The following is a 46,056-nucleotide window of genomic DNA, read 5'->3' on the forward strand; positions in this document are numbered from 1 at the left end:
AAACCCGATTGCCTTGTTCTCGGTGAAGGCCCGTTTCATCATCTCGTTGAAATTCTCCTTGGACATGTTGCGACTGTCCTCGATAATAGTCGCCGTTCTTGACCACGACCGAGAAGTCGGTCGAGTTGTCGCTTCGCAGCAAATACTCTACCTCGTCCATTGCCACACTCTTGCCGGTATCGGTATCCATATACCACCGATACGAGGCTCCTTGAGCCGACGATACCCAACAAAGGGCACAAACGAGCACCATGAAATAAGGGAATCTGAATTTTCTTATTCGTTTTTATTTAAATTGATTCATACTATACACTTGGTCACATCGCAGCCATTCGACCACATTTGCATCGCTGCACAACAGGGAGAAATCCAGGATGGAATCACCACCATCCGATATTGGAATCGGCACATACACAACCGTTTCGGTCAGTCCGAAGGGCAGACAAGCCACCCGTTCGCCGGGCAAGGATAAACAAATTTCCCAAAATCTGCCGAGAGCAAACAATTTTCTCCCTCATTTATTATAATTATTATCAAATACCATATCGTTTTTTTTCTTACTTTTGTGAAGCAAATTCTAAAACCCAAATGATATGAAATCTATTAAAGTTCTGTCTTGTATTCTGATAGCCGGTATGCTGTTTACAGGTTGTAACATGTCAAATACCGGCAAAGGAGCCCTCATCGGAGGCGGTAGCGGTGCTGCTGTAGGTGCCGGATTGGGTGCCATCTTCGGAAAAGGCAAAGGTGCTGCCATCGGTGCCGCCGTAGGTGCTGCCGTAGGTACGACCGCCGGAGCCCTCATCGGTAAAAAAATGGATAAGGCTGCCGAACAAGCCAAACAGGTAGAAGGCGCACAGGTCGAGCAGGTAACCGACAATAACGGTCTGCAGGCTGTAAAGGTAACCTTCGACTCGGGCATCCTCTTCTCGACGAGCAGCTCTACCCTCAGCGCATCGGCCAAAGCCGCTCTGAGCAAGTTTGCCAACAACGTGCTGAACCAGAACCGCGACATGGATGTCGCCATCTATGGATATACCGACAATCAGGGCTGGAAAAACTCGACGGCCGAGCAAAGCTACCAGAAGAACCTGAACCTGTCGCAAGAGCGCGCACAGAGCGTAGCCAGCTACCTGCTGGGTTGCGGTGTGTCGTCGATACAAATCAAGACCGTCGAGGGCATGGGCGAGGCTAACCCCGTTGCCGACAACTCGACCGCTGCCGGCCGCCAGGAGAACCGCCGGGTAGAAGTATACCTCTACGCCAGCCAGCAGATGATTCAGCAGGCCGAAGCCGGAACGCTTTAAGCCGCACCTCTCACAGCACGAACCCGGCCCTCGAAAGCCGGGGCTTGTTTGCCCCACAGCATCGGCCATACCTACCGACGGGATGGCCGACAGGGTCTTGTGAGCCTCTATAAACCTATATTGACAATAAAAAAAATCGAAATAATGAAAACTGTTTATTTATTTCTCGCTACAGGATTTGAAGAAATGGAAGCCCTCACGGTTGTAGACATGCTGCGTCGTGCCGGAATCGACATCACCACGGTTTCCATCTCGCGCAATCTTCAAGTCGAGGGATCGCATGGAGTTACCGTAACCGCCGACTGTACCTGGGTAGAGCTGTCGGCCGATGATGTAGAATGGCTTGTCCTGCCCGGTGGAATGCCCGGCACCAAACACTTGAGCGAATGCAAGCCCCTCGTGTCGCTGCTGCAACGCCAGGCTGCCGCCAACAAACACATTGCCGCCATCTGTGCAGCCCCCTCGGTATTGGGTCAGGCCGGACTGCTCAACGGCTACAAAGCCACCTGCTACCCCGGTTTCGAACAATTCCTTACGGGTGCCACCGTCACCGGCGAACTCGTAACCATCGACCGCAACATCATCACGGGCAAGGGCCCGGCTGCTGCCATCCCCTTTGCCACTGCCATCATCGCCCAAATTGCCGGCGAAGAGAAGGCCAAAGAGGTGAGAGCTGCCATGCTGCTGTAATCGGCAGAAATAAATCACTGCATAAAAAAACTCCGGTCCTTTCGAGAACCGGAGTTTTTTTATATCGCGAATCGCAGGTTGCGGGGCATTAACCCACAACCAGCGAAACCATCTTTTCCAACGCATCGGACAGGTGCTCGGCATTCTTACCGCCGGCCTGTGCGAAGTAAGGCTGTCCGCCACCGCCACCCTGTATCAGTTTGGCAGCTTCGCGCACGATAGCCGACGCATTCTTGCCATCGGCCACCACGTCGTTGCTAAACATCACCGTCAACAACGGTTTGTCGTTGTCCTTGGTAGCAGCTACAAAAGCCAATCCCTCGGCCACCTCGTTGCGCAGCATGAAGGCGATGCCCTTCACGACATCGGCAGGCATAGGCCCGATGAAACGAATCAGCTTCATACCGTTGACATTCTCGGCCGTCTTGAGCATGCGCTCCTTCATATCTGCCATTTTCTCCTTCACATACTCCTCGGCCTGCTTGCGCAGCTCGGTATTCTCATCGATAGCCTTGTGGATAGCCTGTATCAGGTTGGGAGCATTGTTGAAGAGAGTCGCTATCTCCTTGAGCGAATCCTGCAACGAGTAGATTGTCTCCTCTACACGGGCTCCCGTGATGGCCTCGATACGGCGGATACCGGCCGCAATCGAACTCTCGGTCACAATCTTGATCATACCGATGTTACCGGTATTGGCCACGTGGGTACCGCCACACAGCTCAACCGACGACCCGAAACGGATTACCCGCACCTCTTCGCCGTACTTCTCGCCGAAGAGAGCCATGGCTCCCATGGCCTTGGCCTCGGCAATGGGCACGTTGCGACGCTCGTCCAGCGGAATGGCTTCGCGCACCTTGCGGTTGGCCAAAATCTCTACCTGACGCAACTCTTCGTCGGTCACCTTCTTGAAGTGCGAGAAGTCGAAGCGCAGCGACTGGGGCGATACATACGAACCTTTTTGCTCGACATGCGTACCCAGCACCTCGCGCAGGGCCTCGTGCAGCAAGTGGGTGGCCGTGTGGTTGCAGGCCGTAGCCTGGCGGGCCTCCTTGTCGACAACGGCATGGAACTGAGCCGTCACCTCCTCGGGCATGTGCTCGGTAATGTGTATACCCAGGTTGTTTTCCCGTTTCGTCTGCAGAATCTCTACCGTCTCGTTGGCCGAAATCAGTTTGCCGGTATCGCCTACCTGGCCACCCATCTCGGCATAGAAGGGGGTGCGGTCGAGCACAATCTGGTAATATTCCTTGTTTTTCTGTTTTACCTTACGGTAGCGCAGGATGCGGCAGTCGCACTCCAGCATGTCGTAGCCCACAAACTCGGGCTCGCCCTCGCGCAGCACTACCCAGTCGCTCGTCTCTACGGCAGCGGCATTGCGGGCTCGCTCTTTCTGCTGCTGCATCTGGGCGTTGAATCCGTCGAGGTCTACCCCCATGCCCTTCTCCTTGAGGATGAGCTCGGTCAGGTCGATGGGGAATCCGTAGGTATCGTAGAGGGTAAAGGCATCTACCCCGCTTATCTCGTTCTTGCCGGCAGCCTTGGCATCGGCTACCACCTTGTCGAGCAGCTTGATACCGGTCTCGAGCGTACGCAAGAAGGCATCTTCCTCCTCCTTGATTACCTTGCCGATGAGCACCTTCTGCTCCTTCAGCTCGGGATAGGCATCGCCCATCGTCTCGATGAGAATATCGAGCAGCTTGTAGAGGAAGGCCTGTTTCTGACCCAGGAAGGTGTAACCGTAACGCACGGCCCGGCGCAAGATACGGCGGATTACATAGCCGGCCTTGGCATTCGAAGGCAACTGTCCGTCGGTAATCGAGAAGGCGATGGTGCGGATGTGGTCGGCAATCACACGCATGGCGATGTCGACCTTGGGGTCTTCGCCGTAGGTCTTGCCGCAGAGGCGGCCAATCTCCTTGATGATGGGCTGGAACACGTCGGTATCGTAGTTCGAGGTCTTGCCCTGCAAAGCCATACAAAGGCGTTCGAAACCCATACCCGTATCGATTACCCGGGCAGGCAGCGGCTCGAGCGAACCGTCGGCCTTGCGGTTGTATTGCATGAACACGAGGTTCCAGATCTCGATTACCTGCGGGTGGCTCTGGTTCACGAGCGTGAGGCCATCGACCTCGGCCCGCTCGGCATCGCTACGCAGGTCGATATGAATTTCGGAGCAGGGACCGCAGGGACCCGTATCACCCATTTCCCAGAAGTTGTCGTGACGGTTACCGTTGATAATGTGCTCCTTGGGCAGATGAGCCTCCCAGTACGAGGCAGCCTCGTTGTCGCGCTCGAGCCCTTCGGGAGCATAGCCCTCGAACACCGTAGCATACAAGCGGTCGGGATCGATTTTGAGCACATCGACCAGATATTCCCAGGCCCAGTTGATGGCCTCTTTCTTGAAGTAGTCGCCAAACGACCAGTTGCCCAGCATCTCGAACATGGTATGGTGATAGGTATCGAGACCCACCTCTTCCAAATCGTTGTGCTTGCCGCTCACGCGCAGGCACTTCTGTGAATCCGCGACTCTCTTGTATTTGGCAGGAACATTGCCCAGGATAATATCCTTGAACTGGTTCATGCCCGCATTGGTAAACATCAATGTAGGGTCGTCTTTAATGACCATAGGAGCCGACGGCACAATCTGGTGGCCTCGTTCCCTAAAAAAATCCTTAAACGATTCACGAATCTCTTTTGCTGTAAGCATAACAATCTAATTAAATTAAGTTCTTACGACGCTCCCGCTCCGTTACCGAAGCCGAAATCGCCTGTCTGGTATCTTAATATTACCAAAAACAATTTGCAAAAATAGCTCAATTTATTATTTTTGTGACCATGTGCAGATAAAAAAATGTTCAACAACATCTTTTTTTTGACGATTTACCCCGACGGGTGCCGATAGGACCGGCCTGTTAGTTATATCCATGAGTAAAAAGGTTTTCTACATATACAACCCCAAGACACTGACCTACGAACGGGTGTACCCCTCCCTGCGCCAACGTATCGCCGTGGTGCTGCGCCACCTGCTCGTCGGGGGAGTCATCAGTATCGCACTCGTGGCCGGCCTCTACTTTTGGCTGGGCTCGCCCAAAGAGGAGATTCTCAAGCTCGAAAACGAGCAGATGAAGACTCAATACAAACTCCTCTCCAAACGGGTAGATGCGGCACTGGCCGTGATGAGCGACCTGCAACAGCGCGACGACAACATGTACCGCGTGGTGCTGCAAGCCGAGCCCGTGAATGCCGAGGTGCGCGACAACGGCATCTACAACCCCAGCCGGTATGCCGACCTGCTGAAGATGAGCGATGCCCAGCTGGTTGTATCGACCAGCCAGAAGGTCGACAACCTCACCCGCCAGGTCTATGTGCAATGCAACTCGATGAACGAACTCGTGAAGCTGGCTCAGGGACAGGAGGAGCGCATCAAGCACCTGCCCGCCATACAGCCGGTAGCCAACAAAGACCTCAAGCGCACCGCCTCGGGCTACGGCTATCGGGTCGACCCGGTATACAAGACCACCAAGTTTCACGAAGGCATGGACTTCTCGGCCAACATAGGAACCCCCGTCTACGCCACCGGCAACGGCAAGGTGATCGAGACCGGCTGGCAACAGGGCTATGGCAATACGGTCGTCATCGACCACGGCTACGACTACAAGACCCGCTACGCCCACCTGAACAAGATTCTGGTACGACAAGGTCAAACGGTCGTTCGCGGCGAAGAGATTGCCGAGGTGGGCAACACCGGCAAATCGACCGGGCCTCACCTCCACTACGAGGTATTGTATAAGGGGAAGGCTCAGAACCCCATCAACTACTATTTCTTCGACCTATCGCCCGAAGACTACGACCGCATGATTCAACTGGCCGAAAATCAGGGCCGTGTCATGGACTAACCTAATACGCTATCGCATGAAAGAGACAGATCCCGAAAAACAAAAGCTCTACTACACCATCGGCGAGGTTTCCGAAATGCTCGATGTGAACCCCTCGCTCCTCCGTTTCTGGGAGTCGGAGTTCAAGACCATCAAGCCCAAACGCTCACCCAAGGGCACCCGATACTATTCGCAAAAAGACATCGAGGAGATCAAACTCATCCACTACCTGCTCAAGGAGCGCAAGCTGAAAATCGAAGGGGCCAGGCAAATCCTCAAAAACAAACGCGAAAGCGTGACCCGCACCCAGCAGGTGGTCGAGCGACTCAAAGCCTTGCGCAACGAACTTGCCGACATGATTGCCGACATGGATTAGCGGCGGGAGTGCCACCGCGTCCAGAGACGAGGCAACACATAGAGACTCAACAGAAATCCCAGCAGGGCTCCGCAACTGTTGGCGGCAAAGTCGAGCCAGTCGGCACTACGGCCCAGCCCCATCGCCCCTTGCAACAGCTCCATCACACCACCCCACATGACGGCCACAACCATCCACCCGAGACGACCTCGTACCGACGGGCGCCCCACCCGATACAAATCGTAGCTACCCACCACGACCAAAGCCAGATACATGCAGCCATGCACTACCTTGTCGGCCCCCTCGAAGAGGTGCAGCCCCTGGGTATGCACCGGGTCTTGAGCCAACGACAGATAGGTAATGGCCACCAACACGACGATTGTGGGGACAAAAGCCCCGCGCTTGAATAGTTGCATAGATCTCGTTTTTCGTTTTTCCATATAACACCTGTGAGCCGGGAATATCTCAAACCCTCGGGCCGAAGTAGCCGGCGCGGCAACAAAGTTAACACTTGCTCCCGGTAAAACCAAATACCTCCGTTGCGGCTTATCTGCCTCAAAGCCATGCGACTCGGTGCAGCCTCGAAGACTACACTTTTATACCAAAATCGTCAAATCTCCTTTTTATCATTACTTTTGCAGTCGAATAGATTAAAAATTTATATTTTTGCAATCATATTCCGAAAATGTCATAACGATGGGAGAACAAGCAAAATTTGCAACAAAACTGGGTATTATCGCCACCACAGTGGGCTCGGCGGTAGGATTGGGAAACATCTGGCGATTCCCCTACGAAGCCGGTATGAACGGCGGCGGAGCCTTCCTGATGGTTTATATTCTGTGTGTACTGATACTGGGCATACCGGTCATGTGTGCCGAGTTCATCATAGGCCGGCGCTCCAAGAGCGACACGGTCGACGCCTTCCGCAAACTGGCACCGGGCAGCCGCTGGCACTACATCGGCTACATGGGCATATTGGCCTCAGTCCTCATTCTGGGCTACTACATAGTCATCTCGGGGTGGACCCTCGAGTACCTCTTCCGCGCCCTCGGCAACGACCTGGCCGGGAAAACGGCCGCCGAGTTCAAAGCCGAACAGAATGCCTTTATCCAGAGCGATTTCCGCCCGCTGCTGTGGACCTATCTGTTCTTGATAATCAACTACGTGATTCTGTCGCGAGGGGTACAGAAGGGCATCGAAAAGATGTCGAACATACTCATGCCGCTGCTCTTCGTCATTCTCCTCGTCTTCTGCGTACGGTCGCTCACCCTGCCGGGCTCGAGCGAAGGGCTCGCCTTCTTCCTCCACCCCGACTTCTCCAAAATCACGCCGCAAGTCATCATCCGGGCCATGGGGCAAGCCTTCTTCTCGCTGAGTCTGGGCATGGGCATTCTGGTCACCTACTCCTCCTACTTCACCTCCAAGACTCATCTGATAAAGACCGCCTCGACGGTAGCCGTACTCGACACCACAGTGGCTATTCTGGCCGGGGTCATCATCTTCCCTGCCGTATTCTCCTGCGGTCTCGACCCCGTGGCCGGCCCCGACCTCGTGTTTGTCACCCTGCCCAATGTCTTCAACCAGATGCCGGTATCGGCGCTGTGGTCGGTGCTCTTCTTCCTGCTGCTCACGGTGGCGGCGCTCACCTCTACGGTTTCGCTCTTCGAGGTGGCAGTCGCTTTCCTCATCAACTACATGCACATGAGCCGTAAGAAAGCTACCCGGATAATGATACTCGTCATCGCCCTGCTGAGCACCGTCTGCTCGCTCTCCATCGGGTCGTGGAGCCACATCCGGATTTTCGGGAAGACCATCTTCGATGCCTTCGACTACTTCTCGGCCATCATCCTGCTGCCCGTGAGCGGACTGCTCATCAGCATCTTCATCGGCTGGGTACTGAAGCGCAACATCTCGCGCGAGGAGCTCACCAACCGCAACAAGTTGCACGAGCCGCTGTTCAATGCCATCTTCTTCTCGATCAAATACATTGCGCCTGTCATTATCATACTTATCTTCCTGTCGGGATTCGGCATTCTGTAAATGGCACTCAGACGCGACAGCTTCTTCAAACTCTCGAGGGGCGAACGACGAGCCGCCCTGTGGCTGACAGGCATGCTGGCCGTGCTTGCCGTCGCCCGCATGGCCAAGTCATACCTGTTTCTGCACAAAGTTCCCGACACACCGGTACAGGTAGAGGCATTCCGGAATGACTTGAACGTGCTCGACAGCCTGCGCCAGAGCCAGGTCGATGCTACCGATGCACCCGTTACGACCGACCCGAAACCCGGCCCGCCCAAAAAGCTGGATGCGGTTCCGCGCGAAGAGTAGCCAGCCGGACGAAGTTTTTCGTCCAATCATGCCGTGCCATTCAACAAAAAGCGTTATCTTCGCTTAGTTAATCGGCACCCTCGACAGGCCGGTGCCACAAACCGGCCGGGACCGAAACCCGACACCTGCAAGAGATTGTCTATATGATATTTCGCAACGTACCAAACAAACCGCTATCGCTGAATCTGGGAGGAGAACTGGTCTCCCTCTCGAGACCTCTGGTCATGGGTATACTCAACGTCACCCCCGACTCGTTCTACGCCGGGAGCCGCACCCCCGCTCCCGAACAAATTGAGGCACGGGTGCACCAGATTGTCGACGAAGGGGCCGACATCATTGACATCGGGGCCTACTCGTCGCGGCCTCAAGCCGACGACATCGCCCCCGACGAAGAGATGCGCCGCCTCGCTTCGGGGCTCGAAATCATACGCAAGCTCTACCCGCAGGCTCACGTATCGGTCGACACCTTCCGGGCCGACGTTGCCTCACGCTGCGTGCGGGAATACGGGGTGCAGATGGTCAACGACATCTCGGGCGGCGAGCTCGACCCCCGCATGTTCGAAACCGTGGCCGACCTCAAGGTGCCCTACATCCTCATGCACATGAAGGGCACGCCGCAGACGATGATGCAACAGACCCACTACGACCACCTCATCGCCGAGATGCTCTACTACTTTGCCGAGCGCATCGCCCGGCTCGAGAGCCTCGGCGTGAACGACATCATCATCGACCCGGGATTCGGGTTCAGCAAGACCCTCGACGACAACTACCGCCTGATGAACCGGCTCGACGAGTTTGCCCGCATGGGCCGCCCGCTGCTGGTGGGCATATCGCGCAAGTCGATGATATACAAACTGCTGGGCACATCGCCCGACGAGAGTCTGAACGGCACCTCGGTACTCAACACGCTGGCCCTGCTGGGGGGCGCCCATATCCTGCGGGTACACGACGTGAAAGAGGCCGCAGAGACGGTAAAAATAGTTTCAAAAACCTTACAATCTGGAGATTAACATGTTTTCATTCGGCATAAAAGATATTATCGACATACTCATCGTAGCCCTGCTGCTCTACACCCTCTACAAGATGATGAAGGAGTCGGGCACGATAAGCATCTTTACCGGTGTACTGGCCTTCGTGGGCGTGTGGATTGTGGTGAAGCAGATACTCGACATGCGGCTCATCGGCTCGATTATGGACAAGTTCATGAGCGTGGGCCTGCTCATCCTCGTCATTCTGTTTCAGGACGAAATCAAGCGATTCCTCGTGCAGCTGGGCTCGCACAAGCGGTGGCGATTCTTTTTCAACTTCTTCCTCAAGCACAAGGACCAGGGCGAAAAGCCCTATATCATCCCCGTCGTGTATGCCTGCATGAACATGGCCAAGACCAAGACCGGCGCCCTCATCGTCATCGAACAAGGGGTGTCGCTCGACAACTACAAAAACACCGGCGACACCATCAATGCCAACGTGAACGCCCGCCTCATCGAAAACATCTTTTTCAAGAACAGCCCCCTGCACGACGGTGCCCTCATCATCGCCGACAACCGCCTGGCCGCAGCGGCCTGCATTCTGCCGGTATCGCACAACAACAAGATTCCCAAGTCGATGGGGCTTCGCCACCGCTCGGCACTGGGCATCACCGAGGTGACCGACGCGCTGGCCATTGTCGTGTCGGAAGAGACGGGCAACATTTCGCTTGCCCACAATGGCAAAATCACCACCAAGATTTCGGGTAAAGACCTGGAGCGCATGTTGGTACAGGAGTCTATCGACTGATACGAAAACACTGCGAACGGGCCCGATGCAAGAGACTCGTACCCCACGGTTCCCATCCGCCGGCTGCAATCGAAATCGTCTTACCAATATCTGCAAATAAAAGTCAGGTAACCGAACTGCCCCGATGCAAGGCAGTTCAATCTTTGTCGTGCGGTGTCGCCGGGCGCGACTTCTGCACGGCCAGCGTATTGCGCTCCCAGAATACCCCGTCGGCATAACCCTGTATCGACGGGTCGCTCTCGGCCAGACACAACCGCTTGGCCGCCCACAGGCAATACTCCTCGTTCACCTCCACCCCCAGGTAACGGCGATTCAGCTTCCTGGCCACCACGGCCGAGGTGCCGCTCCCCAGGAAGGGGTCGAACACGAGGTCGCCCTCGCGCGACGAGGCCAGAATGAGCTTGGCATAGAGTTTCTCGGGTTTCTGGGTGGGATGGTCGGTATTCTCGGGCATCGACCAGAAGGGGATGCTGATATCGTCCCAGAAGTTCGAGGGGCAGGTGAGGCGGAAGTTTCCGGCACTCGTCTCCTGCCAGTCCTTGGGCTTGCCGTCCTGCCGATAGGGGGCTATCACCCGCCGCTTCTGCTTGACCGCCTCCACATCGAAATAGTAGTGCCGGGCATCCTTCACGCCGAACCAAATATCCTCCATCGCATTCTTCCAGTTGTGCAGGGCCCCTTTGCCCTTCTCGCGCTGCCAGGTGATGCGGTTGAGCACCGTAAGCTCCTCGTCCATCACCGTCTGTAAGGCCGCCGTACAACGCCAGTCGCCGCACAGGTAGAGCGACCCGGTGGACTTCAGCTTCTCGCACACCCGGTGGAACCAGCTGCGCAGATAATCCAGATAAGCCTCGTGCGAACGGGCCTGAAAGCTCATACCGTGAAAGTTTTTCGACAGATTATAGGGCGGGTCTACGATAATGAGGTCGGCCACACGGTCGGGGATACGGTCGAGCACGGCCAGCAGGTCGCCTTGGATGATGCGGTTGTCGAAGTCGAAATCCGCCGTCACCCGCCCGGCCGGGGTGATGAGCGGGCGCAACCGCTCCACCTCGTCGGGTTCGACGGTCAGGGTCCTGTTGTTTTTGGCTCGTCTCTTTTCCATACGACAGAAACAGGCAGCGTCCATATCGCCGCCCCGAAAGATGCGTGAAGATACGCAATTTTCTGCAGAAAGCCCCGCCCCACCCCCCAAAAAAAACGGGATGCGAAACAAATCCGCACCCCGCTATATCATACAAAGTTTTATGGCTCTTACGAACGGTTGGCCCGCTTGCGCTCGGTCTCGTCGAGAATAATCTTACGCAGACGCAGGTGGTGAGGCGTCACCTCTACATACTCATCTTCCTTGATGTATTCGAGGGCCTCCTCGAGGCTGAAGATAACCGGCGGCACGATACGGGCCTTGTCGTCGGCACCCGACGCACGCATGTTGGTCAGCTTCTTCGACTTGGTCACATTCACCACAATATCGTTCTCCTTGGCATTCTCGCCCACTACCTGACCGGCATAGACCTCCTCTTGCGGGAAGATGAAGAAGCGGCCGCGATCTTGCAGCTTGTCGATGGCATAGGCATAGGCCGTGCCCGACTCCATGGCGATGAGCGAGCCGTTGGTACGGCGCTCGATATTCCCCTTCCAGGGTTGATATTCGAGGAACCGGTGCGCCATGATGGCCTCGCCGGCCGAAGCCGTCAGCACATTGGTACGCAGACCAATGATACCGCGCGAAGGTATCTGGAACTCGATGTGGATGCGGTCGTTCTGGGTCGTCATCGACACCATCTCGCCCTTGCGGCGGGTAACCATATCGATAATCTTGCTGGCATACTCCTCGGGCAGGTTGATGGTGAGCAGCTCGATGGGCTCGCACTTCTGCCCGTCGATCTCCTTGATGATAACCTGCGGCTGACCTACCTGCAACTCGTAGCCCTCGCGACGCATGGTCTCGATCAGGACCGACAAGTGCAGCACGCCACGGCCATAGACCGTCCAGGCATCGTCGCTGTCGCCACGCTCTACACGCAGGGCCAGGTTCTTGTCGAGCTCGCGTTTCAGACGGTCGGCAATGTGGCGCGAAGTCACATACTTACCATCCTTACCAAAGAAGGGCGAGTCGTTGATGGTGAACAGCATCGACATCGTAGGCTCGTCGATGGCGATACGCGGCAGAGGCTCGGGCTCGGCAGCATCGGCAATGGTGTCGCCAATCTCGAAATTCTCGATACCCACGAGGGCACAAATGTCGCCCGAAGCTACCGACTGCACCTTGGTACGGCCCATACCCTCGAACACGTCGAGCTCCTTGATGCGTTGCTTTACGGTCGAACCGTCTTTCTTGCACAACGAAACCTCCATGCCCTCTTTCAACACGCCCCGGTGCACACGGCCCACGGCGATACGGCCTACATACGACGAGTAGTCGAGCGAGGTGATAAGCATCTGGGGAGTACCCTCGAGATACTGAGGTTCGGGGATGTATTCGATAATGGCATCGAGCAGCGCCGTAATGTTGTCGGTAGGTTTACGCCAGTCGGTCGAGAACCACCCCTGCTTGGCCGAACCGTATATGGTGGGGAAGTCGAGCTGGTCTTCGGTTGCATCGAGGCTGCACATCAGGTCGAAGACCATCTCCTGCACCTCGTCGGGGCGACAGTTGGGCTTGTCGACCTTGTTGATAACCACAATCGGCTTCAGCCCTATCTCGATAGCCTTCTGCAAGACAAACCGGGTCTGGGGCATCGGGCCCTCGAAGGCATCGACCAGCAGCAGACAGCCGTCGGCCATGTTGAGCACACGCTCCACCTCGCCACCGAAATCGGCGTGCCCCGGAGTATCTATAATATTGATTTTGTAATCCTTGTAACGAATAGAAACATTCTTGGAGAGAATCGTGATACCTCGTTCACGCTCCAAATCATTGTTATCCAATATCAACTCTCCGGAGTTCTGGTTCTCGCGAAAAAGATGTCCGGCCAAAAGCATTTTGTCTACCAGCGTCGTCTTGCCGTGGTCGACGTGAGCGATAATCGCAATGTTTCTGATTTTCTGCATATAACCTATTTTAACCAAGTAGAGAGACCCAACCGCCACGCGAGTTGCGCATGCGCTTGCCTCTACGTTTCAAGGTGCAAAGTTACTATATTTTTTTGAAATGATACATCACTCTATTACTTTTAGTAATGACTTACCCCACTCTTCACGCCTCAGATACACCTCACTATCCCTGCACAACCACCCGGATGGACCACCTTTCAAAAAAAGAACAGCCAAATGTTTGTATACTCAAAAACAAATAACTACCTTTGTGCGCTCAATAATTTATTAACAACAAAACTCAAAGAAATGTACTTAGATTCTGAGAAAAAGAAAGAGATCTTTGGGAAATACGGAAAGTCCAATACTGATACTGGCTCACCCGAAGCGCAGATTGCATTATTTTCCTACCGTATAGCCCATTTGACTGAGCACTTGAAGTCAAATCACAAAGATCATAGCACTGAACGAGCTCTTAAAATGTTGGTTGGTAAACGTCGTCGTTTGCTCGACTACCTCATCAAGGTCGACATCAACCGCTACCGTGCCATCATCGCACAAAAAGAGCTGGGTATCAGAAAGTAATTCTTTACGCTACACAGCAAAAAGAAAAGCGATTCGAAAACGAATCGCTTTTTTTGTATCCTTACCGAAGGTGCCGGCCCACTCAATCGTCATAGCGCTCCATTTCATAGCCATAGTCGAGCGAGCTATAATTGTCGCTATAAAGAATCAGCGTAGTGGCATAATCCTCGTCCCGACCATAGGCCCACAAATTGGCCCGATAGTGGAACATCTCGCCATCGCCACTAAGATCGACCCACTCTTTGTAGAACTCGTGATAAGCGCTGCCTTCTTCCGACTCAAAACCAAACACGAAGCCGACGAAGCCGTCGCCATCGAGGTCGCACGGGCAAGTATAATCGGTAATCATCTCCGACGGGAGGGTGCCCCCACCCAGACTTTGACGGTTCAAAACCACCTCACTCGAGAAATGGAAATGTGCCTGGCCGTTGGAAAACTCAATCCACTCAATCGAACAGGGCAGTTCTTCACCCACATAGGCCATCTCGCCCGACGGGTTCTCGACATAACCGGCTTTTACTACCCGCCACTTACCGGCCAGAGCCGTGGTATAATTCCCTTGTATGGGTTCGTCGTCGCCCCCGAAAAGGTCGTCCATCAACTCGCTGCACGAGGTCAGAGAGACTACCGTCAGGGAGACCAGCAGCATCCGCAATATACTATCTTTCAGTCTCATATTCTTCTTTTTATTAAACTCACAAACTCATAGCTTGTACAATCAGTCGTCGTAACGCTTCATCTCATAGCCAAAGTCGACACACTCGGCATTGGTGCCATAGAGCACAAGCGTGGTGGCATAGTCCTCGTCCTTGCCATAGGCCCACTGACGCACCGACGAGTAGAATATCTCTCCGGTATCGCCCATATCATACTCGGTATAGGTCTCGACATAGCTGTCCCGATCGCTGTCGTATCTGAACCCGAAGACGAAATTATGGAAACCACTCCCGTCGAGTTCACACGTACAAGTATAATCGGTCATGGTTGTCGAGGGTCTCTCACTCCCGCCAAAGACGAGGTAATCGAGGGTTACCGGCTGTGAAAAGTGGAAATGCGCCTGACCGTTGGAAAATTCGACCCACTCGAGCGAACAGGGCACTTCACCCCCTTCTCTCACATGAGCCATCTCTTCCGGTACATTTTCAATATCCCCGGCAGCTACGACCCTCCACTTCCCGGCGAGAGCCGTCGAGAAATTACTCTGAATGGGGTCGTCCTCTCCATCTCCAAAAAGTTCCTCCATCAATTCGCCGCACGATGTGAAAGAAAGCAGCGCACTCAGGCACAGCAATGCGCCTGTCAGTTTCCTTAATGTTTTCATTGCTATTATACGATAAGAGTTTATCTATTCAGTCCTGTATTTACGTATATTCAGTTTCTACGCCTCAAAGATAACACTTTTTTACAAGTCCAAGGTTGATGAACGGACATTTTTTCTCGCCTCACCCTCACCCGCCCCCTCTTGCTTCCTCCTATTAAGCCACAGGGCCGCAGCTGTCGAATACAGCCGCGGCCCTGCCTTTCTTTTATCCCGGGAAAGGTTCTATATGCGTTCCAGAACGGTCTGGATAAGATCCGAGACGGCCGTCTTGTAGTTGGGGTTGGCGTGATGGGCCACCCGATTGGCAATGATGCTGCACACGGTCATGGCCTTGTGCCCCATCAACTTCGACAATCCGGCCAGAGCCGAACTCTCCATCTCGTAGTTGGTCACCACGTAGCGACCATACTTGAAGGCCTCGATTTTCTTGTTCAGCTCGGGGTCGGCCAGAGGCAGACGCAACTCACGGCCCTGCGGCCCATAGAAACCGTTGGCCGATATGGTCACGCCACGCACCATATCGTCACCCCCGATACGGGCCACCAGCTCGGGGTCGCTGTCGACTACATAGGGAGCGGCCCACAGCGGATTCCACTTGACCGACTCGCAAAAGGCCTTCTCAAACTCGAGGTCGCACACCTCGTTGCGACGGGCGTAGAAGTTGAGCACACCGTCGAAGCCGATAGACTTCTCGGCAATGACCGGCGTACCTATGGGCACATGGGGTTGCAACCCGCCCGAGGTTCCCACCCGCACAAGGGTCAACTGGCGGAACTGGGGCTTTTCGTAACGCGTCGTAAAGTCGATATTGGCCAGGGCATCGAGTTCGTTGACCACGATGTCGATATTGTCGGTACCGATGCCGTGCGAGAGGCACATCAGCGGTTTCCCCTTATAGGTACCGCCTATGGTATGAAACTCCCGGCTCGAAACCTCGAAATCGCGGGTGTCGAAAAACGAAGCGACCAGATTGACCCGACCGGGGTCACCGACCAGGATTACCTTGTCTCTCAACTGCTCGGGGAGCAAATGCAGATGGAACGCACTGCCATCGGCATTGATAATAAATTCAGACTCTGGGAAATGTTTCATATTGCTAAAAATTTTACCACGCCGCCCGATTGGGGACGGCGTGGTACGAATATACGGATTGTGAGTGAATCGGCGAAATTGTTTCGCCTAATTTTGTCTAAAAGGATCTGATTCGCCCTGGCAGATGTCCGTTGCACTCCGAGGAGAGAACCTCGGCGGCACCACCCCCATCACTCTTGCTTCTCGGCAGTCTTCTTGGGAGTCTCGGCCTTAGCCTCTTTCTCCTTCTTGGCCTCGGCTCGTTTGGAGTGGCGCTCGGTGCGTGCCGACTTCAACTCTTTCTGCAACATCTCAATCTCGGCAGCCTGGTTCTTGATGGTTGTCAACAAGGCGTTCAACTCCTCGTTTTCAATCGACTCGGGATACTGGGCCTCGACGCGTACGATAAAGTCGCTCAACACATTCATGTAGTTGGTGAATGCCTCGTAAGGACTGTCGTAGGGGCTGTAATGGCTGTGCACGGCACCGTCGGAGAGATACTTCGTGCACATGTAGTAGAAGTGGTCGCTGGCCTGCAGATAGTTCCAGTCTTGTTTCAGGCGGCGGTCGTCGCACAGGCGCACCCGCTCGGCTACCGAATAGAGTTTGCGGAAGGCCTCGTTCTGCAACGTGTTACCCAACCAGGCACTGGTATCGCGAGCCTCGTCGGCCCACGACATGGGATAAGGTACCGACAGTGCGTCGACCGGTTTGAGTTTGCTGATGGCTTCGGTAGGCGTGCAGAAACCTATCCCCTCTTGCTCGGCAAAGCGAGGCAAAGCCTTCATAAACTCGAAGATGCCCGACTCGCGCGGTTGCAGCTCGCCCAGCGTCTCGTAGTTCATAAAGAGGTTGACGATAGGCTCCTCGGCCGGGGTATTCTTGATCCACGAGATAAACTTGTCGGCCGTGAGAGGATAGTCACTCCACTCGTAGTTGGAGAAGCGGAACGAAATGTCGTCGCTCATCTTGTAGTTCTTCAGCAACATTTTCAGTTTGGGAGCCGCAGCCGAGCAGTAAAGGTAGTTGGGACTCTTCCAACCCAGGATGTGCTTGGCCCCTTCGGTGATAACCCCCTTGAAGCCCATCGAGGCAATCATCGAAGCTATATCGTCGGAGAATATCAACTCGGTATTGCGGAATACCTTGGGTTTCACGCCAAAGAGTTGCTCGATTTTCTCGTCGTGGTGTTTTACCTGAATCTTGAACTCCTCGGGATCGGCCAACGAAGCAAGCGAGTGGGCGTATGTCTCCGAGAGAATCTCCACGCAATCGGTCTTGACCAACTCCTTCATGCTGTCGATAAACTCGGGCACATAAATCTCGAGTTGCTCGAGAGCTACACCCGATATCGAGAAAGCCACCTTGAACTTGCCGTTGGCATTCTTGATCATCTCGAGCAGCGTGGCATTGGCCGGCAGATACGACCGTTGAGCAATGCGGGTGATAATATCGTCGTTGGCAAAGTCGTCGTAGTAGTAGTGGTCGTTACCTATGTCAAAGAAACGATAGCGTTTCAATCGAAACGGTTGATGAATTTGAAAATAGAAACAAATTGTTTTCATATAAGGTTGTGTTTTTTCATTTATTTATAATTGCGCAGCACATTGTGGTAGATGTCGAGTACCTTCTGGCCGGCATACTTCCACTTAATCTCGTTTACTTCACGCTCGCCCTCTTCGCGCAACTGTTTATAGATGGCGGGATAGGTGATGATCGAATAGATAGCGTCGGCCATAGCGTCGATGTCCCAATAGTCGATTTTGATGACATTGGTCAAAATCTCGGCACAGCCCGACTGTTTCGAAATGATCGAAGGCACGCCCACCTGCATGGCCTCGAGCGGCGAGATACCGAACGGCTCCGATACCGACGGCATCACATACACGTCGCTGGCCTTCAACATCTCGTAGACCTGACGTCCCCGCAAGAATCCGGTGAAGTGGAAGCGGTCCGATATGTTGCGTTGTGCCGACAACATAATCATCTTGTTCATCATGTCGCCGCTACCAGCCATTACAAACCGCACGTTGTTGGTCTTGCGCAATACCCGGGCAGCCGCCTCGACAAAGTATTCGGGTCCTTTCTGCATGGTGATGCGGCCCAGGAAGGTAACCACCTTTTCCTTCGGATTGTGCGGCACCTCTATCGACTTGATTTCGTCGCTCAACGGCTCCACGGCATTATGTACCGTAGTCACCTTGGCCGGGTCGATGTGATACTTGTCGATAACCGTCTGGCGCGTGAGGTTGCTCACCGTGATGATGTGGTCGGCATGCAACATACCGTCGCGCTCGATGTTGTAGACCGTAGGGTTCACATTACCCCGGCTGCGGTCGAAGTCGGTCGCATGCACATGAATCACCAACGGCTTGCCGCTCACCTGCTTGGCATGAATGCCGGCAGGATAGGTGAGCCAGTCGTGCGAGTGAATGATGTCGAACTGCTCGGTGCGGGCAATCACACCGGCTACGATAGAATAGTTGTTGATCTCTTCCATGAGGTTGTCGGGATAGCGCCCCGAAAACTCGATACAACCCAGGTCATTGGTCTTCAGATAATTGAAATCTGCATAGATATGACTGCGAAGGTCGAAATACTCCTGCGGGTCCATGCAGTAGCCGTAGCGTTGCTGCACGTAATCCCAACTTACATCGCGCCAGGCGACAGGGGTATTGGCGGCCCCGATTATATGAGCAAAAGTTTTATCCTCATCTCCGTAGGGTTTAGGTATGACAAAGGTGATTTCAATATCGCCACACTCGGCCATGCCTTTGGTCAGGCCATAACTGGCCGTGCCCAAACCTCCCAGAATATGAGGGGGAAATTCCCAACCAAACATTAGCGCTTTCATAGATATAGGAATTAGGCTTTACATGTTATACTTCTTCAATAATTTCAACACTCTCAATATTTCACCGACGTTGGCGGCATAGCTGATGGCTCCACGACCGGCGAAGGGCGGGTTGCCGTCGAACAGCTCGGAGATGGACCCGATACAGGTTTGCGACATCTCGTCTTCAAACCCGATGAGCATCCGCTCCAGGAACGAGACACCACTGATGCCGAACACCTTCAGATAGGCCTCGGCATAGGCGCCCATCAGCCACGGACGTGCGGGCCCCTGGTGATAGGCATACTCCCGCTCGGTCTGCGAACCTACATAGGTGGGGTTATAGCCGTAGCTCTTGGGGCTGAGCGTGCGGATACCCTTGGGGGTAAGCAACTCGCGCGTAACCACCTCGAGAGCCCGCTTGCGCTGACGCTTGTCGAGCGGCGAGTAGTCGAGCCCCAATGCTATGAGCATGTTGGGCCGTACACTCCAGTCTGACATCGAGCCGTCGACATAGTCGATCAGGTAACCATAATCGTTCAGGAAGGTAGCTACAAACGTCTCGCCCGCCTTATCGGCAATGGCATTCCACTGTTCTACCCTCGAAGCCAATTCCATATCTTCGGCAAAAAGGGCGGCAGCAAACTTCAAAGCATTGTACCACAACGCATTGAACTCTACCAAATAACCGCTGCGCGGGTTCACGGGGCGACCGTCAACCACGGCATTCATCCACGAGATTACCCGGTCTTTGCCATTGGAGTAGAGCAGCCCGTTGTCGTGCAGGAAAAGGTTGGGATGCTTGCCTTTGACAATGTAGTCGAGAATATCGCACAGGAAACGGCCATACTTCTCGCGACAAGTCTCCATACCCTTCTCCTTGGCATACTGATAGATAGTCCAGGTAGCCCACAGCGGAATATCGGGCAGGTCGAGTTCGCCGATGTTTTCGTCGAGTTCGCCGGTAGTCATAAAGTGACGCAGGGCCTTCTCGGCCGAAGCCATCACGTCTTCAAACGTCTGGTCGTCGCCAATGGCCAGCGTACACCCCGGCAGGGCAATAAACTGGTCGCGGGCCCGTACCCTGAACCAGGGATAACCGGCCAACAGATAGTGCCCCTTCTTCTGCTTGAAGTAGAACTGCTGAGCCGAGTTTTTCAGGCAGTTGTAGAAACTCGAGCGACACATGTGGCGATTGGCCAACTCTACTTCGTAAGTGTGAGCCAACGAGCGGGGTTTGGCCTCGACGGTTCCCGCCGAGAAGATGATGCTTTCGCCCTTCTTGATAGGTATCTCGAAGTAGCCCGGCACATAGAGGTCCTCCTGATAGGGATAGCCTCGCTCCTGGTCTTTGATATACTCGATGCCCTTGTACCAATGGGGGTCAAATACAAACTTGGGGGCCTTGTTGAACTGCATGTACAACCGGGGATAGCCCTGGTACAGACAGCAGCTTATGCCGTTGGCCGCCTCTTCGTAACGCTGGTCGAGCGCATAGTTTTCCACGCACAGATCGTTGGCATTGCGGAAGGCAAGAAACGGACGGAATTGCAGAATCGTCGGGGAGTGAGCATCGACGAGCGTATACTTGATAAGGATACGGTTCTCGTGCGAGATAAACACTTTTTCTTTCGTCAGAATCACACCGCCCACCCGATACATCGTCTGGGGCACCGACTCGCAATTAAACTCTCGAATGTACTTGTGTCCGTTCGGGCTGAAACAGTCGCCCTTGTACTTGTGCAAACCCAAGTTAAACGCAGCGCCGTGCTGAATCACTGTCTCGTCCAGCGACGACAACATCACGTGATTGTCCTTATCCAGCTCGGGGATAGGAATTACCAACAACCCGTGTTGCTTGCGGGTGTTGCAATCGACGATAGTCGTACAATGATACGCGCCCGACTTGTTGGTACGCAGCATCTCCTTGGGCAGCGACCACTCGAGGTTTATCATCAGGTTCTTGTCAAATTTCAGATAACTCATATCTCAATTAAATTTCTCTTACTTGTGTCTTTTTCATAATTTTTTCGGACTCTTCGTTCTATTGCAAATCATTTACCCCTTGCCCTATTCCAAAGATCCCGAAACATGCCATTCATATTTGTTTCGAATTTAACATAAACCGAAATAAAATGCAAACATTTTCTCAGCGAAAAAGGCATGTTCTTAAACATACCTTCACAAACGACAATATATCAATGCCTTAGAACGATTATAAAATCAAAAAGGTTCCGGCCGAAACCGGAACCTTTTCTGATTTATCGCTTGATGATTCGTTCTACCCGATCGCCACAGCGCACCAGGTAGAGCCCCTGAGTCAACTGCGACATCTCTACGACGGTCAATCCTTCGGCAGGCTCGACAATCGAGACCGTGTGGCCCGACAAATCGTAGAGATAGATTGTCTGCTCGGCCCCGCTCACATAGAGCTGATGGTCTACTACCGTAGGATAGATGCGTACCTGGGCCGACATCGTCGACTCGATTGCCGAATAGCCGGGGTCCTCCTCGGTCAGCACGGGATAGCCCTCGTTTTGTGCGGCATCGACCATCCAGTAGAAGGCCTTATGCTCGGTATTGGTCGCATTGTATGCGCGGGTCCAGTTGTTCAAGCCGGCGGCAAACGTGCGGGTCTTCATTTCGTCGGCACTCAATGCACGGCCCAGATAATCGCCGGCAACCACACACCCCGACTCATAGTAGCTATTCTCTACGTTGGCATCTTGCGGAGCAATCGGGGCAACGATTCCACCCGTCGTCGACACAGCACCCACATTGTAACAGTTGGCTACCCGAACCGCTATAATCCAGTGACCCGATATACCACCCACGTACGCCAACTCATCAGCAGATATTCGCCCGGTATTGTAACAGTTTATTACACTCGATTCTTGACTGGAATAACCCAGAATACCTCCGGCTGAAGAGTAGTCGTGCGTTGAACCCTCGACTGTTACATCAGCGCTATTGGCACAATTCAGAATCGTCGAACTGTCCAAATATCCTCCTATACCTCCCGTGAAGGCCATATAGACCGAATAGTTGCCCGTTATCTGCACCTGGCCTGCTACCGGGCCCCTGTTTTCACACTGGTCAACGACCGAACCAGTCGCATAACCCACAATGCCACCCACATAACCATAGGGAGCCTCGAGTTCGACCGAAGCCCGGTTGATGCACGCATCGATTGTCGAGTTGTAGGCATACGCGGCAATACCACCGCCATAGGTCGAACTCTTTACGATACAGTCGTCGGCCAGTACCACATGGGAGATGTGAGCTTGCGCAATCTGCCCGAAGAGCCCAGCAACGGCGGTATAGGCCGAGATTACCTCGCTGTGCAGATTGTGAATCTCGTAACCGCCGCCGTCGAAGGTACCACGGAAGGCCACGTCTACCGAACCTATCGGCTCCCACTTGAGACCGTCCAAATCGATATTGCCGGCCAGTGTCACCATCTTCCCTTCGAAGGTAGTGCCTGTCTTGACCAGATAGGCCAAACCGGCCAACTGTGCCGGGGTCGAGAGGGTAAACTCGGTTTGCGACTCGTCGTACCACGAAGCATCGTAGTTCCCTTCCGAGGTCCACCAGCCACCTACCTCGATATTCCCGCCCAATACGGGATAGCCGTTGTTCTCACCGGCCCGGATTTCCCAGGCGGAAAGAGTGGGCGAATAGGGATCGCTATCCATCACAGACGTAGCATTGGCGGTGAGCAGTCCGGCAAATTCGTCACGCTTCATTTCGTCGGGTTGCATGGCCACACCTTTGATATTCAAGCCGGTCGTATCGGCCATGCACGTCACATCGTAGTACCCGTTTTCCAAAGAGAACTCTGTCGGATTACCCAGAGGCGAAATCTCTACAATAGCCGGATTGCCATCCACCTCTATACCCGTGGCCGACAATTTGCCTGCATGATATACATTCGTCTGATTGGAATAGGAAGCACAAATTCCACCCACATGCACATCGGGGCCGGTTCCCGATACGTCACCTACATGGAAACAATTTATAATACGGGCATTTACGCCTGCCAGGCCCGAAACCCAGATAGTTGCATGATCAGACACGGCAACGATACGGCCACTGCTCGATGAATTGTAAATGGGTTTGTAGGATATGTCGAATCCCACCAGTCCACCTATGAACGACTCGGTATAACCCTCATGGCTTACCTCTATTGAGGCCTGGCTGTGACAGTTATTCACACTTGCTCCGTCAAATACACCGGAGACCGCACCTACCATTCCCTGCAACGCAGCGACTATCTTCACGCGCACCGAGCAGTCATCGGCCAAGGTAATATTCCTGACTTCGCCAGAAGTACACCCTATAAATCCAATCAGTACAGCACTTCTTACCCGACCGCAAGAATAAGACTCTACCTCTACATCCATGTGATGAATCGTATGGCCATTGCCATCGATGTTACCCCGGAAGATTCGGTAATTGTAACCGATGGGCACCCAACGATGACCGCTCAAGTCTATATCGTTGGCCAGCTTCACTGTTTTACCGGTGAAATCATAAGAGTGATAAACCAGATAAGAGAGGCCGGCCAACTGTGCCGGAGTCGAGAGGGTAAACTCGGTTTGCGACTCGTCGTACCACGAGATGTCGTAGTTCCCTTCCGAGATCCACCAGCCGGTAGCCTGCTGTTGCTCGGTACTCAACTCGGGGCCATTTGCACCCTGGCGCCACTGCGACAACGATTCGACCCACGGGTCTTTCTCCAAAATGGTCATGACCGCCTCGTTCATCGTGGCCACCTGAGCCTGAGAGAGCAACTCCCCTTGCGAGAGGGCATACTCGTTATCGCTCACTTCCTCGGGCAAGCAACCGGCCCGGTAGTAGCCATGTTCTACAAATTCGTTTTCAAAAGTACCGGCTAAACCGCCAAACCGGGGAGCCTCAGCCACTCTGTCGGCAGTAATCGGCAATCGCCACCCATCCAGATACCCCACAGATTCTCCATTTTCATAAGCAGAGATGAGTATCACTAAATTTTCGTCCGTGAAAGTAATTGCATTCCCATCCGTCGAAAGCGTTACCACCAGTTCACCACTTGCACCCGTCTCATTTTCCAAGGTCAACGAATAGCGGTTGGAATACATTCCTACCATCTGTCCCAGGGGAATGTGCAGCTTTCCATCGCTTTCCAGATTCCCGGTCATCGAATAGCTCATCTCGGCACGAGTAGAGTAGATAGACAAGATATATTCATCGGCCGAATCAATCGAAGGCGAAATCGTCACGTCTAACGGAATTTCAAGATCCTCTTCTCCCTGGAAAGGCGACAAAGCCGAGGCGTGATACGTGCCCACCCATTCACTGTCGGCACCTTGTGCGGCTACCCGGCCATTAAATATCGACGACAACAGCATGGCATTCATGCAGTTGCCTGCCAAACCGCCGGCCGTATTGCCATATACCGTAGCATCGGAGCGACAATTCGTAATCGAACCTGTGCTTATCAAGCCCGCTATCGAACCGGCCGTCAAGCCCGATACCATACACGTAGAGGAGAGCATAAGGTTACAGATATCGGCACCCTCGGCATATCCAAACAACCCGGCATAAGCAGCGCCGTCGACCCGCATTCCCGAGATGGTATGGCCACAGCCGTCGAACAGTCCCACGAAAGAGCGAGCCCCATCCTGGGTTTTATTGCCAATCGGTATCCACCGATAGGCCGACAAGTCTATATCGGCTCCCAAACGAACCGTTACACCATTCGCAAGGCCTATGTGATAGACCAAATAGGACAAGCCCGCCAACTGTGCCGGAGTCGAGAGGGTAAACTCGGTTTTCGTATTGTCGTACCACGAGGTATCGTAATTGCCCTCGTCCCACCACGAGGAGGTAGGACAAACCTCGGTACTCAAGGCAGGGCCTGAAGCCCCCGATGTCCACATGTTCATACTCTTCTCGGCTTGTGTCGGAGCCACCTCACGCACATACTCATTCAGGTCGTCGACCAACTGCGACGATTGCATCTCCTCATCGGTAAGTGCCGTACCCACTACCTGATTGGCATTGGTTACACTGTTTTCGGAGTAGTAGCAATACGCCCAGTCATATCCGCCGCTACCGACAAGCGCTCCACTCACGTCATCGCTCAGTAACCGGGCCGAGAGGGGCATCACCAGACTTTCACAAAGATATAAAGACTCACCGTCTTCGGTCATCAAAACAGCAAACGTATTGCCCTGCGATGTGGTCAGGGTCACCGTCCTTCTATCGTCGGAGAGCGTTCCCAAAAATTCACCCTCGACAAAGGCCGTAGTTTCCTCCAAAGCACACAAATAGAGCTTCCAGGTATCGCTCGAGCCTACATACTGGCCCAATGGAATGTGCAGCAGGCCATCGCTCCCGACCTTTCCGCCAAACTGATACGACAAAGCTTGTACCCCGGCAAACGAAATATCCAGGCTGTCGGGATAATCGGTACGCGGTACAAATCCTATCTGAAAACCTTGCGAAACCGAGCTGTCGGATCCACTGGGTGCATATCCAAGATAATTACCCGACCATTTCTCGGGGAGGAACTTCGAAACCCGGCCATTGAATACACACAGGCGAACCCGCGTACCATTGCAGGCCCCGACCAGTCCGCCTACCGTATGGCCCGAAACAGTAGCTTCGGAGTAGCAATTCTCTATCACTCCCTCGTCGTCTATCGAACCAATTATGGAACCGGCGATATTGCCGCTTATCTGACAATCGGAGGCCAACATCACATTGCGTATCTCGCCCCCTCGCACATACCCGAAGAGTCCGGCATACTCCTGACCGGTCACATGCAGGCCCGAAATCGTATGCCCGCCACCGTCAAATGTACCTCTAAACGAGATTTGAGAGGTGCCAATCGGTATCCACTCGTGGGCCGACATATCCAAATCGGCCTCCAATCGTATGGTTACATTCCCAAAAGAATAACCCGAAGAGAGCCTATAGGCCAAACCGGCCAACTGCTCGGGAGTGGTCAGCCGATACAGTCTGACCGAACCATCAAACCACGATATATCGTAGTTTCCCTCATCGATCCAGGTCGTAGTCTGGGCCTGTTGCCGCCGGGCCATAACCTGCTCCCGACCGGACTGCAGCCGAGACCAGTCGCGCCCTGTAACCTGAACGGGAACCGACCACGACGGAATCGTCACCTTCGAGAGTCGCTTGCCGGAGAGCGACATAACCGACTCTCCCTTCGACAACTTTGCCTGTACAGACTTCTGTCCGGGGAGGGCCTGCGAACGGTTCGGAGCAGAAGCCTCGTTCAAACCCTTCAGCCGCATCTGAGCCAGCTGTACGGGCGAGAGCCGCTTCAACGGCTGTTCGGTAGCCCCTACGATTCCCACAGCCAAGCAACTCAATACCAATAATGTAAGAATTCTTTTCATATATATTTCGATTAAAGTTTGTCCCTGTCTCCAAAATATAGCGAAGTAAATAAGCAGTCCCAAAGTCCTCCTTTTGATTTCAGCCCATCGTTTATAAATGCAAAGAAAATAAAAAATATAATACTCGAGCTGTTTTTCCTTTCCTTTTTTTACATACCGACCCACAGAGTCAACAATTTATATAACAGCAGCGAGGCGGAGCACCCCAATCGGGTACTCCGCCTCGACGATATATCGCTATAAAAAAGTTACTACTACGAGAACGACTCGAGCGCTACGGCCAGATTCTGCAAGAACATGCGCACCGAGAGGGCCAGCAGAATGATACCGAAGAACTTGCGCAGCACATATACACCGGTCTTGCCCAGCACTCGTTCCAAGATGTGCACGTTGCGTATCACGATGTAGATGACAATGATGTTGAGCACCAAAGCCGCCAATATACTGCCCAGGCCATAGAGTGCCCGCAGCGAGAGCAGCGTGGTGAACGAACCGGCTCCGGCAATGAGCGGGAATACGATGGGTACAATCGAGGCGGCACCCTCGGGGCCGTCGTTTCTGAAAATTTCAATACCCAACAGCATCTCGATAGCCATGACGAAAATGACCAGGGCACCAGCGATGGCAAACGACGAAATGTCGACCTGGAACAACTCGAGAATCATATTTCCCATAAAGAGGAAGGCCAGGAAGGTGACGAGCGAATAGACGGCAGCCTTCCACGCCACAATGTTATGACCCTTTTGCTTCATGTCGATAATAATCGGGGTAAGCCCCGTAATATCGATTACCGCAAACAAAATAATAAAAGCACTCAGGAAATCCTGAAATTTAAACGACAGTATATCCATATTCCATATAGTTTAGGCGTGTGTGACAACAATTCAAAACCGGCTGTGCAAAGGGCTATACACCCGTCGGTATCACTCCGAACAGACCTTCGTGGCCGCCGCAAAGTTAATGAAAAAAAAAGAAATCAATACTTTCTAAACAAAGAAGATGTTTTAGCATTTCAAACGAAACATAGTGAAAAAAATTTGTTAGTTTTGAGAATCCTAATTGAGACACTATATGGACAGCATGTATGATGTTTTATTACAACTCCCTATTTTCCAAGGAGTAAGCCGGAATAAAATATCGGAGTTGATCGAGAAAATGAAATTCCATTTCCTCAAATATCCCAATGGCGAGAAAATCGTCACAAGTGGTGAAGAATGTAATCATCTGAAATTTCTCATTTCGGGCGAAATCAGGTCGGAACTGATTACGCAAAACGAGAAGATGAAAATTACCGAAAAAATACAGGCGCCTAATGTCATAGCCCCCGAACATCTGTTCGGCCGCGATACCTATTTCCCGGCCAACCTGTATGCCGAAGGCACCGTAGGAATCATGCAAATCGAGAAGAGTTCGGTCGTACAAATGTTGCAAGAAGAACCTATATTCCTCATCAACCTGCTCAACATTCTGTCGCGACGCTCGCAAAAGGCTCTCGAAAGCTTCACCGCCCTCTCGTCGAACGACTTGAAAGAACGGTTGGCATTCTGGGTGCTGAGCCTTACGCAACAAAAATCGAGCGACATCCACATCATCTGCAAGCAAAAAGACCTCTATGCCTTCTTCGGGGTACAGCGGTCGGTATTCCTTTCGACACTCGACTGTCTGAAAGAGAGCGGCATCATCGACTACACGGCCAAAGAGATTGTCATCCTCGACCGCTCCCGATTGAAAGACCTGTTGCTCGACTCGACCGATAAAGAGGACTTCTAACCCAAACATTCCACCTCATCGAACGAGGTACCCAAATGGTCACCTCGCACCATGAGTGTCCGTATAAAATCATAAGAGAGAGAACCGCGCTCAGCCACCACGACACGGTTCTCTCTCTTTTTTCTACCCTCTTCCACACAAAAACGAGAGGTCTGCCGAATCCGGCAAACCTCCCGTTTTATCTCCGCTTCCCGTCAAACGGGAAACAGCAGCACATCACTTCTTCTTACTTTTTCACTACACGGAAGCTCTTCGAACCCTCGTCGGTAGTCACAACCAGAATCATGCTACCGGCAGGAAGCGTATTGGCTTCTATTCTGTTTTCACCTTCGCTCACGGCTACACGTTTCAGCAAACGACCGGCCAAATCGTATACACAGGCTTCGCCGGCGGCTGTCGAGTTGAGGTTGATCTCACTCGTAAACATCGTGGGATAAACCGTCATTTGGGCAGCCCGATTGCCATCGATTGCCGAAGGAATATCTTCGAACTCAGCTTCAATATCGAGGCTTTCGGCCGGTACATCAACGGTGAGTTTGTTGTCCACCACGTCGGCCGTTCTATCGACCGAGTTTACCATGAGGCTGGCTACCTGGTAATTCTCGTCGGGAATCAAGGTAATCTCTACTTGTTCACCCACGATTATCTCGTCGTTGTTGTTGAGCAAAGCATCTTCACCGGCATAGCGAACCTCGATGGTACCGTTGGCGGGCGAGTTGAGAGTCAACACGGCCAAGTCTACGGGAGCAGGCTCCACGATATTCATCACGAAGTCGTAGCAACCACCCTTGTCGATAGCATCCATAGCCGTGTGCTCGTGGGCCGACTTGTTGTGCCAGGCATCGGAGAACTGGATTCTCAAGCGGGTTTCGGCAATCTTGGCATCGGCCGGTACCGTGATGTTGACTGTAAAGTCTTTCAGCATCGTGTTACCATTGTCCGACAAAGTAGCGTTGGTATCTTCGTACGAGTCAATACCTACCTTGGTAATCATCTCACCCTCGTCATTGAAGTCGTAGTCGCGATTCCAATCGGCAAAGAGTACGGCGTGGCACCAGATCATGGCTGTGGTACATTGTACACGCAGCGAGAAGGTCTGACCGGCCTCTACCGTAAAGGGAGCCTGCGTGTCGATAAATACGGTCGAGGGTTTGCTCGACTGGGTGTAATCGAGATTTTCAACGGCATCGGTCGTGGTGGCCGAAGTTACATAACGATCTTCGGTAGAATGTATCGTACCGGTAGGTTGCTCCCATCCGGAGAGGAAGGTGTAGGTGGCCGAAGCCATCACACTGTTCGACATGCCCTCTTTCACGGCAATGGCTTTGACGGTAACCGTCTCGTTCAACGTAATCGGGCCTTCATAGAGGGTCGATTCGGTAGTCGGAGTCGTATCGTCGAGCGTATAGTAGATTTGAGCATCTTCGGTCTCGGTCGTAATCGTGAGGGTTTGTTCCTCGGTATAGTATCCACTCTCCAGCGAGAATACGGGAGTAGCGACAGCTTCCATACCCGAAGGTTCGGTATAGGTATCGGCGTTGTCGGTGAGCCAGTCGAGCGAAACATTCAGGAAATAGGTGCTGTAATCTGTCGTGTTGTAGTTCTCTTCGACATATACACCTATCGTACCATCCTCGAGAATAGCGATTGACGAGTAGGCCGAACCGGTAGCGCAAAGCGTCTTCTTCACGGGCCAGGTTTCACCTTCGTCGTAGCTGAGGAAGAGCGATACGTTTTGTCTTTCGGTAGCGTGGTTGGGAACCGTGTGCAGAATGCGGTCCTTGTCATAGCCGTCGAGTGTAGAGGTATATCTGACGATGTCGCCGTTGCAGTTACAACATATTCATGAAATGTATTGCATCTCCCCGTACCTCAGTCCTCAGACATAACACTATTCATACACAAAGCCTCTAAACACCCTATCGATACAATGCCCCTGCCTCATCACATATCGCCCCGTTACAGATACACGACCAGGATAAAGAGCCCCGATAAATAAATATCTTTATTTTATAGACCGGAATTTTCGAGACGACACCCATTAGGCATCTACCCGCATGCGCCTCGATTTATAAACGAAAAAGTCTTAAAAAAAGAGGTCCGAGACCTTTACAGGCCCCGGACCTCCCGGTTTTTATGGTGCGACTAAACGCGTCTTGTGTTTTTAGTCTTCCTGTTCAACACCCCATTGCTGTTTGGCCAGACGACGGTAGTTGTTGTAACGCCATCTTGCGTTGTCTTCGGCAGCTTTGAACAGTTCGGCAGCCTCGTTGGGATATTGTTTCATCACCGAAGCGAAACGAACCTCGCCTTTGAGGAAGTCTTGGAACTTCGACCAGTCGGGCTCTTTGCTGTCGAGCGTGAAGGGGTTCTTGCCCTCGGCTTCCAACTCGGGGTTGTAACGCCACAGGTGCCAGTAACCGCAAGCTACGGCAGCAGCCTCTTCGGCCTGCGATTTACCCATACCGGCCTTCAGACCGTGGTTGATACAGGGAGCGTAAGCGATGATAATCGAAGGACCGTTGTAAGCCTCGGCTTCGCGGATAGCCTTCAAGGTTTGAGCCTGGTCGGCACCCATGGCTACCTGAGCACAGTATACATAGCCGTAGGTCGAGGCGATAAGGCCGAGGTCTTTCTTACGTACGCGTTTGCCGGCTGCGGCAAATTTGGCGATGGCGCCGACAGGGGTAGCTTTCGAAGCCTGACCGCCGGTGTTGGAGTAAACCTCGGTATCGAGTACCAGCACGTTGACATTCTTGCCCGAAGCCAATACGTGGTCGAGACCACCGAAACCGATGTCGTACGAAGCACCGTCGCCACCGATAATCCATTGCGATTTCTTGATGAGGTACTGGCTGAGCGATGCAATCTCCTTGCAGATTTCGCACTTGTCGGCGTTAGCCTTCACGATGGGCGTGATTTTGGCCTCGAGCTCGACGGTGCGGTCGGTATCCTCACGGTTGGCAATCCAGTCGGCAAAGAGCTCTTTGGTCTCGGCCGGACAGCTGTCGCTTTCGATAGCCTGGTTCATGAGTTTGGCCAGACGGTCGCGCATCTTCTCTACGGCGAGCGTCATACCCAGACCGAACTCGCAGAAGTCTTCGAACAACGAGTTGGCCCAAGCTACACCTTTACCTTTTTCGTTGGTGGTATAGGGAGTCGAAGGAATCGAACCCGAATAGATCGACGAGCAACCCGTGGCGTTGGATACCATCTCACGGTCGCCGAAGAGTTGCGAAATGAGTTTCACATACGGAGTCTCGCCGCAACCCGAGCAAGCGCCCGAGAATTCGAACAACGGCGTAGCGAACTGCGAGTTCTTCACATTCGACTTGATGTCTACCAGGTGTTGTTTGCTCTTCACGTGGTCGGCACAATATTCCCAGCGGGGAGCTTCGCTCAACTGGCTTTCCAGATCGGCCATCGAGAGAGCCTTGCCGTTCTTGTTGCCCGGACATACATCGACACAGTTGCCGCAACCCAGACAGTCGAGCACATCGACCTGCATGCGGAAGTGCATGCCCTTCATCGTGGCAGGTACCTTCATCTCGAGCGTCTCACCCTCTTTGAAAGGCGAAGCAGCGAGCTCGTCTGCATCGAGAACGAACGGACGAATCGAAGCGTGAGGACAAACGTAGGCACACTTGTTACATTGGATACAGTTGGCGTTGTTCCATACGGGAACGAAAGTAGATACACCGCGTTTTTCGTATTTGGCGGTGCCGGCAGGCCAAGTACCGTCCTCGATACCCGAGAAGGCCGAAACGGGCAGGTCGTCACCGGCTTGTGCGTTGATGACTTTCACCACCTTCTCTACAAATTCGGGAGCCTTGCTTTCAACGGCCTCGTCGTCGGGAAGGTTGGCCCATGCGGGATCAACGGCAACTTTTTCGTATTCACCACCACGGTCTACGGCAGCGTAGTTCTTGTTGACTACATCTTCACCCTTCTTGCCATACGACTTCACGATGAATTTCTTCATCTGCTCGATAGCCAGGTCGACCGGGATAACCTCGGTGATACGGAAGAAGGCCGATTGCAGGATGGTGTTGGTGCGGTTGCCCAACCCGATTTCCTGAGCAATCTTCGTAGCGTTGATGGTATAGAACGAGATGTTCTTCTGAGCCAACGTACGTTTTACGTTGTTGGGCAGGTGTTTTACCAGTTCGTCGGCCGTCCAGATGGTATTGAGCAGGAAGGTACCGTTGGGACGGATACCGCGCAATACATCGTACATGTGCAGGTAGGCCTGAACGTGGCAAGCCACGAAGTTAGGCGTATTTACCAGGTAGGTCGAGCGGATGGGGGTATCGCCGAAACGCAGGTGCGAGCAGGTGAAACCACCCGACTTCTTCGAGTCGTAGGAGAAGTAAGCCTGGCAATATTTGTCGGTGTTGTCGCCGATGATTTTTACCGAGTTCTTGTTGGCACCTACCGTACCGTCGGCACCCAAACCGTAGAACTTGGCCTCGAACATGCCTTCGCCACCGAGAGCCAGCTCCTCTTTCGGGGGCAGCGAGGTAAAGGTAACGTCGTCGACGATACCGATGGTGAAGTGATCTTTAGGCTCGGGCAATGCGAGGTTTTCGTAAACCGACAGGATTTGAGTCGGGGTAGTATCTTTCGAAGCCAAACCGTAGCGGCCGCCTACGATCAGCGGGGCATCGGCCTTGCCGTAGAATACGTCTCTTACATCGAGGTAGAGGGGCTCACCGTTCGAACCGGGCTCTTTGGTACGGTCGAGTACGGCAATGCGTTTTGCCGTCTTGGGCACAGCAGCCAGGAAGTGCTCGGCCGAGAAGGGACGATACAGGTGAACGGCTACCAAACCTACCTTCTCGCCCTTGGCCATGAGGTAGTCGATAGCTTCGCGGGCAGCCTCGGTTACCGAACCCATGGCGATGATTACGCGGTCGGCATCCTCGGCACCGTAGTAGTTGAACAGGTGGTAGTCACGGCCCGTGATTTCGTTGATTTTCTGCATGTAGTCCTCTACGATAGCCGGTACAGCCTCGTAATATTTGTTGGAAGCCTCACGATGCTGGAAGAAGGTATCGGGGTTCTCGGCCATACCGCGCATAACCGGTTTCTCGGGGTTCAAAGCGCGGGCGCGGAACTCGGCCAAAGCCTCTTGGTCGATGAGCGGAGCCAGGTCTTCGTTGTCGAGAGCTTCGATTTTCTGAATCTCGTGCGAAGTACGGAAACCGTCGAAGAAGTTGATAAACGGTACACGCGAACGAATCGTAGACAAGTGAGCGACACCGGCCAGGTCCATCACCTCTTGAACCGAACCTTCGCACAACATGGCGAAACCGGTCTGACGAGTCGACATCACATCCTGGTGGTCACCGAAAATAGAGAGTGAGTGAGAGGCCAATGTACGAGCCGATACATGGAACACGCAGGGGAGCAACTCACCCGCAATCTTGTACATGTTGGGGATCATCAGCAAAAGACCTTGCGATGCCGTGTAGGTAGTCGTCAAGGCACCGGCCTGCAACGAACCGTGAACGGCTCCGGCAGCACCGCCCTCCGACTGCATCTCTTGTACGAGAACCGTCTCGCCGAAGATGTTTTTACGACCGGCAGCAGCCCATTCGTCTACATACTCGGCCATCGTCGAAGAGGGAGTGATAGGATAGATGGCAGCCACCTCGGAAAACATATACGAGATATGTGCAGCGGCTTGGTTACCATCACAAGTTAAGAATTTTTTCTGTTTACTCATCTTTACTGTTATTAAGTAATTAGTATTGTTTTTTCATCTCTATATCAATATACAAACCCAAACAGCCACAAAGGTATCAAGTTTTCGCTTCCAATCTTCATATTGTCTATGGCATAATAGAAATTGGGATTGATGCGGCTGCGGGGCACATTGCCCTGAACACGGAACAACTGCTCGCGATTGACCAGGAACTGAGCGTTCTTGCTGCCCATGTTCAACCGGTGATCCTTGTGCAACGTATTGTAGAAAAAGGTCTCGCGCACAGCCTGATCGTCGGCCTCGACCGAGCGGTTGGAGTATATGATGTTGGTATTGTGCATATAGACCATGGCCGGCTTCTTGGGGAACTCTTCGCCATCGCGATAGAGCATGTTGATGAGGCGGGCATCCTTCAGGCTCTTGATGTAGTTCATCACCGTGGCCCGCGAAATCTGTATGTCCTTGCTCAACTGGCTCACATTGGTGGGTGCCGGCGACTGTACCGAGAGCAGGTACATGAGCCGCCGCACCTTGGGCAGATACGACAACTCTATCTGCTTGATCAGGAGTATATCGACCTCCATAATCATGTTGATGTTCTTCACCAGATTTTCCGAGAAGTTGGTCTTATCGAGGAAGAACGGATAGTAACCGTGGTGCAGATAGCCGGGGAAGTAATCGAGCGGATTGACCTGACTGCAAATCTCTTGAGCTATCGTCTTGTGATGGGCCATGATGTCGTCGAGCGTGTAGGCGGGGAACCGGGTCGAAGCCATCAGATTCAGATACTCTCTGAACGAGAAGCCCCGCAGGTTGTACGAGTCGACCAGGCCGGCCAGCACGGGATTCTCCTCTTTCAACCGCATCACCGACGAACCGGAGAAGATAATCTTCAACTCGGGGAAAGTATCGTAGCAGTATTTCAGCTCTTCGGACCATCCGGGATACTTGAACACCTGGTCGATGAGCAGCACCCGGCCGCCCTGACTGTAAAAGCGCTCGGCAAACTCCCTCAACGTATGCTCCGTAAAGTATAGGTTATTGAGATTGATATACAGGCACGACCGGTCCAAGCCGTAATTTTCCTTGGCATACTGCAACAGAAAGGTGGTCTTGCCCACTCCCCGACTGCCCTTGATGCCTACCAGACGGCTGTTTTTGTTGATTTGATACATCAAGTCGCGTTTGACCGGCGACTCGACATGCTCAACGAGATACTTGTGTGTTCTATAAAACGATTCCACGGCTTCTCTCTTAAACAGGGGGCAAAGATAATAAAACCCGACTATTTTGGCAAGCCGACTTTGCAATTTATAGTGAGATTGTGGAGTTTACATCCGATTTTAACATTCTTTCAACTCTCTCTGTTCTCTCGATTTTCATCCCCTTCTCCCACCCGACGGGGCTTTGCGAGACACTCCATTCAACCGGGAGAGCCTCTCTCAAGGAGAAACAAAAAAAGAGAGAGGCTGCCATTCAGCAACCTCTCCCCCTATTGTGTTTTGTTCTCTTGTGCAGTAATTACTCAGCCGGCGAAATAGTAGCGGCACGGTCGAGGATATAAGAACCGAAGCGATCGAGTTTGGCATCGCTGGTCTTTTGCTCCAGTTGGTCGGGATTTACACCGTAAGAAACCAAAGCATCGTAAACTCTTTCGGCACGAGCCTTGCGCAGTTTGGCATTGAAGGCAGCCGTACCCGTTTCGCTGTCGGCATAACCGGTGATGACATATTTCTTGCCTTCGTTAGCCTTGATGGCTTTCGCTACGGCTCTCAACACTACGCGGTCTTTCGATTGCAGTTCCGAGCTGTTGATGTTGTAGTAAACCGTAACTACGGGAGCAGGTTCTTCAACCACTTTCTCGGCCGGACGATTCTTGCACTCGGCCAATTGTTGCTCGAGGTTGGCAATCTTGCGGTTGGCATCGCGCAACTGAGCTACCAGAGCATCGCCTTCGGCATCGCTATATTTGCCTACAACCGGTGCTACAACAGGAATCTCGGGCGACTTCCATCCACGATCTTTGAATTTGTAGGTTACACCTACCAAAGCCGAAAACGCTTTGCCGTGATTTCCTTCATTAGAAACGGTCGTTTCCAATACGTCGAAACGCAAATCGAGGTTGATGGCCCAAGCATCGCTCAAGCGGAAGCGGTTGAGCAAACCACCACGCATACCCATGTTGGCCCAACTGGGAATATCACCTTCGCCCGATATGCCTACAGGGACACTCATACCGACGTACAGGATAGGCGAATAAACGCGTTCGCGATAACCACAGAACAGACTCGCCAAGTCACCCATCACATCGAGACCGGGAACAATAAGGCCATACGATTGTTTATAATAGGTGTTGTCGAGCATTTCATTGCTAACCCCATGCCCCCACAAAGCGGCACCTTTGATTCCGTAATAATCGGCGCCCAAACGCAAGCCGATAACCGGTGAGAACCATTTCTCAACATTCAGTCCAAACACAGGGGCGATACGTTTGCCAAAAGAGGCATTACTATCAAAACGTCCCAAGCTAAAATCGGCTCCGCCCTCAAGCGAAATCATCCAATTGTCCTTAAAGCTATTCAAGACAATCTCTTTGGAAGATTCTGTTTTAGCTTCCTCCTGGGGAGCTGCTGCAAGCATTGCCGGCGTTGCTACTCCAGTAGCCATAAGCAAAACCGCAAATACAGTCTTCTTCATACTTTTTCCTTTTTTTAATTAAAACTACTTTAATATCGGCAATCCGACCCTCTTCTTTCAAGGAATAGAGCAGATTGCGTCATAGACCCAACTAAATTTTCGGATAAAGGTACACGTTTTTTTTTACTCAGCAAACAATTTTTATTTAAATTTACAAGAAAATCGCTTCTCCGTATTCCAGAGAAGCGATTTCGGTCAAATATGGCAATAGTTTCAACCTTTATTTACCAATGTATGAAGCTATTTCGTGCGCAATATGATCGGGTGTAAAGCCCAATTTCTCGTCGAGCACCTTATAGGGAGCCGAATAACCGAAGCGGTCCAGCCCGTAAATCTTACCACCTGTACCCACAACCGGCAACAGCGTCGAGGGCAAACCGGCCGTCAACCCGAATACGGGCAAGCCGGCAGGGATTACAGCCTCGCGATACGACTGCGGCTGGTCGAGGAAGAGCCCGATCGAGGGCACCGATACGATTTGTACTTTTACTCCCTGACCGTGCAGTATCTCGCTCGCACCGACCAGAGTCGACACCTCTGAACCGTTGGCAACCAGCACCACATCGGGGTTCTCGTCGCGCATCAACACATAGGCGCCCTTCTCGGCCTGCAAGGCATCGGCATAACGGTTGCCCGTAGCCGAAGGCAGGTCGGGCACATCCTGCCGCGACAGAATCAAGGCCGTAGGCGTATCGTTGTTCTCCATCGCCAGCTTCCAGGCGACCAACGTCTCGGCACTGTCGGCCGGGCGCAACACCAATACGCTGTTCTTTCCGCTGTGGTTTTTCAGCTGTTCCAAAAGCCGGATTTGTGCCTCTTGCTCTACGGGCTCGTGAGTAGGACCATCTTCGCCCACCCGGAATGCGTCGTGTGTCCACACATACTTCACCGGCAGCTCCATCAAGGCAGCCATGCGCACGGCAGGTTTCATATAGTCCGAGAATACAAAGAAGGTACCGCAAGCGGCCTGCATGCCGCCGTGCAGCAAAATGCCGTTCATAATCGAAGCCATGGTGAGCTCGGCTACACCGGCGTGCAGGAAGGCACCTTTGAAATTTCCTTTCGAGAAAGCACCGGTCTTTTTCAAGAAGGCCTCGGTCTTGTCCGAGTTGGCCAGGTCGGCCGACGAAACCACCATATTTTTCACCCGCTCGCCCAGATACGAAAGCACGTTGGCCGAAGCCGTACGGGTAGCCACATTGGGCTTGTACTCAATCGAAGCGAAATCGAGTTCGGGCAATTTGCCGGCATAGAAGTCGTGCAGCTCGGCAGCCAGTTCGGGATTCTCCTTCTCCCAGGCAGCCTGCACGGCCTTGCGCTCGGCGACAATCTTTTTCAGCTCCTCGGCCCGACGGGCATACAGGTCAACCACCTCGGGGAATATCACGAACGGATTCTCTACGTTTCCGCCCAAATTTTCAACCGTCTTTTCGTACGAAGCGCCCGATTTGCTCAAGGGTTGCCCGTGCGTAGAATATTTACCTTCGAACTTCTCGCCTGTAGCCGTCACGCAGCCACGGCCCATGATGGTCTTGCCAATGATGAGCGTGGGGCGTTCGGTCTCGCGGTTGGCCAGAGCCAAGGCATCGCGAATGGCCGCAGGGTCGCACCCGTCTATCTCGATGACATTCCAGTTCCACGCCCGATATTTGGCAGCCGTATCTTCGTCGGTCACCGCATCGGTATCGGTCGAGAGCTGCACGTCGTTGCTGTCGAAAAACATAATCAGGTTGTGCAACCCCAGGAACCCGGCTACACGACCGGCTCCCTGCGAAATCTCTTCCTGTATACCACCGTCGGAGATGAACGCATAGATCTTATGGCTGCACCACTCGCCGAAACGAGCAGCCATGAAGCGCTCGGCAATCGCTGCGCCCACAGCCATCGTGTGCCCCTGCCCCAGCGGACCCGAGGTATTTTCGATACCATGTTTCACATCGACTTCGGGGTGCCCCGGCGTAATGCTGCCCCACTGGCGGAACGATTTCAAATCGTCCATCGTATAGAAACCCGCCATCGCCAGCACGCTGTACAACATAGGGGACATGTGCCCGGGATCCAGGAAGAAACGGTCCCGATTGATCCATTGCGGATCCTCAGGATCATACACCAGAAACTCGGAATACAACACATTGGTAAAATCGGCACCACCCATGGCTCCGCCGGGGTGTCCCGATTTGGCCTTTTCAACCATTGCTGCCGTCAATACTCTTATATTGTCAGCCGCTCTGTTCAACAAGCTCGTATCGTTCATGGAATTTTTTTTACAAAAATAATACAATTCGCGAGTATAAACCTACAAAAACAGACAAAAGTTCTCAAAAAGAAAAAGAGAGCGAGGCTCCGGCCCCACTCTCTTTTATCTATATATTTATGCGATAGACAAATAGTCGATCAATCTTCGGTAGGAATATCGGTATTGACATTCTTGCAACCGATCAGGCCATAGTACAGCAGGTATGCCAACATGGCAATTACCAGCCAGTAGCTGGCCAGGTAGCCGAAGCTGCCCGAGAGCATGTTCTGGATAAACGGCATCACACCGCCACCCACTACCATGGCCATGAAGATACCCGAAGCCTTGGCCGTGTATTTGCCCAGACCTTCGACTGCGAGGTTGAAGATACCACCCCACATCACCGAGGTGCACAGACCGCAGAGTACCAGGAAGAGGGCACTCAGGGGAACCTTGGGCGTTTCGAGCGATTTCATCACCGACTCGGGAGTCATCTTCTCCGTAGCCAAGGCTGCGGCATTTTGCTCCAGGAATTCGGCAGAGGGATTGGCCACGAAAGCCTCGGCCTCGGCAGCCGGGATACCGGCATTCTCCAGAAGCTCGACGGTCTTTTTGGCCGGGTCGTATACAAACTTCGGTACATCGAAACCTACGGTTTTAGGCGTGAAGATGGCAATCAACGTGAGGACAATGGCTACCGACGAAACGGCTATCAACTGAGCGCGGGTCGAAACCTTGCCGCTGATCAAGCTACTCAAGAAACGGCCTACCAGCATCAGCAACCAGTAGATGGCCACGATGGCACCACCGATGGCGGCCCCGTTCACCAGAATACCGGCACCCTTGGCACTCGTATCGGCCATGAAGAAGTTCAACTGAGCGGGGATACCTACCTCGATACCTACATAGAGGAAGATGGCAATCACACCCAGCAACGTGTGACGGAAGGCCAGCGGGCTATGCTCGAATTTCTCTTGGGGCTCACCCTTCTTGGCCAGGTGAGGTTCAGGGATGGCAATCGCCGAGATGATAATGAACGAAACGGCAAACACGGCCATGGCGATGAAGAGCAGCGGAGTCACGTCGCTCATGGCGGTCTTGTCGGTTACCGAACCGATGAGCACACCCACGAAGAGCGGGGTAAGCGTAGCGGCCAGCGAGTTGAGGGTACCACCGGTTTGAATCAACTGGTTACCTTTGTTACCGCCACCACCGAGCAGGTTCAGCATGGGGTTTACCACGGTGTTGAGCATACATACGCAGAAACCGCAGATGAAGGCACCCAACAGATAGATAATCAGGTTCAGATACACCTCTTGTCCCCCTACGGAGAAGAGAGCCGTATCGGCACCCACAACACTCGACAAATACTGAATAAAGAGGCCCACGAAACCTACGGCCATAGCCGTAAGAGCTGTTTTCTTGTAGCCGATTTTCACCAGCATCGTACCCGCAGGTACACCCATAAACAGATAGGCCAAAAAGTTCATCATGTTACCCATCATGCCGGCCCACGAATACTGGTTACCCCAGATAAGTCCGAACGGTGCCGCCAGATTGGTGACGAAAGCAATCATTGCAAACAGGAACATCATTGCGATAATGGCAATAATTTTCCCCTTGTTTTTCTGATCTGTACTCATTTTATAAGATTTTAATTTTAATGTATTTAGAATAATATAAATGTCTCTATTGATATATGTGTGTGTCTATTCACGTGAATTCTTTTTCGGCCTTCTGTTTTTCTGGAAAACTTAAAATTAAGGACAAAAGTAATGCTTATTATTCAGCTACGAACACAACAAATATATGTTCTTAAACATAAATTTCATGGTCAAACACTCTTTCAAGCAGACGAGCGGGCCTGCTCAATAGACCCGCTCGCCGAATATCGAAGTACCTATGCGCACCAGCGTACTGCCATGCCGCAGAGCCAGCCGGTAGTCGTGCGACATACCCATCGACAGCTCGGTAAAGGCTGCAGCGTCGACCGTACCCGAGGCCCTCAGTTCGTCAAACAGACTCTTCAGCTCGCCGAACTCCCGGTCTACCTCGGTCTCGTCGTCGGTGAGCGTGGCCATACCCATGAGACCGCACACCCGCACATGCGGATACCGCTCCAGGGGCTTCCCGCTCAGCCACTCGCGGCACGACTCGGGGGTGAATCCATACTTGCTCTCCTCGCGGGCCACATGTATCTCGAGCAGACAATCGACCACCCGGCCGCACTTGGTTGCCTCGCTGTCGATCACACCCAGCAGCTTCTCGCTGTCGACACTGTGAATGAGGGAGATGAAGGGGACGATATATTTCACCTTGTTGGTTTGCAGGTGGCCTATGAAGTGCCACTCGATATCCTTGGGCAGCGCCTCGTACTTGCCCACGAGCTCCTGCACCCGGCTCTCGCCAAAGATGCGTTGTCCCGACTCGTAGGCCTCCATCAGGGCCTCGGCGGGGTGAAACTTCGACACGGCCACCAGGCGGGTACCCGCCGGCAGCTCCTGTCGTATGTTGGCTATATGTTGCGCGATTTCGTTCATCACTCTTTCGGTCGGTCCTCCTCCTGCGTCTTGCCTTCGGGATTAAACGGATAGACATCCATGAGCGGGGTCTCGGCAATCGACACGATTACCCAGTCGGCCATGGTGCCCTTCATGCCGGCATTCAGATTCTTGAGTGCGGTCTCAAAGTCGGCAGCCTGCACCAGCATGTACGATGCGGTGCGTTTCTCCATGCCGCTCTTCTCGTCGAGGGTGATGAAATTGATTTTACACTTGTACCAGCGGTCGCCCGTCTCGTCGAAGAAGAGCTCGCTGAAGTTGGCCCGCTTCACGGCCGACACCGAAAACTCGCCCGAGATAAAGGGCGACACCTCTTCGATGATGCGCGCCTCGGCCTCGGTAAAGGAGAGGGCATCGACCAGATAGGGTTCCGTTACTTTCTTCTGCATGCCGTTTTCCAGCATCTTGTCATATTTGACTCTGCATTCAAACCAGTTTGCCATACGTTTCTATTCAAAAAAAGGAGGTGCTGCGCACCCCCGGTGGTTCGTTATATCGGTTAATATTCTATTTTGTCGCTTTTGTTCTCCCACTTCTCGAAAGCCTTGATGGCCTCGTCGTGCATGAGGGGGATGGCCTTCAAGTGCCGCTCATCCATCGGCAGAGCCAACTCGTCGTAAATAAACGAGTCGTCGAACCCGATAGCCTTGGCATCGGCCTTGGTGTTGCCGTAATAGACCTTGTCGAGGTGCGCCCAATAGATGGCCCCCAGACACATGGGGCAGGGCTCGCACGAGGTGTATATCTCGCACCCGCTCAGGTCGAAGGTACCCAGCACGCGAGCCGCCTCGCGAATGGCATTCACCTCGGCATGAGCCGTGGGGTCGTTCGAGGCCGTCACCCGATTGGCACCCCGGGCGATTATCCGGCCATCCTTCACGATTACGGCACCGAAGGGACCGCCGCCGTGGTCGATATTGTCGAGCGAAAGCTCTATGGCCTCGCGCATAAAGGTATCTTTCTCACACATATCTTCTCTATTAAAAAGCTCAAACACGCGGTGCCGGGTTCCCGACAGACCGCCTCAAGGGTGCATCTTCCCTCTTGGGTATACAAAGATACGAATCAAATCGGGAGAAACAAAAGAACTCCCGCCGAAAAAGAGCCGCCCGCCTCCGATTTCAATCGGCATCGGCCGCCTCCTTCAGGCTCCGGTTCACCTGGTCGATATAGTCGAGCAGTTCGTCGCGCCCGCTCCCCCGCTCCGACGAGGTAGCAAAGATGGGCGGCAACTCCTCCCACGTCTCGAGCAGCACCTGTTTGTAGTGCTCGATGCCCGACTTGAGGGCCACGGGCCCCACCTTGTCGGTCTTGGTAAAGACGATGGCAAAAGGCACGCCGTTCTCGCCCAACCAGTGTATGAAGTCGAGGTCTATCTGTTGCGGCTTGTGACGACAGTCGAGCAGCACAAACAGGCAGGTGAGCTCCTGACGATGGAGGGCATACCCCTCGATCATCTTGCGCAGTGCCTCGCGGCTCTCCTTGCCCCGGCGGGCATAGCCGTAGCCGGGCAGGTCGACCAGATACCAGCTGTTGTCGATGAGAAAGTGGTTGATGAGCATCGTCTTTCCCGGCGTGGCCGAGGTCATGGCCAACCCCTTCTGCCGGGTGAGCATGTTGATGAGCGACGACTTCCCCACGTTGGAGCGTCCGATAAAGGCATACTCGGGCAACCGATGCGACGGGCAATCCTGCACCCGACTGCTGCTCACCACAAACTTGGCGTTTTTTATCTCCATATCAATCTCTTTTTTCAGATGTTCAGGGAGGACAAATATACTGACTTTTTCCGGATTTCCTACTTTCGCCCCCGGTTTGTACGTCGAGGACGATCGGCAACACGCTCAATCTCAACCCGTCGCACAGCATACCGGGTGGATACCGCATCGAGGTGCGGTATGACCAGTACGTCACCCCGCGCTGCGACGCGGAACCGGTAGACCGTAAATCATCTATTTATATGTTTATCATTATTATAACATGACAAAGCCCCGACTTGTGCAAGCCAGGGCTTTGTTTTATCCATTCAACAGGTCTCAGGACTGAGGTTATACCTATTTAGACACACCTTCAAGCACTTGAAGAAGAGTCGGTTACTTCACGATAAATTTCACCGTGCGCGACTTCGTGCCATCATTGACCATAAGCAGATACATGCCGGCAGGGAAACTGGCATCTATGGATTGCCACTCGCCACACGTCAGTGTACCGGCGCTCATGGTTTGTCCGGTTATCGACACCACGCGATATTGTACGGCCGCAGCGGTTGTGCCGCTCACCTGTACCCAGGCCGTGCCTCGTGTCACGGGGTTGCTGCGCAACTTGACATCCATTTCCAGACCGTTGCTACCCTTAATCTCTTCGACAGCTACCACCGGTTCGGTAGTGAACTGTTTCTCCTCGCCATAGACTGTGCCGCTCGCTGTCGTGGCAAAGGCCCGGAAGCTGTAGGTCGTGCCCGGCTCAAGGTCGGTGAGTGTGGTCTGCATCCTTATCCCCGAGACAGTTACCTTTTGTACTCCGCCATTCGTCGAAGCCTTGGTGAGAGGCGTTGTAGCCCAATACTCGAAGCCCTGGCTCGAAATGGCATCGGAGCCTTCCAACGCATATCCGTTGAGAGTCGCACCGTTGGCGGTAACCGACAGGGCATCGTAGGTGCGCACCTCGGGCTCGAAGTATACCGCCGCATCGCCGGTAAAGAATACCGCCCAGTCGCCATAGTAATAGGTGTCATTGATCTTGAGGAAAGGGCGATACTTATAGTAAACCTCGGGATTGACATTGCGCAGCGACCCCACGAGATTACCCTCCACGACGGGGCAACTCACCTCGTTTGAGGGCATCTCGTCAGGAGCATCATAGCGTCTCCATTGAAATCCCGCACGCATCTCCTCATCATCGAGGTTGGTCGTTGCCATCAGTCGAACACTCGTGGTCGATGTGGGTTGCGCACTCTCGGTGGTCAGACTGGGATGCAACGTCGCTACCTCCAAGGTTGTGCGATCATATCCTCCCTCTTCGGTGTGGGTGGCATAATAAAAGGTGTATGTTCTGTCGGGAGACAAATTGGTCCATTTCATCTCATCGCCGCTTATAAATTCTTTCGATCCTGAGGTTTTGGTGAACCCGCTCTCTATGAGTGTTGCGTCGCCATGGCCGCTATCCCCTTTTACGGTAATGGTCGTAGGCGTCCGCGAAATAACACTTATCGAGGGAGATACATCCAAGGTTTCAAATGATTCAGCATGCTGTTCGGTAGAATATAGTATAGTATCCCCATATATTGCATAGGCCCTGATATAATAGGACAATTCCGGAATCAGTCCGGTAATTGTAACCACCCCCTCTTCATCTACCGGATAATAAGAGTCTATACTATTCCCCCACCACCAATCACAGATGCACATTCCGTACTCTGTACACCAAGAAGGTTTTATAGATTCAACTCGAAATTGAAAAGTGGTTTGAGTTCGATTTAGGAATGTATATGTGGGATTAGGGACTATTTCTCCCAGCTTCTTCGACAATTTTTGGTCGGAGTGGTCGCCTATGCTTACCCCTATACTCAAATCATATTCCGGCCATTCGGGTGTAGTTTCAAAATAATAATAACCATCGGCACCTTGCAGGAGCTCCTGATAATTACCGTCTTTGGAACTTTTATACTGCACATAATTTATAGTCACGTTCTCATATCGAGGTGTAAGAGAGACTTTGAATGTGCCATTAGTGAGTTCACTCCGTGTTTCAATATAATAATCAGCAAGCGAATATATACTATCTGTAGGGTTGTCAAATATATCCTGTTGCTCCATCGTCAACTCTTGCACGTACAGGTCCCCTTGCCACCCATCTAAGCAATCTCTAAAATCAGTTTCGGGGAACATAAATAATTTGGCAAGGCTATCGCAACCATAGACAAAACCATTTTCAATAGATGTAACAGAACCTGGTATTAGTAATTCGGTGAGGCCACTACATCCAGCGAAAGCGTAACTGCCAATGCTTGTGACAGAATTAGGAATAGTAATGGAAGAGAGGCTCGTGCAATCATAGAAAGCTCTATATCCGATGCTTTTTACAGAATTACCAATAGTGACGTAAGAAAGGCTCGTGCAATCATTGAAAGCGGAACCGCCAATGCTTGTGACAGAATTGGGGATAGTAATGGAGAAGAGACTCGTGCATCTTAAGAAAGCGCAATCGCCGATACTTTTTACAGAATTGGGGATAGTGACGAAGGTGAGTCCAGTGCAATCCTCGAAAGCGTAATCTCCGATACTTGTAACAGAATTGCCAATAGTGACGGAGGTAAGGTTCGTGCAACCATCGAAAGCGTTATCTCCGATACTTGTGACAGAATTGCCAATAGTGATAGAGGAGAGACTCGTGCAGAGTTCGAAAGCAGCTTCGCCGATGCTTGTGACAGAATTAGGGATAATAATGGAGGTGAGTCCACTACAATCAGAGAAAGCATAGCCACCGATGCTTTCTACAGAATT

At 52.9% G+C, this 46,056-nt stretch carries 34 protein-coding genes and 1 pseudogene (1 of these 35 only partly in view); 10 read left to right on the forward strand and 25 right to left on the reverse strand.

Translation table 11 applies throughout. The features are described from left to right. Nucleotides 1-66, reverse strand: the beginning of a protein-coding gene (locus tag B5F38_RS05210) for an IdeS/Mac family cysteine endopeptidase (RefSeq protein WP_087408247.1). It extends 324 nt beyond the left edge of the window; 66 of the gene's 390 nt are visible here — the first part of the coding sequence; the start codon lies at nucleotides 64-66; the stop codon falls past the left edge of the window. 527 nt (nucleotides 67-593) lie between these two features. Between B5F38_RS05210 and B5F38_RS05215 the strand changes: the two genes are divergently transcribed. Together B5F38_RS05215 and B5F38_RS05220 are read left to right on the forward strand one after the other, a co-directional pair. After that, the gene (locus tag B5F38_RS05215) at nucleotides 594-1,307 is read left to right on the forward strand and encodes an OmpA family protein (protein WP_087408248.1); all 714 of its coding nucleotides are present in this window, start codon (nucleotides 594-596) and stop codon (nucleotides 1,305-1,307) included. A 144-nt stretch (nucleotides 1,308-1,451) separates the two neighbouring features. Beyond that, nucleotides 1,452-1,997, forward strand: a complete 546-nt coding sequence (locus B5F38_RS05220) for a DJ-1 family glyoxalase III (RefSeq protein WP_087408249.1) — start codon at nucleotides 1,452-1,454, stop codon at nucleotides 1,995-1,997. Between the two features lie 88 nt (nucleotides 1,998-2,085). Here B5F38_RS05220 and alaS read toward each other — a convergent pair whose 3' ends face one another. After that, nucleotides 2,086-4,704 (reverse strand): alanine--tRNA ligase, encoded by a 2,619-nt coding sequence (alaS, locus tag B5F38_RS05225; protein ID WP_087408250.1) that lies wholly within the window; start codon nucleotides 4,702-4,704, stop codon nucleotides 2,086-2,088. Nucleotides 4,705-4,921: 217 nt separating this feature from the next. Between alaS and B5F38_RS05230 the strand changes: the two genes are divergently transcribed. Both B5F38_RS05230 and B5F38_RS05235 read left to right on the forward strand, forming a co-directional pair. After that, on the forward strand, nucleotides 4,922-5,893 hold the full coding sequence (locus tag B5F38_RS05230) for a M23 family metallopeptidase (protein WP_087408251.1): 972 nt from the start codon (nucleotides 4,922-4,924) through the stop codon (nucleotides 5,891-5,893). A 16-nt stretch (nucleotides 5,894-5,909) separates the two neighbouring features. Continuing rightward, the gene (locus B5F38_RS05235) at nucleotides 5,910-6,248 is read left to right on the forward strand and encodes a MerR family transcriptional regulator (protein WP_087408252.1); all 339 of its coding nucleotides are present in this window, start codon (nucleotides 5,910-5,912) and stop codon (nucleotides 6,246-6,248) included. Here the strand turns inward: B5F38_RS05235 and B5F38_RS05240 are convergent. Further along, nucleotides 6,245-6,643, reverse strand: coding sequence for a hypothetical protein (locus tag B5F38_RS05240; RefSeq protein ID WP_087408253.1), 399 nt, complete (start codon nucleotides 6,641-6,643; stop codon nucleotides 6,245-6,247). The two genes, B5F38_RS05235 and B5F38_RS05240, sit on opposite strands and share 4 nt — an antisense overlap. 274 nt (nucleotides 6,644-6,917) lie before the next feature. Between B5F38_RS05240 and B5F38_RS05245 the strand changes: the two genes are divergently transcribed. From B5F38_RS05245 to cdaA, 4 genes are all read left to right on the forward strand, one after another. Continuing rightward, entirely contained in the window at nucleotides 6,918-8,267 is a 1,350-nt protein-coding gene (locus B5F38_RS05245) for a sodium-dependent transporter (RefSeq protein ID WP_162611674.1), read from the forward strand. Further along, the gene (locus B5F38_RS05250; protein ID WP_087408255.1) at nucleotides 8,268-8,555 is read left to right on the forward strand and encodes a hypothetical protein; all 288 of its coding nucleotides are present in this window, start codon (nucleotides 8,268-8,270) and stop codon (nucleotides 8,553-8,555) included. Nucleotides 8,556-8,698: 143 nt separating this feature from the next. Next, on the forward strand, nucleotides 8,699-9,565 hold the full coding sequence (gene folP, locus B5F38_RS05255) for a dihydropteroate synthase (RefSeq protein ID WP_087408256.1): 867 nt from the start codon (nucleotides 8,699-8,701) through the stop codon (nucleotides 9,563-9,565). A 1-nt stretch (nucleotide 9,566) separates the two neighbouring features. Continuing rightward, the gene (gene cdaA / locus B5F38_RS05260; protein WP_087408257.1) at nucleotides 9,567-10,331 is read left to right on the forward strand and encodes a diadenylate cyclase CdaA; all 765 of its coding nucleotides are present in this window, start codon (nucleotides 9,567-9,569) and stop codon (nucleotides 10,329-10,331) included. A 136-nt stretch (nucleotides 10,332-10,467) separates the two neighbouring features. On the opposite strand, the gene B5F38_RS05265 is transcribed toward cdaA, so the two are convergent. After that, a complete protein-coding gene (locus B5F38_RS05265; protein WP_087408291.1) occupies nucleotides 10,468-11,436 on the reverse strand; it encodes a DNA methyltransferase in 969 nt (322 codons plus the stop codon). 149 nt (nucleotides 11,437-11,585) lie between these two features. Next, nucleotides 11,586-13,385 carry a translational GTPase TypA gene (gene typA / locus B5F38_RS05270; RefSeq protein WP_087408258.1) on the reverse strand — a complete coding sequence of 600 codons (1,800 nt, stop codon included), beginning with the start codon at nucleotides 13,383-13,385 and terminating at the stop codon, nucleotides 11,586-11,588. Between the two features lie 291 nt (nucleotides 13,386-13,676). Between typA and rpsO the strand changes: the two genes are divergently transcribed. After that, nucleotides 13,677-13,952, forward strand: a complete 276-nt coding sequence (rpsO, locus tag B5F38_RS05275; protein WP_025278228.1) for a 30S ribosomal protein S15 — start codon at nucleotides 13,677-13,679, stop codon at nucleotides 13,950-13,952. 82 nt (nucleotides 13,953-14,034) lie between these two features. Here rpsO and B5F38_RS05280 read toward each other — a convergent pair whose 3' ends face one another. The 8 genes from B5F38_RS05280 to B5F38_RS05315 all read right to left on the reverse strand — a co-directional run bounded on the left by B5F38_RS05280 (nucleotide 14,035) and on the right by B5F38_RS05315 (nucleotide 27,434). Continuing rightward, nucleotides 14,035-14,628, reverse strand: coding sequence for a hypothetical protein (locus B5F38_RS05280; RefSeq protein ID WP_143240916.1), 594 nt, complete (start codon nucleotides 14,626-14,628; stop codon nucleotides 14,035-14,037). Nucleotides 14,629-14,670: 42 nt separating this feature from the next. Further along, nucleotides 14,671-15,273, reverse strand: coding sequence for a hypothetical protein (locus tag B5F38_RS05285; protein ID WP_143240917.1), 603 nt, complete (start codon nucleotides 15,271-15,273; stop codon nucleotides 14,671-14,673). Between the two features lie 222 nt (nucleotides 15,274-15,495). Continuing rightward, a complete protein-coding gene (locus B5F38_RS05290; RefSeq protein WP_087408261.1) occupies nucleotides 15,496-16,365 on the reverse strand; it encodes a nucleoside phosphorylase in 870 nt (289 codons plus the stop codon). 170 nt (nucleotides 16,366-16,535) lie between these two features. Next, nucleotides 16,536-17,909 (reverse strand): glycoside hydrolase family 57 protein, encoded by a 1,374-nt coding sequence (locus tag B5F38_RS05295; RefSeq protein WP_087408262.1) that lies wholly within the window; start codon nucleotides 17,907-17,909, stop codon nucleotides 16,536-16,538. Between the two features lie 20 nt (nucleotides 17,910-17,929). Further along, nucleotides 17,930-19,198 (reverse strand): glycosyltransferase family 4 protein, encoded by a 1,269-nt coding sequence (locus tag B5F38_RS05300; protein WP_087408263.1) that lies wholly within the window; start codon nucleotides 19,196-19,198, stop codon nucleotides 17,930-17,932. 18 nt (nucleotides 19,199-19,216) lie between these two features. Continuing rightward, entirely contained in the window at nucleotides 19,217-21,163 is a 1,947-nt protein-coding gene (locus B5F38_RS05305; RefSeq protein WP_087408264.1) for a glycogen debranching enzyme N-terminal domain-containing protein, read from the reverse strand. A 275-nt stretch (nucleotides 21,164-21,438) separates the two neighbouring features. Continuing rightward, complete coding sequence (locus B5F38_RS05310; protein ID WP_143240918.1) at nucleotides 21,439-26,583, reverse strand: GLUG motif-containing protein; 5,145 nt, start codon at nucleotides 26,581-26,583, stop codon at nucleotides 21,439-21,441. A gap of 254 nt (nucleotides 26,584-26,837) precedes the next feature. Next, on the reverse strand, nucleotides 26,838-27,434 hold the full coding sequence (locus B5F38_RS05315) for a MarC family protein (RefSeq protein WP_087408266.1): 597 nt from the start codon (nucleotides 27,432-27,434) through the stop codon (nucleotides 26,838-26,840). A gap of 304 nt (nucleotides 27,435-27,738) precedes the next feature. Between B5F38_RS05315 and B5F38_RS05320 the strand changes: the two genes are divergently transcribed. Further along, a complete protein-coding gene (locus B5F38_RS05320) occupies nucleotides 27,739-28,353 on the forward strand; it encodes a Crp/Fnr family transcriptional regulator (RefSeq protein ID WP_241147807.1) in 615 nt (204 codons plus the stop codon). Between the two features lie 226 nt (nucleotides 28,354-28,579). On the opposite strand, the gene B5F38_RS05325 is transcribed toward B5F38_RS05320, so the two are convergent. The 12 genes and pseudogenes from B5F38_RS05325 to B5F38_RS14490 all read right to left on the reverse strand — a co-directional run. Then, nucleotides 28,580-30,043, reverse strand: a complete 1,464-nt coding sequence (locus B5F38_RS05325; protein ID WP_087408267.1) for a chitobiase/beta-hexosaminidase C-terminal domain-containing protein — start codon at nucleotides 30,041-30,043, stop codon at nucleotides 28,580-28,582. Between the two features lie 474 nt (nucleotides 30,044-30,517). Further along, complete coding sequence (nifJ, locus tag B5F38_RS05330) at nucleotides 30,518-34,081, reverse strand: pyruvate:ferredoxin (flavodoxin) oxidoreductase (protein ID WP_087408268.1); 3,564 nt, start codon at nucleotides 34,079-34,081, stop codon at nucleotides 30,518-30,520. A 44-nt stretch (nucleotides 34,082-34,125) separates the two neighbouring features. Next, nucleotides 34,126-35,304: an AAA family ATPase gene (locus tag B5F38_RS05335; RefSeq protein WP_162611671.1), complete on the reverse strand. Its 1,179-nt coding sequence runs from the start codon at nucleotides 35,302-35,304 to the stop codon at nucleotides 34,126-34,128. A gap of 277 nt (nucleotides 35,305-35,581) precedes the next feature. Beyond that, nucleotides 35,582-36,757 (reverse strand): OmpA family protein, encoded by a 1,176-nt coding sequence (locus tag B5F38_RS05340; protein ID WP_087408270.1) that lies wholly within the window; start codon nucleotides 36,755-36,757, stop codon nucleotides 35,582-35,584. Nucleotides 36,758-36,977: 220 nt separating this feature from the next. After that, a complete protein-coding gene (locus B5F38_RS05345; RefSeq protein WP_087408271.1) occupies nucleotides 36,978-39,011 on the reverse strand; it encodes a transketolase in 2,034 nt (677 codons plus the stop codon). Between the two features lie 140 nt (nucleotides 39,012-39,151). After that, the gene (locus B5F38_RS05350; protein ID WP_087408272.1) at nucleotides 39,152-40,636 is read right to left on the reverse strand and encodes an MFS transporter; all 1,485 of its coding nucleotides are present in this window, start codon (nucleotides 40,634-40,636) and stop codon (nucleotides 39,152-39,154) included. 225 nt (nucleotides 40,637-40,861) lie between these two features. Further along, nucleotides 40,862-41,533, reverse strand: coding sequence for a YggS family pyridoxal phosphate-dependent enzyme (locus B5F38_RS05355; protein ID WP_087408273.1), 672 nt, complete (start codon nucleotides 41,531-41,533; stop codon nucleotides 40,862-40,864). After that, nucleotides 41,533-41,997: a DUF4494 domain-containing protein gene (locus B5F38_RS05360; protein ID WP_087408274.1), complete on the reverse strand. Its 465-nt coding sequence runs from the start codon at nucleotides 41,995-41,997 to the stop codon at nucleotides 41,533-41,535. The genes B5F38_RS05355 and B5F38_RS05360 overlap by 1 nt, the downstream gene beginning before the upstream one ends. A gap of 56 nt (nucleotides 41,998-42,053) precedes the next feature. Beyond that, a complete protein-coding gene (locus B5F38_RS05365; RefSeq protein ID WP_255376492.1) occupies nucleotides 42,054-42,524 on the reverse strand; it encodes a nucleoside deaminase in 471 nt (156 codons plus the stop codon). 151 nt (nucleotides 42,525-42,675) lie between these two features. Beyond that, nucleotides 42,676-43,293 (reverse strand): ribosome biogenesis GTP-binding protein YihA/YsxC, encoded by a 618-nt coding sequence (gene yihA / locus B5F38_RS05370; protein ID WP_087408276.1) that lies wholly within the window; start codon nucleotides 43,291-43,293, stop codon nucleotides 42,676-42,678. A 354-nt stretch (nucleotides 43,294-43,647) separates the two neighbouring features. After that, a complete protein-coding gene (locus B5F38_RS14485; RefSeq protein ID WP_241147811.1) occupies nucleotides 43,648-44,634 on the reverse strand; it encodes a T9SS type A sorting domain-containing protein in 987 nt (328 codons plus the stop codon). Nucleotides 44,635-45,453: 819 nt separating this feature from the next. Then, nucleotides 45,454-46,056 (reverse strand): annotated as a pseudogene (locus tag B5F38_RS14490) (leucine-rich repeat domain-containing protein); the annotation flags it as partial.

Source organism: Barnesiella sp. An22 (assembly GCF_002159975.1).
Classification (GTDB): Bacteria; Bacteroidota; Bacteroidia; order Bacteroidales; family Barnesiellaceae; genus Barnesiella; species Barnesiella merdigallinarum.

Coding starts and splice junctions, on each gene's coding strand:
- B5F38_RS05215 (WP_087408248.1), top strand. CDS start 594: ATGAAATCTATTAAAGTTCTGTCTTGTATTCTGATAGCCGGTATGCTG.
- B5F38_RS05220 (WP_087408249.1), top strand. CDS start 1,452: ATGAAAACTGTTTATTTATTTCTCGCTACAGGATTTGAAGAAATGGAA.
- alaS (WP_087408250.1), bottom strand. CDS start 4,704: ATGCTTACAGCAAAAGAGATTCGTGAATCGTTTAAGGATTTTTTTAGG.
- B5F38_RS05230 (WP_087408251.1), top strand. CDS start 4,922: ATGAGTAAAAAGGTTTTCTACATATACAACCCCAAGACACTGACCTAC.
- B5F38_RS05235 (WP_087408252.1), top strand. CDS start 5,910: ATGAAAGAGACAGATCCCGAAAAACAAAAGCTCTACTACACCATCGGC.
- B5F38_RS05240 (WP_087408253.1), bottom strand. CDS start 6,643: ATGCAACTATTCAAGCGCGGGGCTTTTGTCCCCACAATCGTCGTGTTG.
- B5F38_RS05250 (WP_087408255.1), top strand. CDS start 8,268: ATGGCACTCAGACGCGACAGCTTCTTCAAACTCTCGAGGGGCGAACGA.
- folP (WP_087408256.1), top strand. CDS start 8,699: ATGATATTTCGCAACGTACCAAACAAACCGCTATCGCTGAATCTGGGA.
- cdaA (WP_087408257.1), top strand. CDS start 9,567: ATGTTTTCATTCGGCATAAAAGATATTATCGACATACTCATCGTAGCC.
- B5F38_RS05265 (WP_087408291.1), bottom strand. CDS start 11,436: ATGGAAAAGAGACGAGCCAAAAACAACAGGACCCTGACCGTCGAACCC.
- typA (WP_087408258.1), bottom strand. CDS start 13,385: ATGCAGAAAATCAGAAACATTGCGATTATCGCTCACGTCGACCACGGC.
- rpsO (WP_025278228.1), top strand. CDS start 13,677: ATGTACTTAGATTCTGAGAAAAAGAAAGAGATCTTTGGGAAATACGGA.
- B5F38_RS05280 (WP_143240916.1), bottom strand. CDS start 14,628: ATGAGACTGAAAGATAGTATATTGCGGATGCTGCTGGTCTCCCTGACG.
- B5F38_RS05285 (WP_143240917.1), bottom strand. CDS start 15,273: ATGAAAACATTAAGGAAACTGACAGGCGCATTGCTGTGCCTGAGTGCG.
- B5F38_RS05290 (WP_087408261.1), bottom strand. CDS start 16,365: ATGAAACATTTCCCAGAGTCTGAATTTATTATCAATGCCGATGGCAGT.
- B5F38_RS05295 (WP_087408262.1), bottom strand. CDS start 17,909: ATGAAAACAATTTGTTTCTATTTTCAAATTCATCAACCGTTTCGATTG.
- B5F38_RS05300 (WP_087408263.1), bottom strand. CDS start 19,198: ATGAAAGCGCTAATGTTTGGTTGGGAATTTCCCCCTCATATTCTGGGA.
- B5F38_RS05305 (WP_087408264.1), bottom strand. CDS start 21,163: ATGAGTTATCTGAAATTTGACAAGAACCTGATGATAAACCTCGAGTGG.
- B5F38_RS05310 (WP_143240918.1), bottom strand. CDS start 26,583: ATGAAAAGAATTCTTACATTATTGGTATTGAGTTGCTTGGCTGTGGGA.
- B5F38_RS05315 (WP_087408266.1), bottom strand. CDS start 27,434: ATGGATATACTGTCGTTTAAATTTCAGGATTTCCTGAGTGCTTTTATT.
- B5F38_RS05320 (WP_241147807.1), top strand. CDS start 27,739: ATGAAATTCCATTTCCTCAAATATCCCAATGGCGAGAAAATCGTCACA.
- nifJ (WP_087408268.1), bottom strand. CDS start 34,081: ATGAGTAAACAGAAAAAATTCTTAACTTGTGATGGTAACCAAGCCGCT.
- B5F38_RS05340 (WP_087408270.1), bottom strand. CDS start 36,757: ATGAAGAAGACTGTATTTGCGGTTTTGCTTATGGCTACTGGAGTAGCA.
- B5F38_RS05345 (WP_087408271.1), bottom strand. CDS start 39,011: ATGAACGATACGAGCTTGTTGAACAGAGCGGCTGACAATATAAGAGTA.
- B5F38_RS05350 (WP_087408272.1), bottom strand. CDS start 40,636: ATGAGTACAGATCAGAAAAACAAGGGGAAAATTATTGCCATTATCGCA.
- B5F38_RS05355 (WP_087408273.1), bottom strand. CDS start 41,533: ATGAACGAAATCGCGCAACATATAGCCAACATACGACAGGAGCTGCCG.
- B5F38_RS05360 (WP_087408274.1), bottom strand. CDS start 41,997: ATGGCAAACTGGTTTGAATGCAGAGTCAAATATGACAAGATGCTGGAA.
- B5F38_RS05365 (WP_255376492.1), bottom strand. CDS start 42,524: ATGTGTGAGAAAGATACCTTTATGCGCGAGGCCATAGAGCTTTCGCTC.
- yihA (WP_087408276.1), bottom strand. CDS start 43,293: ATGGAGATAAAAAACGCCAAGTTTGTGGTGAGCAGCAGTCGGGTGCAG.
- B5F38_RS14485 (WP_241147811.1), bottom strand. CDS start 44,634: ATGAAATGGACCAATTTGTCTCCCGACAGAACATACACCTTTTATTAT.